Here is a 57671-nt window from a genome sequence, read left to right on the forward strand (position 1 = left end):
ACAAGACTGGCTTTCCTTCCCGGCAGTTTAGATTTTCTAAGGTCTGGTGGAAGGGTAAGTAACGTTGCTTATATTGGAGGAGTACTATTAAAAATAAAGCCCTGCATCGAATTAGTAGAAGGAAAGCTTGTTTCAACTAGAAAATATCGTGGAAGTATGAGCATAGTTGCGGAAAAGCTCATGCGAGACTACTTAAACCAATACGATATTGATAGAAAGCAGCTGTATTTAATCTACTCTATTGGACTTGATGAGAGTATTAAAAGACGAATGGATGAAATCGCGAAGGAAGCAGGTTTCGAGAAAATCACATGGATGCAAGCAGGTGCAATGATTTCTACCCATGCTGGACCAGGTGGTTTTGGGATTGCAGGAGTGGAATGTTAGAAATTTTAGAGGGATTTAGTATATAAATAAAAGAGAGTAAAATCTAAGCAGGGAGATTCACTCACTTTGGCTGAGATTGTGGATAGTCCTTAGTTAACTAGTCTTTACAACATCTGAGCCGATTGATATATTAAGTGTTAATATCAAAAATAAAGATTAGGGAAAAGGGGTTTGAAAAGTGGATGTTAGATACCCAATTGGAGAATTACAAGTTCCTGAAAAAGTAACATTAGAAAATATTCAAGAATGGTTAAAGGAAATTAGAACGTATACGGTGCGACTTAGAGAAACGGTTGACACATTAAGTGATGAAGAGTTAAACAAAACGTATCGTGAAGGTGCATGGACAGTTCGTCAGCTTGTTCACCACATTGCAGATTCACAGTTGAACATGTACCAACGTTTGAAGCTAGCTTTAACTGATGAGAATCCAGTAGTACCAGGATTTAGTGAGGAGAAGTGGGCAATACAACCAGATACAATACTTCCTGTAGAAAGTTCTATCAAAATGCTAGAAGGTATAAATGAGCGTATTGTTTCTTTAGGGCAGGATTTAACTGAAGACCAATTAAAACGAGTATTTACTCATCAAACAAACGGCGAAATAACAGTGGCGAAAAAAGTTGCAAAACTGGCTTGGCACGAAGAGCATCACTTAGCTCATATAAAGATCGCATTATCCAATTAATATAATAATTAAAATAACAGACGGTTGAGAATTGCGATAATGCACTTCTCAACCGTCTGTTTGGTTTTAGATTTTTTTTTTAGTATCAAACATGGTAGAAGAAAAATTATATAAGCTAGGTTATACTATAATAATGACTTTATTATTTTAACCAACAGATAACACCATAGTGAGAGGATTTGAATTTTAGTATGATAGATAATTTTTGGCGAGATTTACCACGACCATTTTTTGTACTTGCGCCAATGGAAGATGTGACGGATGTTGTTTTTCGTCAAGTTGTAAGTCAAGCTGGTAGACCAGACGTGTTTTTCACGGAGTTTACAAACTCAGATAGCTATTGTCATCCAGAAGGGATGAAAAGTGTCCGTGGTCGCTTAATTTTCACTGAGGATGAACAGCCAATGGTGGCACATATATGGGGAGATAATCCTGAGTATTTTCGTCAAATGAGTATTGGTATGGCAGAGTTAGGATTTAAAGGTATTGATATTAATATGGGATGCCCTGTACCGAATGTGGCTACTAGAGGAAAAGGAAGCGGACTTATCCTCCGTCCAGATGTTGCAGCGGAACTTATACAAGCAGCAAAAGCAGGAGGACTGCCAGTCAGTGTGAAGACAAGACTTGGTTTTACGGAACTAGAGGAGATGCATGACTGGCTAACACATATTTTGAAACAAGACATTGCGAATCTTTCCATTCATCTACGGACAAGGAAGGAAATGAGCCAAGCAGATGCCCATTGGGAGCTTATTCCGGAAATAAAAAAAATACGCGATTCTATAGCACCAAATACGCTACTAACAATTAACGGGGACATTCCTGACCGTAAAAAAGGTTTGGAGCTTGCTGAAAAATACGGTATTGATGGAGTGATGATTGGACGAGGTATTTTTAAAAATCCATTCGCTTTTGAAAAAGAACCAAAGGACCATTCCACTACTGAATACCTGAATCTGCTAAGATTACAACTGGATTTACAAGATCAATATGCAGAAGAATTACCACGATCAATCACAGGACTGCATCGCTTCTTCAAAATATATGTCAAAGGATTCCCTGGAGCTGGGGAGTTAAGAAACCAATTGATGAATACAAAGTCAACGGATGAAGTGCGTGCTTTGCTTGATAAATTCGAGGAACGAAGTGAAGAGACGGATAAAACAGTAGAATGATTAAAAACAGTGAGTAGAATTTCATACTCACTGTTTTTTATGTGTATTTATATCAATCAAAAATATAATGGATGACATCTATCGCTTGATCAACAGTTTCTACGGTTACATTCGCCTTGTTTGAAAGCTCTTTTAGTGGGTGAGTCAATGATTCAGGTCTAATAATAATCGTCGGCTTGTTCATAGCAATAGCCGTGCTAGCGTCCATTGCAGTATTCCATTGTTTATATTTCTCCCCGAATAAAGCTATGACGATATCCGCTTTTTGCATTAAGACTTGTGTTCGAAAATTATTAATATCTGATGCAGCATCATCTTTATAAAGGTTAGATGGCTGTTTTCCTTGAATTTCTTCACCGATATTGTCTGAACGATCATGGTTTGTTTGAGGTCCGACAAATTCGAGAGGAAGATTTTTTGCGTTTGCTTTTTGTGCAACTTCTTCTCTCCAATCATCATGAATTTGACCTGCTAAATAAACAATAAGTTTCATGCTAATTCCTCCAATACTATTTGACTCTACTCATATAGTATCGAATTTAATGAAGTTTTCAAAGGGAACGCCAAAATCTCCTTGCGACAAATGAGGTGTCCTTCATTTAGCGTGAGCTTGAAATGAAGTTTAAACTGTGTGAAGATAAATTAAATAGGACTTGAGTTAAATTAGGAGGAGATATATATGACAAAACAAAATAGGCAGTTGTCACACGAGCAAAATGAGGAATTACTCGACATATTGAAGAACCGTTTTGAGAAAAATATGAACCGTCATGACGGAATTGAGTGGAATAGTGTCCAATCAAAGCTAGAAGCGAATGATGATAAACTCTGGACGCTCTATGAAATGGAGAGAACTGAAGGGGAACCTGATGTATTGGGCTATGATAACGAGAATAACGAATATATTTTCATGGACTGTGCAGCAGAAAGCCCTAAAGGTCGCAGAAGTATTTGTTATGACCGTAAGGCATTGGATTCTAGGAAAAAAAATAAACCAGAGAATTGCGCTATAGATATGGCAACAGAGATGGGCATTGAACTTTTAACAGAGGAACAATATCGGGAGTTGCAGAATCTTGGAAACTTCGATTTAAAAACGTCAAGTTGGGTGCAAACACCGGACAATATAAGAAAACTTGGAGGAGCTATCTTTTGTGATAGTCGCTATGATACTGTCTTTACGTACCATAATGGAGCAGATTCCTATTATGCCGCAAGGGGATTCCGAGGCTCTCTAAGGGTTTAGAATTATACTTATACTTTGAATTGGAGACGAAAATAAGTTACCAAAATTCTAATACAAAATTGATAAAAATAAATAATATTATTAAAAAAAGGTTGGAAATTAATGTACAAAGTTAATGGTAGTTATGAAAGTTAAAGTTGAAAATACGATAATTGAATTTAATGTTCAGTATGGAAATGGAAAGAAGCTATCTATTCATATAGATTCATCAGGTTTCATTACTGTTAAAGCTCCAAAAGACACAAGTAAAGAAGTAATTAATGGAGCAATAGAAAGTAAAGGCACATGGATACTAGAGAAACTCGAGGAGATTAGAAAAGCTCGAGAATTACCTCAGGCAAGAGAGTATCATGCTAATGGCAAGTTCTTATACATGGGAGAAGAAAGATTTCTTCATGAATTAATAGATTGTAGTGATTTAAATGAAGAAGTACTTAAAAGAAATCTGAAGAAATTCTATATGACTAGATGCAAGGCTATTACCGAGGAACGTATAAAAATATATCAAAAACAGCTGAAAGTAAAACCTAAAATTATTGAAATTGTAGAATCTAAAGTTAAATGGGGTAGCTGTAGTTCAGGTAAAAAGATTACCTTTAATTTTCGTCTTGCTATGGCTCCCATTGAAGTAATCGATTATGTAATAATTCATGAGTTATGTCATATTACACATATGAATCATGATCGATCATTTTGGCGACGTGTGGGGAGTATTATGCCAGATTATAAAGAGAAGGAAGAGTATTTAGCAAGGCACAGTCAGTCAATGTCACTTTAAAAACAACTACACTGCTCAAAAGTGTAGTTGTTTTTTTATTAAAACTTTATGTTAATAACATTCGTGACAAAGGATACGTTATAAATTTAATCTCGAATTATTAAAACTGTTCGGCTACAAAGAAAATCTAACTAAATTATATTTCACTGTGCTCATAACCTCCGTGTCCCTTAATTGGTTGCATATTTTATAGAGAGGGGGAAAGTTATATATCGTCCTCTTTGATTAATTTATAGGGGGGAGGAATGGACATGTTGTTTTTTGGAAATGAAATACGGAAAGTAAGTAAAAAAATGGGGCCGTCAGCATGGAGTACTATGCGATTACAAGACCCACGCGTAAACGGACAATTGCGGAAGGATCAGATAGCCCGGGAAAAGGAAGCAAATGAAGCAGAGAAACATAGAAATCGTTTATTGAACAGAGATGACTGATTAGGATAAAAGACGTTGCTTCACCCGGAAAGCTGGGGCTACGTCTTTTTTGTTTTAGGATAAGTATATAAAAATCACCGGGAATATTTCCGTTGCAGGTCGACGCTTTCCGCGTGGTAGATCGGTTTTTCTTATGAAGTTGAGTCTATAATATTTGTTTGTGTATATGTATAATTATAACAAATAGTATTACATAGACGGGGAGGTCATATTATTGTTACTCTACTTTTGATAAGTATCATCTATTCTAGTATGTTAATAACATTAAGGAGATGATATTTATGAAATACAAAAATACAACCAGTGATATTTCCACCGATATGTTAGAAGGTTTTTTCGTAGATTGGCCAAATCCGCCCAGTCCTAAAACTCACTTAATAATGCTAAATAAAAGCAGTAAAGTAATTGTGGCGATTGATGAAAGTACTAATCAAGTAGTTGGATTTATTACTGCGATTAGTGATGGGGTTTTATCTGCCTATATTCCATTTCTGGAGGTTTTACCAGAATACAAAAAGAGAGGTATAGGCAAGGAATTAGTAAATCGCATGCTTAAAGAACTTAATGACATTTATATGATTGATTTGTGTTGTGACGATGACTTGGTTCCTTATTATGATACGTTTGGAATGACTAAAACAAATGGTATGGTTTTAAGAAACTATAAAATGCAATCTGGCAATATAAAAAATTATGAGCAAAAAATTTAAAAATGTAGTGTAAACCATTAACACTTAACAATAAAACTTTAAAAAGATGCGAATGGTGTTATATAAGGTAATTCCTCTAATGGTAGCCTCTGCTAAGTTGTTTTAAACCAATTAAGTTTGGGGAAACTTAGAAGGAATAATGGATAGATTCAGCGAATTTAGAAAGAATGTATTAAAAAAGGGAGCTGGAAGAATGGATACTAATCGCTCATTAATAACCGTAGAAGCAATTATACATGCACCTGTGGAACAAGTATGGGAATATTGGACAGTACCTGCTCATATAACAAATTGGAATAATGCCTCGGAAGAATGGCATACGCCATACGCTGAAAATGATTTAAGAGCTGGGGGGAAATTTGTTTCTAGAATGGAAGCAAAAGATGGAAGCTTTGGCTTTGATTTTGGTGGCCTATATGATGAAGTGCGTTCTCATGAGTTCATCTCTTATACATTGGGGGATGGGAGAAAAGTTGAAATTACATTCATTCCTCAACAAAACGAAACGAAAGTGGTAGAAGTTTTTGAGCCTGAAACAACTAATCCAATTGAAATGCAACAAGAAGGTTGGCAGGCAATTTTAAACAATTTCAAAAAATATGCGGAGCAACAATAAATAAAAAGGTGCCTGTTTCTAATACAATTTTGTATTTGGAAACAGGCACCTTTTACTAAAGGAGAAAAAACATGAGAACTTCAGATGAAATATTTGAATTAGTTTTAGGTTACGCAGCAAATGATGAAAGGATTAGAGCAGTAGGGCTAAATGGTTCAAGGACGAATCCCAATGCTCCAAAAGACTTGTTTCAGGATTTTGATATTGTTTACGTGGTAACTGATGTGAATTCATTCATTGAAGATCCACATTGGATAGAGGTATTCGGTGAACGAATCATTATGCAAACTCCCGAGAATATGTCTATGTTTCCGCCAGGTTTAGGTGGTAGGTTCTCCTACCTAATGTTGTTTACTGATGGAAACCGTATTGATCTTACGCTAGTTTCGAATGATGAAAAAGATACATATTACAAAGAGGATAAGTTAACGGTTATTTTAATGGACAAGGATAACGACACTGCCGAACTCCTGCCCCCAACAGACGAGGATTATTGGGTAAAACGTCCTTCTGAAGAATTCTTCTCCGATTGCTGTAACGAGTTTTGGTGGGTATCTACATATGTGGCGAAGGGCTTGTGGAGAGGTGAAATTCTTTACGCAGCGGAGCATTTAAATAATATTATGAGACCGATGCTGTTAAAGATGCTCGAATGGAAGGTTGGTATTGAACACTCTTACTCCGTCAGTATAGGTAAATTTGGTAAGTACTTGGAGAAGTACCTATCCGAAGAGAATTGGCAAGAACTACTCTCCACTTATGCTGATGGAAGTTATAAAGATATGTGGAGAGCATTATTTGCAATGTTAGTTCTATTTCGTACCACAGCTATATTTGTAGCTGATGGACTAGGTTATGAATATTCCAGAGAAGAGGATGCCAAAGTTACTGCATACCTAGAGCATATAAGCCATTTATCACCCAACGCGACGAAAATCTATGGATGAAAGTAAAGTATAAACATTTAAAAGTGTAATTTCCAATTTTATTATTGTACTCCATAGAATAAATTTGAAATAAATGGAAAGTAATATAGTACTGATTTAGACTCATCCTAAGTAATTCTAAAGTGAGTTTTATAAATATTTAAAATAGACTGACTTGTTTTTAATTAAATTTACAAAAGCTTTACAATTGTAGTATTAAAAATTTACACTCTGCCTTTATTCTATAATTAGACAAAATACGTCATAGAACAGACATAACTTATTTTCTTGGAGGTAAGAAATGATTAGCTTGAATAAAGTGAAAATAGGATTATTACTGCTGTCTATACTTACTGTATTAACAGCATGTTCAAACAATAACAAGGATACTACAGAGTCAAGTGGTAATAATGCAACAGTATCTATTTCCGGATCTACTTCCGTAGGACCGCTAGCTGAAAAATTAGCAGCAAAATATACAGAGAAAGACAACACGAATATCGAGATAAATCAAATTGGTTCCTCAGCGGGAATTACAAACGCTATTAGTGGGGTGTCGGAGATAGGAATGTCTTCGCGTGATTTAAAAGAAGAAGAAGTTGCAAGTGGGTTGAATGAAGTAATTATTGCTTATGATGGAATTGTAGTAGTAACTCATCCAAGTAATAAAGTAAAAGATTTAACGATGGAGCAGGTTAAACAGATTTTTACTGGGGAAGTAACAAACTGGAGTGAACTCGGTGGAGATGACTTAGAAATTGTAGTAGTTTCTCGCGAGGACGGATCAGGTTCACGGGATGCCTTTCAAGAAATAGTAGAATATAGCTCTGGAGAGTTAATCAGAAACTCGATCATTGCAAGCGGTAATGGAAATATTAAAACAACAGTTGCGAACAATAAACATGCAGTTGGTTTTATCTCTTTTGAGTATATTGATGAGAACATTTCAACAATTGACATTAATGGTGTAGAAGCTACAGCAGAAAATGTTTTACAAAAAAAATACAGCTTGTCTAGGCCATTCTTGTTTGTCTATAAAGAAGGACAATTAACTGAGGCAGGACAGCAATTTATAGATTTTATACTAAGTGAAGAAGGACAACTCATTGCAGCAGAAGCAGGAGCTATCCCTATAAAGTAGATATAGATGAATTAGGAAGACAACAACATAAACTTTTGACTTACTTTTGGAGGAATAAGAGTGTCTATCCCAACAACTAACAAGCAGACCGTCGAAATCGGCAAAGCAAACAAGAGAAAGTATATGTTAGAGAAGGTGTCGCAAAGACTATTCTTAATTTGTGCACTTCTCTCCGTAATCACTTTATTGTTAATCATTGGATTTGTATTTTATAAAGGTGCCCATCCATTTGTAGCGGAGGGCTATAGCTTTATAGATTTTATATTTGGTAGTGATTGGGTACCGAGTGAAGATAAATTCGGTATATTCCCAATGATTGTTGCATCTATTTTTGCGACAATTGGAGCGTTAATCATTGGAGTTCCTATTGGTCTATTTACAGCTATTTTCTTAGCTGAAATTGCCTCAGAACGATTAGCAAAGATTATTTCACCAGCAGTACAATTACTAGCAGGTATTCCATCAGTGTTATATGGTGTGTTTGGACTTGCTATCATTGTTCCATTTTTACAAAATACTTTCGGTTTAGTGAAAGGGCAAAGCCTAATCGCAGTTATTCTAGTGCTAGCAATCATGATGTTACCAACCATTGTAACGGTTGCTGAAACTGCCATTCGTGCAGTGCCGCAAACATATCGTGAAGGATCACTAGCTCTCGGGGTATCGCAAATTGGGACAATTTTTAAAGTTATTGTACCAGCAGCAAAATCTGGTATTATGACTGCCATTGTATTAGGTCTTGGTCGTGCAATTGGAGAAACAATGGCAGTTATCTTAGTAGCTGGGAACAGCTTAATCGTGCCAACTAGCTTAACAGATAGTGTGCGTCCATTAACGACAAATATTGCTTTAGAAATGGGTTATGCATTCGGTACTCATCAAGAAATGTTATTTGCTACGGGAATTGTTTTATTCTCGTTTATCTTAATACTAAATTTCGTTTTAGCAAAAATAAGTTCCAAAGGAGGCAACTAAGATGAGACAATTTAAAGATAACTTACTCCGAGGACTTTTGTGGTTATCAGCTTTCTTATCAGTTGCCGTTCTTGTTATGATTGTAGGTTTTATCTTTTATAAGGGAATTGGTTTGATCAGCTTCGACTTTATCTTTGGTGATTATTCTCCAGATGGAGATGGTGGTATTTGGCCAATGATCGTAACGACTATATACACAGTCCTTATCTCGTTAGTCATCGCAACACCTATTGGAATATTGGCAGCCGTTTATCTACAGGAATATGCAAAACAAGGCCGATTAGTAAGACTAATACGATTTGCAACGGAAAGTTTAACAGGAATACCATCGATTATTTACGGTTTGTTTGGAGCGGTGTTCTTTGTTACAACATTAAAATTAGGTATGTCGATATTAGCAGCTTCATTAACTCTAACGATTATTGTATTACCTGTAATTATACGGACAACTGAAGAAGCTTTAAAAACAGTTCCAGGTTCGTACCGAGAAGGTTCACTAGCGCTTGGGACAACAAAATTACAAACACTGTATAAAGTAATTTTACCAAGCTCAATGCCAGGTATACTATCTGGTATTATCCTTTCAGTCGGAAGAATTGTTGGCGAGTCAGCTGCTATCTTCTTAACTGCTGGAACCGTGGCAGCTATGCCAGACAGCATTCTATCATCTGCTAGAACCTTAACTGTACATTCGTATCTAGTTACACAAGAATCTGGAGATATTGAACTTGCTGCAGCTGTAGGTATAGTTTTAATCGTAATTATATTAGCAATTAACCTTTCGGCAACATATATTTCAAAAAAATTTAACAGAGCTACAAATAAATAAGAGTATGTTAAGTCCACAGTAATTGAACATGCAGAGCTAATGACCAAATAAATTACGTAGGGAAGGTATTTTAGCATATGGAGCAAAGTAAAGAAGCAACTATAATCAATGTAAGAGATTTAAATTTATTTTATGGCGAGAAACAAGCATTATTCGGAGTCGATCTTGCTATTCAGGAAAAAGAGGTTACAGCTTTAATCGGTCCATCTGGCTGTGGGAAATCTACTTTTTTACGCACACTAAATCGTATGAATGATTTAATCGATGGTGTGAAAATTACAGGAGAAATTGTCATTGATCATGAAGATATTTATAAATCTAATGATGTTATCAAACTCAGAACGAAGGTAGGAATGGTATTTCAAAAACCAAATCTATTTCCTATGAGTATTTATGACAACGTGGCTTACGGACCAAAAATGCAAGGTATTAAAAACAAAAAAGAATTAAATTTAATTGTAGAAGAAAGTTTACGTAGTGCAGCAATTTGGGATGAAGTAAAAGATCGTCTTAAAACATCGGCCCTAGGATTGTCAGGCGGTCAGCAACAACGTGTATGTATTGCTCGTGCAATAGCGATGAAACCTGATATTATTTTAATGGACGAGCCTACTTCCGCATTAGACCCGATTTCTACTCTAAAAATAGAAGAACTAATCACCAATATGAAAGAAGATTATACAATTGTTATTGTGACACATAACATGCAACAGGCTGCTCGAATCTCCGATAAAACCGCATTTTTCTTAAATGGAGAAGTAGTAGAATACGATGATACAGATAATATTTTCTCCACCCCGCAGGATCAGAGAACAGAAGACTATGTTACAGGTCGATTTGGATAATAGGAGGTTACCAATGGGTATTCGTGTAAACTTTGAAAATAATTTAGAAGAACTAAAGAGTAAGATTATCGAAATGGGTGAACTCTCAGTTGTCGCTCTAGAAAAATCTTTTAAGGCGTTAAAAACACAGGATGTGGAGATTGCTCTAAAAGTAATTGAAGGAGATACAGCGGTTGATAATCTTGAAATAGAAGTAAATCAGTTCTCCATATGGATGATAGCGAAAGAATCACCTGTTTCCAGAGATTTACGTGAAATAATTGGTGTCCTTAAAATTTCATCTGAAATTGAACGGGTCGCAGATTTTGCTGTAAATATTGCAAAAGCAACGATTAAAATTGGCAATACTGAATCTTTATTAGATATTACCCATCTAGAAAAGATGAAAGATATATCGATCGAAATGCTTCGAAAAGCATTACAATCATTCTTAGAGGAAAATATCCTGCTTGCTAAAGAAGTGGGAGATTTAGAGGACAATGTAGATCAATATAGTAGAGAGACATATAAAAAACTTACTGCTTATCTAAGTGAACATCCAGAAGAAACAAGTCAGCTTGTACAATTATTATTTGTTAATCGCTTTTTAGAGAGAACAGCAGACCATATTACGAATATCGCTGAAAGCACAGCTTATTTGATAAAAGGTCAAATATATGATTTCAATTCATAGGCAAATGAAATCAAACTGGTGGAGAAAATGAAAAATTTCTCTTCCAGTTTTTTTTATACTAGCTCACATTGTGCTATTCTAGTAATGATTAGTTCCGTATGATATCTACTTATGCGGACATTGGGAGGTTTATAAATGGAGAATAATGATATATTAATCAGATTGAGATATGCCCTTGATATAAAGAATAAGGATATGGTAGAGGTATTTAAACTTGGTGGTGTGGAAGTAACTAAAGAGGAAGTTCTCAAAATTCTTACCAAAGCAAAAGAGGAAAGTGAAGAGGAAGAAGTAGTAGAGGATGAAAACCACATCAAGTGTAATAATAAAATGTTAGAATCGTTTTTGAATGGACTAATCACACATAAAAGAGGCAAGCAGGATCCAAAACCGGAACAGCCAGCAGATACGGAGCCAGTTGTACAGCAGAAGGATCACGTGAATAATATGCTGTTGAAAAAGCTTAAAGTAGCTCTACAATTAACAACAGAAGATATGCTAGATGTGTTGCATGATGGTGGTATTGTAGTTTCAAAAGGTGAGCTTGGAGCTATTTTACGAAAACCAGGTCATCGTAATTATAAAGAATGCGGAGACAATTTTGCGCGCAAATTCCTTAAAGGCTTAGCGGTTAAATATAGAAGTTAATTAAAAAAAGAGCGAATTCCATTAGTACTGGGAATTCGCTCATTTAGTATAGTCATAAGAAATGGGACAATTCAGTCTTAATTGGAAATATATCCCGTTCCGCGAGTAACCACAGAGGGAGCGTGGGTAATCCCTTCTTCTCCGCGAGTAAGCAATGGTCGAGCGTGGGTATTCACCGATCAACCGCGAGACAGTACGATTCAAGTTACTTATTAAGTTGTAATATATCCCGTTCCACCAGTAAACCATGGCAGTCCGCGAGTAACCACAGAGGGAGCGCAGGTAATCCCTTCTTCTCCGCGAGAAAGGCCGATTTGAGTTACTCTTAAATGGAAATATATCCCTTTATGCGAGTAAATCATGGCAGTCCGCGAGTAACCACAGAGGGAGCGTGGGTAATCCCTTCTTCTCCGCGAATATTCACCAGTCGAGCGCGAGTATCTGATCTTTCGTGTCCAAGAATTAAAGAAAAGAGCGAATTCCAGTAGTTGGAATTCGCTCTTTTTAAGACTTTACGCCTTCTGGTAGTGTAGTTAATACTTCCTTTAAAGTAGTAAGCTCCTCAGCATTTAAAGGAACCATAGGTAGGCGAACTCCACCCACTGGAACACCTTTTAAATTCAATGCTGTTTTAACAGGTGTAGGATTTGGAGCTGCAAATAATGCTTTCATGACAGGCAATAGTCTGCGATGATCCATTGCAGCTTCTCTTACATTGCCATTATTAAACTTTGCGATCATTGCTTGCATTTCATTTCCTATAATATGCGAAGCTACGGAAATAACACCCGTTCCACCAATTGATAGCACCGGAATTGTTAAACCGTCATCGCCACTATACAGCGAAAAGTCCTCACGAGTATTACTAATAATTTCAGACATAGTATCCAAATTGCCGCCAGCTTCTTTGATAGCAACGATATTTGGAATCTCTGAAAGTCGGATGATGGTATCTAATGACATGTTGACCACGCTTCGACCTGGAATATTGTATAGCATAATCGGCAATGATGTTGTTGCAGCAATTGTTTGGAAGTGTTGGTACAAGCCTTCTTGAGATGGTTTGTTATAATAAGGAACAACAAGCATAATACCATCGACACCAGCATCAGTAGCCTGTTTTGTTAAATTGATAGAAGCTTTTGTGCTATATGAGCCGGTTCCAGCAATAACTGGCACTCTACCATTTACAACTTCAACTGTAAATTTAAACAGCTGTACTTTTTCTTCATCGGTTAACGTCGGAGACTCTCCGGTTGTTCCAGACACAACCAAACCTTGTGTTCCATTGGAGATTAAGTAATTTATTAAGTTTCTTGTAGCTGGAAAGTCTATATCCTCATTATGATCAAAAGGAGTAACCATAGCCGTTAATATTTGTCCAAAATTCATAACTTCTCCACATCCTATAATTTATTATTAAAAATTCAGGGAGAAGGGCTTCATCAATTACACTTCGGTGTAATTGCGTCCAGATTTTGAATTGCGCTAGCGCAATTAACTCCAAAGTCTGTGACATCCACCGGAGGCTTAACTTGAGATTTGTTTGGTAGTCAAGTTAAGTAAACGCGAAAAAGCAACAACGAGGGCTCGTTGTTGCAGTAGAAATAGAGTAATATTTCTGTGCGTAAGATAGCCCTCCATATAGTCTCCTATATGACAATTCAGTGTTTGTTCAACAGCTGAACCAGCTTCAAGAAAAATGAGATTCTTTCAACTTCGGCAAATTCCCCTTTCCACAAATGTCCTAGGATCTCATTATCCTCTAATTGTGTACTAATGGTTTTTGCGCCTCTATCCTTACTTCAAATATAATTGAAATAAGAGAATATTTAATTATTAAAATAATACATGACTTTTAATACTATTGCAACAGTTTACCTGTAAAATAAATATTAAGTAGTAAAATCCGTCAAAGTTGATCTTCACTCCAGGTGGACGCTTTCCGCGGATATGGCTTCACTCCTCATCACTGGAGTCGCCACCTTGCGCTACAATCAACGGAGTCCAATTTTATATTGATATAAGTAATTTGAAATTGACCCAAATAACTTTTAAGTTAGTTCTATTAATAAGTTTAATATGTAAAAACCATACTATATAAGAGGTGAAGAGAATGTATAAATTATTGTCCCATAATGATTTAGATGGTGTCGGATGTGGTATTTTAGCAAAGCTAGCATTTGGTGAGAATGTAAAGGTGCGCTATAATTCGATTTCATCTCTTAATCGGGAGATTGAATATTTTTTAGAAAATGATGAACCTGATACATTTTTATTCGTAACGGATTTGACGCCGAACGGGGATAATGAAAAAAGATTAAATGATTTTTACAATGCAAATGGGAAGGTACAACTAATCGATCATCATAAATCAGCGTTGCACTTTAATGATTATGAATGGGGATATATTTTAGTGGAAGATCAGGAAGGCAAATTAACTTCTGCTACATCCTTATTATATGAGTACCTTGTATCCAACAAATTATTGGAACCAACTGCTGCAGTAACAGAATTTGTAGAATTAGTTAGACAGTATGATACATGGGAATGGGAAAAGAACGGGAATCATCAGGCACATTCCCTAAACTCATTGTTCTATTTAATATCGATGGAAGAATTTGAAGAAAAAATAATGGAACGACTTCGTACGAGTGACCATTTTGATTTTGATGAATTTGAAAAGAAAATATTGAAAATGGAATCCGAGAAGATTGATCGCTATATTCGTCGTAAGAAAAGAGAGATTGTACAGGCAAAAGTGGGAGACCATATTGCTGGGGTGGTCTATGCGGAAACGTATCATTCGGAGTTAGGTAATGAACTTGGCAAAGAGTTTCCACATCTCGATTACATCGCAATTGTAATCATGGGAGGAAAAAGAATTTCTCTTCGTACAATTTATGATCATGTCGATGTTTCGGAAGTTGCTGGACAGTTCGGCGGCGGAGGACATCAAAAAGCATCAGGATGTACTTTAACGGAGGAAGCATATAAGTTATTTGTTTTGGACACTTTCCATCTGTCCTCAATACCAGAAGATGCAAAAAGAAATCAGTATAATTTGAAACAATCGGCTTTCGGTTCGTTTTATAAAAATAGGAATAATGACACGTTCATCTTATATTCTAAAAATGATCAAGATTGGATTCTCGAAAAAAATAAAAACGAATTAGAACAAACCTTTACAAGCTTTGAAGATGGCGAGCGTTTCTTAAAGAGAAACTATGAGGCAGCTTTAGTAAGGGATGATCTGTTTGTCGATTATTTAATGAGTGAAGTGAAGAAGAGAGAGGACGCTTGAGGACAAAGGTTACTGAGTTTTACTGGCGTTCACTCTATTGAATACTAGCGAATGGTTCTTACATACTCGCTCTCGAATTATGTTTACCCGTGAAACAGAATATCTTTCCAAAATCCTCTTTCTCCAATGAAACTGATAAATTGAATATAAATAGGATAATAAGGTATCATTAAGGCCGAAAGCATCCTTATATAAACAATTGAACGCAATAATGATTGGGGGAAAAATTAAGTGGAAATTGGTATAACAACGTTTGTGGAAACCACTCCAGATGTAAAAACTGGAAAAGTAATTAGTCATGCGGAGCGTATTCGTGAGGTTGTGGAAGAAATAGTATTGGCAGATGAAGTTGGGCTAGATGTATTCGGTGTAGGGGAACATCATCGCAAGGATTACGCGGCTTCCGCGCCCGCTGTTCTTCTGGCTGCAGCTGCGTCACGGACGAAGAATATAAGACTAACTAGTGCTGTAACAGTACTTTCATCGGATGATCCAGTGCGAGTATTTGAGGAATTTTCTACATTAGACGCTATTTCCAATGGTCGAGCAGAGATCATGGCAGGGCGTGGTTCCTTTATCGAATCTTTCCCACTCTTTGGATATGATTTAAAGGATTATGATGAATTGTATGAAGAAAAGTTAGATTTACTCTTAAAAATACGTGAGTCTGAAATGGTTTCATGGAGTGGTAAGCATCGAGCTGCGATTCAGAATCGTGGGGTTTATCCACGTCCCGTACAAGACCCACTTCCCGTTTGGATTGCGAGCGGTGGAACACCGCAATCTGTTGCTCGAGCTGGATTCCTTGGATTGCCACTAGTGTTGGCAATTATCGGAGGTAGCCCACTCCAGTTTGAGCCACTCGTGAAACTGTATAAGAAAGCCGCGACTCAAGCAGGACATGATGTATCAAAGTTAACGGTTGCATCGCACTCGCACGGGTTTGTGGCAGAATCTACGGATATTGCTGTGGAAAAATTTTTCCCACCAACACAGCAAGCAATGAACGTTATAGGAAGAGAGCGCGGATGGGGCCCGTATACTCGTTCGACATTCGATGATGCACGTAGCTTGGAAGGTGCTTTATACGTTGGAGATGTGAAGACAGTAGCTGAAAAGATTATATTCCTACGTAAAAATGTTGGTATTACTCGCTTTATGCTGCATGTACCAGTTGGATCAATGCCTCATGAAGACGTGATGAAAGCAATTGAACTACTTGGCAAAGAAGTGGCACCAATTGTTCGTGCAGAAATAGATAGATGGGAATCAGCTGGTGAAGTTGAAAGTAAATAATTTATTTCCGCGTATCAGTTTATAAAGAAGATAAAAAAGGGGACGATTTTCGTTCTCTTTTTTTGTTTTTGCTATTATGAAGCAGCGGTTTGACTCATAGAAATAGAAAGAGGAATAATTCTGTAGCTTAAAGTAAATCATCAATACGTTGAATGTTATAATTATAATAGTAATTGGAGTGGAATTTATAAATAAGAAGTGAAGGTGAGTAATGATATGAACAAAGAATTAATCATTAATACCGATGCTTGTTACAAGCAGGCAGAAGAGAAGGCCAATCATTATTTTCAATCACTTTATACGCAGGTTCAACAGAAGACATATGTGAAAGTTCTTACAGAAGATATACATTTGTGGAAACATAATCATATACGACACCATTCAATACTTTCTCTGTTTTCCAGGGGGAAAGGAAAAGCTAATGCTAGTGGATATCACAGTTATATAAAGTGGCTAAATTATACAGGGAAATTAGATAATTATTTGAATCGAAGCATTTCATATATATTTATGAGAGATTTAGGAAAAGCGTTGAATTCCCCAGAAACGGAAAGTCGAATCCGAAATGTAGTGGGAAGTTTGAAAACTCATCTTATCTCTTCAGCAACAGATCGAGAGAATGATAGTGAAATGTTCAATATGACTGCCTTGTATCGCCTGGCTCAGAAAGAAGGCGTGGAATCGACATTCATCTGGCTGATCAATAAGTTAAAAAATGTATCCGCTAATATTCCTACAGGGATGGAGGCTGAGCATGCCCAACGAAAACTTATTAAAATCATTGCAGGGGTAATCATGCAAGAAATAGAAGAAATGAATGGGGATGTTTCTCCAGAAGAGCGAAAGTATAGGCTTGATAAAGCGATAAGGCTAGGGTTTTCCTATGGACTTACGTATCCATTTATTGACGATCTTCTAGATGCCAAAATTCTAACAGTAGAGGAAGAAAAACAATATGCTAATCTGATACGCACTACCCTTACTACGGGAATAGTTCCCGAACTAGGTGATTGGAAAGGGGAAAATGCGGAACTGATTGGTTATATTCACTCAGAACTTAGTGAAGCATTTGAATATATTAAGGAACATCAGCGACCAGAGACAAGAAATAACTTTTTCGAGCAATCTTATGTGTTTTTCAACTCTCAAGAAGTGGATCGCAAAAATGATTTGGCTTATCCAGAATATACGAATGAGGAGCTTTATATACCAGTCATTCTAAAATCTGCATCTTCTCGATTGATTGTTCGTTCTGTAATTGGTGCTTCTGAGGATGAAGGTTTTGACAGTCGAACATTTTTTTACGGAATCTACAATCAACTTGCGGATGATTTTGCAGATATGTTTGATGATATGGAGGAAGGGGCGGTAACTCCCTACACATATTACTTGAAGTATCACGATAAACGGCCAGATCTCATAAATCCATTTGAAATGTACTGGACAGTAATCTCTAATTTGATTCATCATGTTTATGATTCGGATCAAATGACGCGTGAAGTTATTTTAGACCGAGCTATCAACGGTCTTAAAAGATTTAAGGAGCGGGTAGGTTCCGGAAAATATAAGGAGGTAATGAACCTTTTTGCTTCTGGAAACCCTACTTTCAATAAACTAATCCAAGAGATGGTTCGAAAAGCAGATGATGTAGATTTCTTCGATAAGCTGCTGCGTGACCATATGATTACAAGCTTGAAAAATAATAGACAGGGACAGGAAGAATTTATAGAAAACGCCAAAACTATACGAAGTCAGATTAACGAAGTTCTAGATCTCACAAAACCTGATAAGTCGCCTGATTCCATTATAGATGCTGCGAATTACAGTCTACAAGGTGATGGAAAACGTTTAAGACCAATAGTCACTTGGTTTATGGGAGTCAATGCATATGGGTTAAAAAGCTCAGAGCTAGAACCACTTTTAAAATCATTAGAGTATATGCATACAGCTTCTCTCATTTTTGACGATCTTCCATCTCAAGATAATGCTTCACTCCGCAGAGGTCGGCCTACCCTCCATGAGGTTTATAATGTTTCCATCGCAGAGTTAACAGGACTTTTCTTGACTCAGAAAGCTATTTGGGAGCAAACGACATTGGATCAGTTCGATTCGAAAGTTGTGTTGAAACTCATCCAGTATTCTGCCCAAGTGACGGCCGATATGTGTAGAGGTCAGGCAATGGACTTAAATTCAAAAGGCGAACAATTATCTTTGGACCAATTAAATAACATGTGCTTCTACAAAACAGGACTTGGATTTGAAGCATCTATTCTAATGCCTGCAATCCTTGCCAATACTAGCGAATTAGAAATTGAAGCATTGAAAAAGTTTGCACGCCATGCAGGTATTGCATTTCAGATTAAAGATGACCTCCTTGATGTAGAAGGAGATACAGCTTTGTTAGGGAAAACGGTTGGGAAGGATTCCGAAAATAACAGCTCTACTTTCGTTTCTATATTAGGGGTTGATGATGCCAAAAAAGAGATGTGGGAAAATTACTGTGTTGCCATGGAATCATTACATGACGTGCCACGAGATACAACTTTTTTGAAGCACTTTTTGGATTATATTATTAATCGAGACAAGTAGACATAGTTTTAGAGACTACCATTAAGTTTTTATTTTCAAGACTTAATGGTAATCTCTTTTTATTTTGAATAAAGTAAGGAAGCGGCTGAAGCCGTGCCCATGGAAAGCGTCCGCTCGGAGCGGAAATCAACTGCATACCTACCTATATTTTCTTTTTTAGAGGACCTGTCGTCTCTTTAAACAGTTTGTCTTATGGCCTTATTGAAACGGGAGTACCGATCGGAATGATACGTGCTAATTCCTCGACATCTTTATTGTTCATACGAATACAACCACGTGATACTGCTCTGCCAATCGAACTAGGATCGTTAGTACCGTGAATCCCATAATGTTCTTTCGATAAACTCATCCACATGGTGCCGAAAGGTCCTCCCGGATTAGGTGCTTTGTTTATAATGATGAAATCTCCAACAGGTGTATTGAATAACATTCTTCCTACCGCAATAGGATACTCTTTTTGTAAAAGCCCATCTTTAAACAACCGTAGTCGCCGATTGTTTATGGAAACCTCGATTTGATATGGCAGTGAGTTAGGATCTGGAAAACCTGGTATGACAATGGATTGACCTATATAAAGTATATTGGGGTTTATAGATGGGTTAGCGCTAATGATGTTGGATAGGGGTGTACGATAGTCTCGAGCTATTTGACTCAGTGTTTCCCCTTGTTGAACAGTATGAATCAGCATAAACACCTCCGCTTTAATGAAATAATATATTATATGCTAAATGATTGAAGTTGGTAATTTATTTTCGTCTATTTCGGTGATTGGAAGTAGACAATTTCAAAGACTTAAGTATAAGGACATAGTTTCACGAATAGAATCTCTTATAACAGAATTCTAAAGGTGGAATGAGATTGAAAATACTAGTTATATTTCTATTATTCTTTATTTATTTCGCATTATCACTTTCACTAGAAAGTACAAATGCAATTGGATTGTATCTGGTCATTTCATTGGGATTATTCTTTTGGGGAGTTATAGAATGGAAACTTTTTATAAATAGAAGAAACGCTGAAAGTAGAAGGAGATTAGAGGAACAACTTGCAGAAATTCCCCATACACAGTCTCTGATCTCGAACAATTTGTTAAATATCATGTTAATAGATGATGTAGGAAACTTTCTTTATATACTTCAAAGAGATTCCATAGAAGAAGATTTTAGTATAGATCCTATTTCCTTTTCTAAAGTATTAGAGGTTGGCTTAGTAGAAGAGGGAGAGGTTATAAACTTATATCCGCGGAAAGGTTTGTTAGGCAGTACACTATTGCATGATCAAGCCGAAATGGAAGAAGATGGTGACGAGGAAGATGAAGAAGAAGATGAGGATGACGTTGAATCTATAGAAGCATTATGTTTGAGAATAGTGGTGGATGATTTGATCAATCCTATTTTAGAATATCCATTTATTGCAGATGACCAATCCTTTGAAATCGATTCGGAAGAATACACAGAAGTAAATGCACTTTGTAATGAATGGTATCAAAAAGTATGTATTATTATTAAACGCTATGAACATACCAATGTAGCTGTGAGACTTTGGCAATAAGAGAACAACTGTCGGAAGAAATAATAATATAAAAGGTGTCGAACCAATTAACGGAAAATGACTTAGGCGGCACCTTTTTATACTAAGTATAAGTGATTTAATGAGATCTCCCTAGCTCTCACAAGTTGGCATACCTGGAACCGTGCCACTTGTCGGAGATAATCTTTTTTGCTTGGATTGTTCTTGGAGAATACTTATTAATACTTTTTGAATTAGTTTGGATTCGGGAGTTTCATTCAAATGAAATGCAAGATTACATTCTTCCGTTGGATCTCTAGTGACATTATATAATTCATATTCATCGTCGACTGGAGTTTGTTTCGTGGTAGTTATACAAATAGCTACTTCCTTCGTATCTGTAACTGGAGTGGAATCCTCCTGACTTGTCACTTTATCTTCTACACCGGGATTGCTCCAAAACTGTGGATTGTCAAAATAACGGGTAAGCTTCCAGACCTCATCGGTTTTTTCTTTACCAGTAGGCAATTTCAAAATAATGGTTTCTAGATGGTTTGGCTGAATAACTGATTCATATGGTTTTCCGGTTACAGTAAACTGATTTAATCCTTTTGTCACTTCATCGTCCGTCATAAAGTATATAGGCTCGTTGGCCCGAGGGAAATTGGTATTTCCATTTATTAACGGGGAGAAATCTCGTCCAACCAATGGGTGCACCTCGCTATGGCTTTTCTTAAGTTCTTTTTGAGCATCGATTGCATTAATATTGGCAAGACCTAAAAGTGTAGGAATAATGTCTAGATGGCTTGTGATTATGTCCGTTTCTCTAGGGACTGAAAATTTTGGGCTATGAATTATTAAAGGAACATGTAAGGATTCTTCATAAGCATTATGCCACTTTTGAAATAGTCCACCATGTGCTCCTACTAAGCTTCCATGATCTGCTGTGAAAATTATTATTGTGTCTTCATAAAAGATGGATGATTGAAGGGCTTGAAATACTTTGTACATTTCATCATCTACCTTCTTTTGTAGAGAATAGTAGAGTTGTCTATAAAGTAGCGAATCGAATGTGGGCTGAAGGGCTTGTTGGTAGATATCACGATAACTTAACTGAACAGAAGGTTTGGTAAGTAGGTTTTCATTTGCTGTAGGTGCTGGTGGAACGAAAGGAAGAGTCGGATCAATCTCAAAATTATAGGAGGGATTGAATCGTGTGAATAGACCAAGCAGGGTAATATCATGTGGGTTCACGAATGAGGATACGATTAACCAAGGTTGATCGTTAGGTGATTTTGCATTTTTTTCGAGTGAATGTATTAAATCTACTACCTCCTTAGCGTAAACTTCATCTCTTCCACTTACTCCGACACCTGCCGAAGATGCAGAATTTCGCGGATTTGATCCATGAGGTTCAGGACCTATCCAACCATCAAAGCCATAATCACTTAATCTATTGGCTTTTTCATAAATTTGCTCTTGCGCACTGTTAGGTACACCAGTTTTTGTATTGTAGCTCGGTAAAGCGTCATGCGTACCAGGTATTAGAATATCCTCATCCGATAGATGCCATTTTCCTTTCCAGTATGTTTGATATCCCGCTGTGCGAAAGTATTCTCCTAAAGTAGGTACTGTGCTATGATCTAACCAAAATACATTGGGATCAAATGCACCTTTTGCAACACCAGTCGTTTGCGTCACTCCATGAAGTGACGGATACTGGCCAGTAAAAAGCGTTGCTCTACTTGGTGAACAAGCGGTACTCCCAATATAATGATTTGAAAATGTCATTCCATTTTTGCGTAACAGCTCTTGGGTTTTTAAATTTTTCACTCGCCACTCTTTTATTGCCTCAGTTTCATAAACAGTCGGAAATCTCTCTTCATCTACAATGATAAAAAGAATATTAGGTCTTTTATTGTGATGATGAGAATTTGAAAAGTTCTCATTTGATTTGCTCAATTTAATAACTCCTCCTTCTTTATTTTATATATCTGTTTAGTTTATGAAAAAAGGAGCAGGGGATATGGATAGTTAGTCTAGAGAGATGTCCAATTAACGCAAAAAGCTGCAACGACAAATAGTCATTGCAACTCTTATTGAATTATTTTTACTCCTATTTCTTAGTAATGGCTATCAACTATCGGATTACTTACTTTTCTCCAACATTTCTAAGAAAGCTGGGGGGATTGTTATTTGTTGATTTGAATTACTTATTAACTTAGTCAATTCATCTACTTCAGTTACTTTGTTTTCTTTTTTGATTACTTTTACTTCATTATGCAGTCGTTCCATTTTCTGATCTAATGCAAATGCTGAATCGGCTGCTTCTTTTAACTCGATTAATAACTGTTCGGGTACAGACTGATCATATTTATAAAAGATTTTATGTTCAAGGCTTGCCCAAAAATCCATCGCAATAGTTCGTATTTGCACTTCGACGGTTACAATTTCTTTACCATCGGACATAAAAACAGGTGTTTCCAATAAAACATGTAAACTTTTATAGCCATTATTTTTTGGGTTTTTAATATAATCTTTTACTTCTAATACCTTTATATCACTTTGTTTTTCCAACATACCAAAAACTCGATATATATCAGAGATGAAAGAACAAGTAATACGCATTCCTGCAATGTCTTTCACATTTTCACGGATGCTTTCTACTGAAATACTTTTACCCTTGCGATTAAGTTTTTTTAGTATACCTTCTGGAGATTTCAATCTGGAATTCGTATGTTCAATTGGATTATAATCATGGATCATTAAAAATTCTTCTCGAAGAATTTCAATTTTTGTTTCAAGCTCACTCAATGCAAACTTATACAACAGCATCATTCGAGTCATTTTCTTTTTCATCTGTTGAAACTGTTCTACTTGTTCTTTATTCATCTATAAGCGCTCCTTCAATAACTACCTGTAGAAATGATAACAAACTTATCCTTTCTAAACAAACGTATTGCAAAGTAACGATTTTAGGATGAAATATTTTACAAGTATTTGGATAAAGTTTTTAGTATCTAGAGTTTCTACAAGTAAAAGCTGTTTGCAACTTCATATAATTATAGAGCGTCCGGGCATGTCTTCCCTTTGGTGTGTAATTATTTACTTTAGGCTGTAGCTGACGGAGAAACTCACGATCACATTCACATCGATTATTTCCTCTTCTATAACATTCGTCGTGTGCTTTACAAGCCGCATCCACATCATTTATAGGAGCACCAGGTCCACTACAACCGGGTCCACACCAATTATAACCAGGGAACACACAAAATCGGGGATTTCCATTTCTTCTATATGCCAAATATATGACCTCCTTATCATAGTTTTCTTTCTTATAGTCTATTCCTAAAATTTGGTATTGTATAAACTATCCGACCCATTACCCATTCATGGATTGTCCACTAGTAGTCGATAAAAGCAAAAAAAGCTGTTTTTCCAAAACAGCCATTATAGCTAGAATGCTATGATGCTAGGATGTTCATAACACAGATGAGACTATGAGAATTAAATAATCCGTCTGGATACAATGGTATCTATTTTAAAATTTATTACCTTGACTCCAAGATAATAAATCCATACACTTAACTAAACCAAGTGAAATACTATGTTTAATAGAAAAGGATGATGAGACATGGGAGAGACTAAGAAGCAAGGTCCAACTGAAGTGGATGAAAAGGGTAAATTTATTCGTCAAAAAAATCGTTTCTCAACAACTTTTGGAAGTGAAGCTGGTGAACTTCCAGTAGAAGCAGGAAAGTATCGTCTACTTTGGGCAGCTGTTTGTCCATGGGCACATCGCTCTGTCATTGTGAGAAGTGTACTTGGGTTAGAAGATGTTATTAGCTTAGGAACTGCAAGTCCAATGCGTCCGAATATTGATCGGGTAGATTGGGAGTTTTCCTTAGATAAGAATGGCGTTGACCCCGTTTTAGGTATTAAATATATAAGTGAAGTATATTTACAAGCAGATGCCAAATATGAAGGCAGACCCACTGTTCCGGTCATTGTGGATATAGCAGAAAAAAAAGCTGTGAATAATGACTATTTCCGATTAACCAATCATTTTGAGACAGCTTGGAAGCCGTTCCACAAAGAAAATGCACCTGAGTTATATCCAGAGCATTTACGAGAAGAGATTGATGCATTAAGCGATATCATTTTCCATGAAGTGAATAATGGAGTGTATAAATGTGGCTTTGCACGTTCCCAGGAAGCATATGAAGAGGCGTACGATGTGTTATTTATCCGTTTGGATGAATTAGAAAAACGTCTTTCTACACACCGTTTCTTGTTTGGGGATTATATTACAGATTCAGATGTTCGCCTATACGCGACACTTGTACGCTTCGATGTTGCGTACTATGCGGCTTTCAAAACAAATCGAAACCGCATTGTTGATTTTCCGAATTTATGGGGTTACTTACGTGATTTATACCAAACACCTGGATTTGGTGATACAACAGATTTTGAAGCGATTAAAATACATTATCATTTATCAAACCATATTGCTAATGACGATCAAAAAGGACCAAATAATATATTACCAAAAGGTCCGGATACGTCTATCTTCAACTCAAAGCATGACCGTGAGGCTTTAAGCGGTAAGGAAGAAAAATTTCTTATTCAATAATAAGGAGATGAAAAAATGAACATTCGTAATGCGAAAGAAGAAGAGTTAGTTCATATACGTGAAATGAGATTACATGCATATGAAGAGCATGCACCTAAAATACCGGAGGCCCACTGGAATGCACTTCAACAATCTATTCTATCGGATGCAGATTCAAAACCTGGTATTGAACGAATCGTGGCAGAAATTGATGGTGAAATTGCAGGAAGTGTTGCTTTGTTTGCGCCTGATAAACAAATTTATGAAGGTTTACTGGACGAAGTGCTCAATTATCCAGAGTTACGTATGCTAGCTATCTCTCGACAAGCTAGAGGTAAGGGTGTAGCAACAGCACTTATCCATGAATGTATGAAGCGCACAAAAGAAAAAGGTTTTACAGAGATGGGACTGCATACTGCAGATTTTATGGAAAATGCCATAACATTATATACGCACCTAGGCTTTGAACGCTTACCACAATATGATTTTGAACCAGCAAATGACGGGATTATTGTAAAAGCATTTCGAATTAAAGTATAGCTAAGGAAAAAGATTCTCTTTATGTTAAATAAGAGGATCTTTTTTTTTTCGTTGTTTCGATTATGTAGCTGAATAATGAACATTTTCATATGATGAAAGGATGGAGCCAGTTCTTTCATAAATGTGGTATTTATAAATCACCAAACATATTATAGACTTCATCGTTTTAACTCTTGATCAAAACAAGGAGGTGATATGTATGAACGAACAGGAAAATAACAGTAAAGAAGAAGCTGCTTCTCCTAAACAAAAGGAAACAGAAATAGGAGTAAATAAAAATAATGCAATTGGTTTAGATGAAAATATTGCTGGTATGCTTTGTTATTTTTTCATCGTCGGACTTATCTTTCTATTCGTAGAGAAGGAAAATCGCTTCATTCGTTTTCATGCATTGCAGTCTGTAGTTTTAGCAGTAGCTCTTATTATAATAAGTATGGTCTTGCCTTTTATCCCAATAATCGGTTGGATGCTGAGTATCTGGTTGCCTTTACTTGTCCTTGCACTGGTAGTTTTCTTAATGTACCAGGCTTACAATGGGAAATACTACAAGCTTCCAATTCTTGGTGATATTACTGAAAAACAGTTAAAGTAAGTTAGATATAAAGTTTCCGTAATTAGATGAAACTAAAATGGGGTACCTGGTTCTTTACAGCATAGTCTGTTTTAAGAGCTAGGTGTTTTTGTTTAAAATGAGCGAAAGAAAAAGAGAGTTAAAAGGAGTGATATAACCTATTGCTAGAAGAGGAGCTCTATCAAGCAAAGTCGACTGGATATAATAACGTCAAAATAAAATTCAAATGATGAAAGCTGCTCGGGGAATTACACGAGTAGTTTTTTATAGAGGAAATTCAAAAGACTAAGCCGAATATTAATAGAGTAGATAGGGAGGGAAAAGATTGGAATATGCCTTTAAAATGTTTTCTGGAGTACATTTAGCTTCCGCTATTACTTTATTTATATTAATCTTGCTGTTATATTTCACTAGAAACAAGTGGTCTCATCAACAACAGAAAATCCAATTAAGGGAACGTTTTTTCGCTCTCACTTTATTTATTATGGATGGTTGTTATTATATGTGGCTTGTTCAAACAGGGAGGTGGGATTGGGGAAACTCATTGCCCCTTGAGCTATGCAGCATTAGTTTAATCGTTACAATGGTTTTACTTTGGACTGGTAACAAGAAGTTCTATCCGTTTGTATTTTTTGCTGGAATTGGAGGAGCTATTCAGGCAGTTGCCACACCGGTATTAGATATAAATTTTCCTCACTTCAGGTTCTTTCATTTCTTCTATACACATTTTGGAATTATTTTAACTGCCCTTTATTTCACGTGGGTGAGAGGTTACCGACCAACTTTTAAAGGGCTTATCCAGACGATGGTTATTTTGAATATATTGCTACCTTTCTTATTCGCTATAAATTTTATAGTAGATGGCAATTATATGTTTTTACAGGAAAAGCCAAAGGGTGGGAGTTTATTGGATTTCCTAGGTCCTTATCCGTGGTATGTATTATCACTGGAATTTGTAGCGATTGGTGTATTTTGCTGTCTATGGCTTTTGTTTAGGAACCGGAGTAAGCAAGGAGAGAGTGTATATGTTAAATAATCCGACCACCTTATCAGACTGGGTAACACCACATTCTATAGAGTGGTATGAACAACTGTCAGCATTGCAACGTGTTTATAAGTACAATTGGAATTCCACAATAACCATACCAAATGGAGAGTCTGTTTTTGATGAAGAAGTGACGAGGTTGATCAAAAACAAAAAGGTTTTGGATGTTGGTTGTGGGCATGGCGAGTTTACTAAGTATTGTAGTTCATTTGCAAGGCAGATTGTAGGTTTTGATGTTACCGAAAACTTCTTGGAAATTGCGAATGTAAATGAGAAGTCGAATCTATCTTTCCAAGCTGGAAATACAAAACATGGGATGCCTTTCGAAAAAGAGGAGTTTGAATGTGCTTACATACGAAAGGGACCTACCTCGGCATATTCCTCCCTTGCTGAAATAGTTAAAAAGGGAGGAATCATTCTGGGACTTCATCCTGGAGACGACTTCGGCAAAGAACTGCCTCAAATATTCCCAAAGTTATTTGAACAATCCTTGGGTACGCCTTTCTTAGATAAAATAGAATTACAATTAGCGAATAATAAGTACACCACTTCTAAAATTGACTATGTGGTAAGTACAGAATATCTTCATTCACCTTTAGACGTATTAAAATTACGCTGCTTTGGTCAGCGGGCTTCAGTTTACGACAAGCTAAAGGAAGAAGATTTAGAGGAAGTTACTAAAATATTTAATGAAAATAGTACAATAAATGGTCTAGCAGTTACCAATTCCTTCTACATCGTTCGCTTAATTGTTTAAAGGGACTGAAACTTTTTTTGTGGTAAAAGTGTCCTATATATAAAGGGGAGAATTTACAGCATGAAGTTATTAAAAAAGACGAGCATGGCTATTCTAGTCATGTTAACTGTGATTGTATTGAGCGCATGCGCAGAAAAGGAAACACCAAAAGAAGCAACACCAAAAGAATCAATGTCTGCAGGTGAAAAACTCGTTAATATTATGAATTATGAGCTTTCTACAAAGCTTCTCACTTTGGATGAGGTTGAATGGATTGATGAATCGGATACGGATAGGATTAAGGAATTGGGATTAGATGTAGAGAAAGATCTACCTACGTCATTTGCTGTTAATGGATTTGCAATTTATAACGAAAACATGGAAGAAGTAAGCATAAAACTAGCTGATGATGCAGAACTGTTTTTAGTAAATCAAGAAAATCCATTGGAGCCAAGAGCAGTTGATGAAAAGGAATTTATCACTTATTTATTAGGTGTTAAAGGTCCTTATAATGTAACGGTTAAAGATGATGAAGTAGTGAGAGTCGAAGAAAAGTATATGCCTTAATGATTGAAAACACTTGGATTACTGTAAATAAGCAGTAATCCAGGTGTTTTTTTGTTCTAGGATAGTTTTATCGATTATGAGCTATTTTGCTATTTTATGGGCTATGTGTGCACTCCTTCGCTTGAGAAATATTATTTATAAAAGAGGAATTAATTGCTATACGGGAGAATTTAAGAGTAGAAAGCATTATAGAAGGGATTGAAATTTTGTATATATTAAAGAAAATGACACAGACGCAAGCTGAAGATATAGCTAGTAATTGGCATTATAATGATGAATACTCTTTTTATGATATGGATGCAGATGAAGAGGACCTTGTTGAATTCTTAGATCCAAATAAACGTAAGGAGTCTACATTTGCTGTCATGAATGGTCAAGATATTATTGGTTACTTTTGTTTTAATAGAGTAGATAAAGGAACGATTGATATAGGTTTAGGGCTGAAACCAAATCTAACTGGAAATGGAAGAGGAATGGAATTTCTAAGAGTAGGACTAGATTTTGCTAAAGTTACGTATAATCCTGATCATATTACATTATCAGTAGCCGCTTTTAATCAACGAGCTATAAAAGTATATAAAAAGGCTGGGTTTAAGGAAGTAGAGACATTTATGCAGACTACAAATGGAGGTTGTTTTGAGTTCCTTAAAATGACTTATCCATGTGTTCGCTAAAAGGAGAGATATTTATAAATATAAAAGGAAGATTAATTTTCGTTATGATATGTTTAATCGTTTTAGTAGGGTGCGCAGAACAACAGTTAATATCAGAGGATACGATTCGTATTGGAGTTATTGGCGACAATATAGAAGAATTTAAGTATTCAAATGTCATTTATGAATCTTTAGAGGTGGAGGAAGTCCTCACAAATGACGAATTGAAAACAAAGTATAATTTTCTAATGGTTAGTAATAAACATTTTAACACTGTATCCGGAAGTGATTATATATCTCGTTTTGACAGTATGCAGATGCCTGTTTTATTTGTTGACTCAACAAAAGGATGGATGCCCTTTATTAGCCCATTAAATTTGCAAATACCTAAACTGTACAGTGAATTTAACACTCTCCCTTTTAAACAATCTATCATTTCTACCTATGAACTTACGGGGGTATTTAGTGGAGTATCAGTTCAATATCCCAATGATGAAAAACTTTCTCAAGAAGAATTTGAAGAACTAGCGACTTATATTTTCAGATAATATAAAAGCTTATGGGCTTGAAAGTATCGACATTGATTTCACAATAGAACTTAAATAAGATAGACGAGAAGAGACACATCGCTAGGAGGTGATAATTTGGAGGAGAACAATAAGTTCGCTTTATATTTCTATGCTTATGCAGGTGCATTAGGTCTGGTTCTTTTAATAGTAACTATCATAAAATATTATGAAACTGTTGAATTTAGTTCTAGTTACCTATTACCTTTCTTTGGATTTATTCTTACATTTTCTTATATAAATTACTTGGAAAGTAGAGCAGGCATTAGTAAAAAGATTATTTGGATCAAATCGATTTCATCAATTATTATGTTGCTGTTAATTTCAAAGGTTTTATTTTATTAATCTAATACCGTGGTTACTTTTACGGGGCAGGTTAATATCGAGTAGTGTAGAAATATTAGTTTGGACAAAACGTTCAACCAGAATAGAGGGGATATTATGGATATATCTTTTAAAACGGCAGAAGGTAGATTTAATTATCGTGTGGGGGGATTGATAGTGCATGATAACAAGCTGCTAATCATGCAAGACCAAGGTCAGCCATACTATTATGTACCAGGTGGACGTATTAAAATGAACGAAAAAAGCGAAGATGCAGTCAAGCGTGAAATAAAAGAAGAGCTAGGCGTGGAAGTCACTGTAAAGCGAATGCTTTGGGTAAATGAAAATTTTTTCAAAGAGGAAACACTTAATGAACAATTTCATGAAATTTGCTTCTTTTATTTGCTGGAGTTAGAAGATGAAAAACTCCTAAAAAATAATGAATTTGTAGTAGATGAAGAAGGGAAAATACATACATATTTTTGGAAAACGCTGAATGAACTTAAACTTATTAATCTGTATCCACAGTTTTTGAGAGAGAAGATAGTTGAGCTGCCTTTGCATATAAAACATATTGTAGTGACTTAAAATAAGTCGTGGTGATACTATAGTTAAGCGAAGTGAGTAATGGAATAATAAAAAACGCTGAATTGACTCAGCGTTTTTATTATGTTGATATTTGGTAGAAATAATCTTGTTAATAGGTAGTTACTTTCGTAAACTTTTGCAATGTATAAATCCATCTTTGCCACCAAGTAAATCCATCTTGGAACTCTTCCAGTTCTACTGTGTACATAGCGTCTTCGTTATTCCAAAGTCGTTCAAAATAAGTTTCCATTTGAATTACTAATTCACTATCATTTGGTGCTACTACTTTTAAATTATTTTCAAGATTATAATCATCTAGCGTTCTTTCCGTGTAATTAGAAGAACCACTAGAAATAATCGTATGCTCGTCCGATTGAATCCAAATTGCTTTTGTATGGTATTGACCAATCACCGTATTATACCATCGTATATTCAGTTTACCTTTTGTATCTTCAACCATTTCCTGTACTACCGGACGATTTGGAAGTCCAGATTTTTCCTGACCAAATGAATTTTCGTTTGGATCGAGAATCATATTAACTTCTACACCTCGATTTGCGGCATCTATTAGTGCATTTACGATATCTCGCTTAGCAACAAAAAACATCCCGAGCCAAATTTTATCGCCTTTTTTGGTTGCTGCTAAGTCTTCGAGTAAAGCATCGAGAATCTTTTTCTCTGTTAAATACTGCACCTGATATTGTCCGTTGGATTCTTTTGTATCTACACGAGGCAGTTTAGGACCACCGGAAAACAAGGAAACGGCTTCTTCTGATTTTAAAATATCATTTAAGATGGGACCGGTAACTTTCAGTGCAATATTACCATGAAACCCACTCGCATCATGCGGGTTAGAAGACGTTACCATTGCTTCTTTTTCCGTAACTACTGCCTTCCGATGGTTTGCTTTCACATTAAGCAAAGTCAAATAGGAAGCAACTGTCATCTTAGGGGCTTCACTTGCCATCGCATTCGCAATCCAGCCCTCGCCTCCAAAGTCAAACCATTGGAAAAAGGTACGATAAATACCCGAATAGACGGGGGTAGAATCGCGCAAAGGATCTAAATCGGTATAAACTATTTCTACACCAGCTTCTCGCATTTTCTTAAACCACTTACTTTCAAAGGACCCGTAGCCCTTGTTTAGAGGATCGGTGATAAATACGATAGGCATATCTGGATGGTCTATCTTTTTTTGGGCTAATGTTGAAGACAATGTATCTGCAATCTTAGGGAAGTCCTCCTTTTCATCGTAATAGCCATCAACCAAGAAAAAATCCACTACGACAAAATCTTCTGCTTCCTCAATCATGTTATAAACTTCTTCAAATATATGATTTTCGTGAACCATGCCAGTTCCTTCTTGGTCCTGTGCATAGGTTAAATCAGTAATCATCTCAACTGAATCTGTATTATGTATGTCCCCTTTAAAGGAAACTCCCTCTGGTAAGGGTTTATATGTATGCCACAGCATGACTGCTATATAAACTACCGCAAACGCACATAGAGAACCGACCACTATTCTTTTTCGTTTACTCCATGGCTTCTTCTTCTTTCTAACCATCTTTCTTCCCCCTACTAATTCTCTTTTCTAGTTCTTTTCCCTTATAACTTGGAATACAAACCACCTTATAGAAGTCATGTAGCATGGTTTCTTAGGAAAGTGGACACACCTAGATATTCCATTAAATATCAATGAAAAAAGAGACCAATCATATTATGATATGGGCTCTTTTCTGTTGTCTATTATTTAGAAGAAACTACCAAAAATCGGATAGTCTTGTCTGAATAGTTATACCAGTAATGAGGCATATTCGCATCGAACATTATGGATTGTTGTTCCTGTAATTCCCTTTTTGACTCATTTACGACAACAGTTAATGTACCTTCTAGAACAAATAAAAATTCATGACCTCCGTGAGAAAAGGCATTTCCTTCGTTTTCACCTGGCTGGAGAGTTACTAGTATAGGGGCATAGGATGCTTCTTTCATATCACAGGATAAATCCTTGTAATAGAATTGCTGTCTTATTTCTTCTAGTTCTTCTGCGTGTGTGCTATCTGGGAAAAATACGGTTGGATTCACTGTTAATGCGTCTGCTATTTTTTTTAGGGATTCGAGTGTAACGCTCGATTTTCCTCGCTCCACCTGAGATAGGAAACTGATGGAGACATTGGTTTGTGCTGCTAAATCCTTTAAGGTTAGTTTTCGTTCTTTTCGTAATTCCTTTAAAATCTTACCAATTGAATGAGAAGACATCTATTATTCTCCTTAACTATGATGTATATATACATCATACCTTACCCTTTTGATATTCTTCCAATTATTATATTAAAAATAATGTTGACAGAAAATTTAAAACTATTTAGAATGTTAAAAACGGGAGAATTAAAGTGTCACTTCAATTATTAAAGGGGAAATGTGCGATGGATCCAAAGAAAATGAGGAAAGTCTGGATTGCAAGTTTAGTAGGAAGCTCGATTGAATGGTTCGATTATTTCTTGTATGGTACAGTTGCAGCACTTGTATTTAATCAAATATTTTTTGTTACAGAAGATCCATCAGTTGGACTAATACTTGCTTATGCATCATTTGCTCTATCATTCTTCATTCGCCCATTCGGGGGGATTATCTTCAGTCATATTGGAGATAGAATTGGGCGTAAAAAAACTTTAGTAGTTACACTATCACTGATGGGCGTCGCTACTTTTGGAATGGGGTTACTTCCAACCTATCAGGCGATTGGAATTTGGGCACCAATTTTGTTAATCACTTTACGTTTAGTTCAAGGGCTAGGTATTGGTGGAGAATGGGGAGGAGCCCTATTATTAGCGGTTGAATACGCGCCAAAAGAAAAAAGAGGTCTTTACGGATCCATCCCCCAAATGGGTGTAACGATTGGGATGGTAATGGGTACAGTTGCCTTATCTATAATGACTCTACTACCGGAAGAGTCCTTCATGACTTGGGGTTGGCGTATACCATTCTTGTTAAGTGCTTTACTAGTAATTTTCGGATTGTGGATTCGTAAGGGAATTGACGAAACGCCTTCATTTAAAAAAGTACAAGAAACTGGAGATATTCCTAAATTACCTATTGTAGATACATTAAGGTATCACTGGCGAGAAGTATTAATAGCAATTGGTGCGAAGGTAGTAGAAACGGCACCATTTTATATATTTGGAACATTTGTTGTTTCCTATGCAACTACGGAATTAGGTTTTTCTAGAACGACGACTTTGAACACCGTAATGGTAGCGACGATTATTACAACTATATTGATTCCTATTATGGGTAGCTTATCCGATAGAATCGGTCGTAAAAAAGTGTATGTAGCTGGTACAATTGGGATGCTATTATTTGCTTTCCCATATTTCTGGATGCTACAACAACAATCAGTTGTTTTACTAGTTGTGGCAACTGTAATCGGTCTAGGTATTATTTGGGCTCCAATTACAGCGGTACTTGGTACTATGTTCTCTGAAATATTTAATGCGAAGGTTCGTTATACTGGAGTTACATTAGGGTACCAAATTGGAGCGGCTTTAGCTGGAGGAACTGCCCCATTGGTAGCGGCGAGCCTGATGTTACAGTTTAACGGTTCTTATGTGCCAGTTGCAGTATATATCATGTTCACAGCAGTAATCTCTTTAATCGCTATTTGGGCAGTAAAAGACCGCAGTCAGGAAAACTTAGATGAGGAAAGTCCGTTAATAAAACCAGGTAGCAAAAGTATTAAAGTTGAAAAAGAATTAAGCAAAGTCTAATAACAAAACTCGTCTTTGCACGTGAGTGAAAAGACGAGTTTTTCATCATTGGAGGGTCACATAATGTTAATAGTGAATGAACAACAAATTATGCGTACATATAATATGAATGAAGCAATAAAAGATGTAGAAGAAGTGTTGAAGGCGAAAGTAGCTGAGAAAATTTCAAACCCGCATCGGACTGTAATCGAATTTCCACAACATGAGGCATCAGCCCTTTACATGCCGAGTGCGGATTTAGTAGAGGAAGTAACTGCTGTTAAAGTAGTAACTATCTATCCAAACAATCCAACTAATGGAAAACCAACGACACAAGGGGTTGTTCTATTATCGGACACCAAAAATGGGGAGCATGTGGCAATGTTGAACGCTTCTTACTTAACTCGATTACGAACGGGAGCCCTAAGTGCTATTGCTACCAATTATTTAGCTAGAAAAAATGCAAAGGTATTGACGGTTATTGGTACTGGGGCCATGGCTTTTGAACAAACTTTAGGCGTACTTGCAGTTCGAGATATCGATCGAATTATATTATTTAATCGTACTGCAAAAAAAGCACAGCAATTTGGAGAGCAGTTAAAAGATTTTGGTATAGAAGTTCCTTTTGAAATAGCAGAAGACGTATCTGTAGCAGTTCGTCAGGCGCATATCATTTGCTGTGCAACTCGTTCAGTCGAACCTGTATTTAATGGGAATGACTTACAACCAGGCACACATATTAATGGTGTAGGTTCTTATTTACCACATATGTTGGAGCTAGATGTAACAACTATAAAACGTGCTTCTAAAGTAGTTGTGGATGATTTGGCAGGAGTGAAGGATGAAGCTGGTGAACTGATACATGCTGAGAGTATTGGGGAGTGGTCATTTAATGATGTGCACGGAGAAATAGGACAGCTTGTTGCACGACAAGTAAATGGTCGAGAAGAGGAAGATGAAATTACTATATTCAAATCTGTAGGAGCGGCCTATTTTGATTTGGCTGTAGCTAAAGGCGCCTATATAAAAGCCAAAGAAAAAAACATTGGAACACATATAGAAGTTTGATGAACAAGCTAAAACTGTCTCCACTATGGGACAGTTTTTTTATTAGGAGAAAAATTAACTCTATGAGAGGTTTTATTTTATAAATCGGTGGAAGGATAGCATTATTGACAGGTTTTAATATCCATGATAAAATTACTTTGAATTAGAGATACTTAAATTAAAGATAAATTATTGGAGGAATATAGATGAATCACTTAAAAGGAATACACCATGTTACTGCTATTACAAGTAGTGCAGAAGAAAACTATAGATTTTTCACTTATGTATTAGGCATGAGACTCGTTAAGAAAACAGTCAACCAAGATGATATTCAAACTTATCATTTGTTTTTTGCAGATGATGTTGGTGGGGCAGGAACGGATATGACGTTCTTCGATTTTCCAAACATACCTAAAGGGACACACGGTACAAACGAAATATATCGTACTGGCTTCCGCGTGCCTACTGATGCTGCGTTAGTTTACTGGGTAAAACGTTTTGACCGCCTAGATGTAAAACATACTGGCATACAAGAGCAATTCGGAACTCAGGTATTATCATTTGTAGATTTTGACGACCAACAATATCAACTAGTATCAGATGAAAACAATAATGGTGTAGCAGCAGGCACACCATGGCAAAAAGGTCCCATCCCACTAGAATTTGCTATAACTGGTCTAGGACCGATTACTATACGCATTGCTGAATTTGACTACATGAAAGAAGTGCTTGAAAAGGTATTATTATTTAAAGAGATTGGACAAAACGGGTCATTCCACTTATTTGAAGTAGGTGAGGGTGGTAATGGTGCACAGGTTATAATAGAAAAAAACGTCATACTTCCTCCAGGTCGTCAAGGTTTCGGAACTGTTCATCATGCAGCCTTCCGAGTGGAAGATCGAGCAGTATTAGATGAATGGACACAACGGATGGAAAGCTTTGGCTTCAAAACATCTGGATTTGTCGATCGCTTCTTTTTCCAATCCTTGTATTCAAGAGTTGCAAACGGCATTCTGTTTGAGTTTGCCACAGATGGCCCAGGATTTATGGGGGACGAATCATATGAAACACTTGGGGAAAAATTGTCATTACCTCCATTCCTAGAACCACAGCGCGAACAAATTGAAGGACTAGTTCGTCCAATCGATACAGTTCGAAGCACAATCGAATTTGTAAAAGAATAAAAATAGAGTAAACCGTTTCCTAAAAGGGAGGCGGTTTTTTTATATGGCTGCATTAATAGTTGAGAGTAAAAAAATGCTTCTAGGAATAGTATCTGCTTAGTGAGTAAACGAGCGATGAGCCAAGTAAATTCAGTTTAACAGTGAGTAAAAACTTACTTATAAAGCTATCTGAACTATGTAGTAGATTCATTAAAACAGATTTCAAATAAAAATCATAAATAGAGCAATCAAATGCTTTATCTTAAACTTTTCAGGGTATACATAGAGGTTAGTAAATATAGTATAGATAAGGGGGCATACAATTTGATTCGTTTCGAGAATATTACGAAGGTGTTTCCAGACGGAACGAAAGCTTTGCAAGGGGTCTCTTTAACAATTCCAAAGGAGCAATTAGTGGTCATCATAGGACCGAGTGGTTGTGGTAAAACAACCCTTCTAAAACTTATTAATCGTTTAGAAACTCCTACGACTGGAGAAATTTACGTAGGCGACAAGGCAATTTCTGCTATCGATCCTGTTGAACTAAGGAAAACAATTGGATATGTAATTCAGCGAATTGGCTTATTTCCTCATATGACTATTGAAAAAAATGCTGCTCTAGTCCCAAACTTGAAGGGCTGGCCAAAGGAAAAAACGGCAACCCGTATTTACGAATTAATGAATATGGTAGGACTTAAACCCGAACAGTTTTTACGAAAATACCCACTTGAGTTAAGTGGTGGTCAGCAACAACGAATTGGTGTTGTGCGTGCACTAGCTGCGAATCCAGATATTATATTAATGGATGAACCATTTAGTGCGCTGGATCCGATTAGCCGGGAACAATTGCAAAATGAGATAAAGTATTTACAAGAAAAGATAAAGAAAACAATTGTCTTTGTTACACATGATATTGATGAAGCATTGAAAATTGCAGATATGGTTATAGTCATGAAAGATGGCATGATTGAGCAGATTGGGACACCTACAGAGTTAATAGAAAACCCTATCAATGATTTTGTGAAAAACTATATCGGAATAGAAAGAATTAATCGGAAAAAATCTGTTGGAAAAAGGGAACTAAAGGACTTTTCCTCCTTTTTTGACGGCGAATGGGAAGCTCCGTATATAGAAGTCGATGCAGCTATGTTAATAGAAGAGGCTATTGCTTTACTAGAAAACGGAACTACACATGGCCTTCTAGTGAAGGGTAACAACAAGGTGCTGGGCTTTGTAAATCAATCTATCCTACTTCGTGCAATATTAGCGAAGGAAGAGGTGGTATAAGTGAGTACCTTTATAGAGACGGTTCAAAGTCGTTCAGATTTAATACAAGAGGCGTTTATGCAGCATATTTACTTATCATTTGTAGCTTTAGCCGTTGGTATTGCCATTGCCTTACCTTTAGGTATATTAGTTGCAAGGTATCGTAGAATAGCAGAGCCAGTTATAGGAATCACCGCGATCTTTCAGACAATACCTAGCTTAGCGCTTTTTGGCTTCCTCGTTCCATTAATAGGAATTGGTGCTAAAACAGCTTTAATAGCCTTAATAATTTATGCACTTTTACCTATTTTACGTAATACATATACCGGGATTTCAAATATCGACGAATCTATGATTGAAGCTGGAAGAGGAATGGGTATGACGAAAGGTCAGTTGCTCTGGCAAATTGAATTTCCGCTTGCTTTGCCATTTATAATGGCGGGTATTCGAACGGCTACAGTTCTAACTGTAGGTATTGCTACCTTGGCAACATTTGTTGGAGCAGGTGGGTTGGGAGACGTAATTTACCGTGGATTGCAATCATACAATAATTCGCTCGTATTAGCAGGGGCATTACCAGTTGCATTACTAGCAATTCTGTTTGATCTGCTATTGAAATGGATTGAGAAAAAAGCTACACCAAAAGGAATGAGAACTGGAGGATGAAGAGATGAAAAAGATAATAGGATTAGTAGGAATTGCAGGAGTGATGCTTTTAAGTGCTTGTTCGAATTCAGATGAAGCATTAGTAATTAGTGGGAAGCCGTGGACGGAACAATTTATACTCCCACAAATTTTAGGCCAATATATTGAGGAAAAAACAGATATTGATGTGGAATATAAGGAAGGTCTAGGAGAAGTAGCAATTATGACTCCCGCTTTGGAAAAAGGTGATATTGATCTTTATGTTGAGTACACTGGCACAGGCTTAAAGGATGTTTTAAAAGAAGAATCTGAAGTAGGAGAAAGCTCAGATAGTGTATTAGAAAAAGTAAGGAAAGGCTATGAGGAAAAGTTTGAGGCTACTTGGTTAAGTCCACTTGGATTTGAAAATACGTATACACTAGCTTATACAAAGGATAATGAGTACAATGCAGAAACTTACTCAGAATTGGTAGAAGCTTCTAAAACTGGTGGTATGGTATTTGGGGCCCCTCATGCATTTTATGAAAGAAAAGGAGACGGCTTTGATGATTTAATAAATACATATCCATTTGTATTTTCTGAAACGCAAAGTCTAGATCCTAATGTTATGTATGAAGCATTGAAAAACGGAGACGTCGATGTTATACCTGCCTTTACGACTGATGGACGTATCGAACGATTTGACTTGCAAACGACAACGGATGATTTAGGATTTTTCCCTAAATATGATGCAGCTCCAGTCGTACGTATGGATGCTTTACAAAAGTTTCCAGAGCTTGAGGACGTGCTAAACGAGTTAGCGGGTAAAATATCCGAAGAGGATATGTTGATGATGAATGCGAGAGTTGACATTGATGGAGATAAACCCGAAGATGTAGCACACGACTTTTTAGTGGAAAAAGGATTAATAGAAAAATAAAAAACACCCGGTTCTAGTTTTCTAGAATCGGGTGAAGTTATTTAGATTAGCGTCTTAAAATTCAATCGTTTATCTAAAGCGATAATAATCGGAATACCGACAGCTAATACGGTGAACTCACCAGCTGCAACGGTTAACCATGTATAGAAGAATGGGAAATCTAGCGCAAGCATTAGTTCAAATGCGATAATACACATGGTAAATGTAAAGAGCACTGTATTAATAACCATGCGTGCTATGTTTCCTTTTACATATTTAGTCGCCAAAATCGTTAGCGATAACGTAATGATGGAATGTGCTACTCCAAATATTAGGTCATAAGCGGCCATTGGAGAGAACATATTTGTTATAAATACTCCTAATACAATACCAAAAAAGTATTTTTTATTAAATACGATTAAGTGATTGAACATCTCCGCAATACGAAACTGTACTGCACCAAATGCAAAAGGAGCCACTAGTAGAGATACCGCGACATAAAGAGCGGCAATAACACCAGTTACTGCTATAGTCTTTGTTTTCATTATTCATTTCTCCTTAGTTTTTTTCCGTGGGAGGTTCTCGAACCACGTTAGTTTTCACAAACAGTTATTCTATGCGAATAGCTATCAACTGTCAAGGGAATCTTTAATATATGAATCTTAGTGTCCTATGGTAGAATCATGCAAAGTACGAAAAGGAAGGTTTTATATGAGAAAGATCACATTTTTAGTAAGTCTATGTATAGCCATTTTGCTTAGTGGCTGTACATTCAATCAGCAACCAGATAAAACAATACAAGCATCACAAGTGCCAGTGGAACCTGGAGACAAAATGAAGGTTCATTTTATAAATGTAGAGCAAGGGGATTCAATATTAGTACAATCGCCAAACGGAAAAAATTTGTTAGTAGATGGGGGGACAAAAGATGCTGGAAAAGATGTAGTAAATTATCTACGAAAACACGGGGTTGAGAAGCTCGATTATGTTGTGGCAACCCATCCAGATGCCGATCATATCGGAGGCCTACATTCCGTGTTGAATTCTATATCTATAAAAAAATTCGTGGACTCTGGAAAAACACATACTTCTCAAACGTATGAGGAAATGTTACAGCTTATATTAGACAAAAATATACCATTCATCGTGCCAAAAACTGGCGATACGATTCCTCTAGATGAGGAGTTAGATATCTCTGTCATACATATGGGAGACAAATCAGCTGATAATAATGAAGCATCTATAGTATTAAAATTATCTTACGGAGAAACTTCCTTTTTATTGATGGGAGATGCAGATATCAGGGTAGAGAAAGACATACTAGAAGAGACGAATGTTAAAGCAACCGTTTTGAAAGCAGGACATCATGGTTCGGACACTAGTAGCTCGCAAGATTTTATAGAAGCAGTAAATCCAGAGGTTACCATTTTAAGTTATGGAAAAGATAATTCCTATGGTCATCCAAATGCAGAGGTGAAGTCAAGACTGGAGCGGATAAGTTCACAATTATATGCCACAGCAATAGTTGGTAATATAGTAGTGGAAACAGATGGAGTAGATTATAACGTAATAACAAATGGTAATGTTGGGCCAACTGAAATTGCTAATACGGAAGTCATAGGTATTAATATTTCTAGTAAAGACCTTAGAGGCGAAATAGTAGGAATTACCAACTCTGGTGAGTCAGCTGTTAATTTAGAAGAATGGCATTTAGTTTCCGTAGCTGGTAATCAAACATTTAAGTTTCCGAACATTAGCTTGCAAGCAGGGAAAACAATATACGTCACAAGTGGACCCAAAGCAAAAGAGGACGCTGGCTATTTGAAATGGACTACTACGCAAATGTGGAGAAATGATGGGGATGCAGCTATATTATTAAATAACAAAGGAGAGATTGTGAGTGAATTCGAATAAATATACGCTCGATCGTTTTGAAGGAGATTATGCAGTCTTTTTAAAAACTCCAAATGAAACAGAAATCCTTCAAATTCTCTGTTCTGATATAAAAGTTAAACTAAAACAAGGGGACATAGTGAACATTTCATCAATAGAAGATAAGTATGAAATCGAACCTCTTGTGGAAGAAACAACTAATCAGAAGGAAAAGGTTCGTCGATTACTGGAACAGCTAAAAGAAAGAAGCTGACTGGAGTTTGACAATATTATAATTGCCTTTCTGTAGTTTAAGATCAAAGAGTTGCTTCGGCAACTCTTTTTTTGTAGGTTATGTTAAAAGATAAAGGGTGATTTAAAATGTACTTAAAAATGAGTTGGGATATGTTTCTCAAGTACATTTTATATTGCTGTCCTTTTTTACTAAAGCACCTGTTAGTTGTATAACACTTACGACTAACTCCTAATATTTCTGTTCTGCTAAAGTCCCTGTTTTTCCAATAACTTCTTAAAAATCTTTATTATTAATATCCCAGCTATCCCTATTATTCCTCCTACAAGACCAGCTATAATTACAGTAACAATTTCGCCCCAATAAACCTCTTCGTTCTTCCATAAACTTTTTGCAATTACCACGATTATTATTACAAACATAAATGAGAACCACGATTTAAATTGCCTTTTAGTCACTATTTCCCCCCTTAAGATGGCCTTGTTTAACTAAAGTTAAGGTACATTACTTCACAAACACGGTAAATTTTGAGAGTTATTCTCCACTTTTATGTCTATTATCTCCCATCAAATAGATGTTGGAACTTTCTCCTGGTTTTGCATTTGAATTAATTGGATTCTGATTATTGTTACTAATTTTATTATTTCTTCTGTCAACTAATAAAGCAAAGGTGATAATAACAAAAAGAATAATAAGAACTATTAACCAAATCTTATTTATCTCTCCTTTATTTACAGTATATTCGAACTCTTGAAACCTACAATCTTTTTAAAGGATTTTCTTCTTCAACTAACCCGCTTCGTTAATTCAATAAGAAAAAAGCTTTACTCCTTTTTGAAGTAAAGCACCCGTTAGTACAGTTCCTTATTTTCATGTCTTTTTGCGAATGTAGAAGGCTTAAAAGAAACTTTATATTTTCCTTCAAGTTCCTTCTTTACTTTTTCTGTTAGCTTTAATCCTTGTTTATTATGTACCTCTTCAAGTTCAATACCATTAGGAACTATTCCATCATTAGCCCAATCAATCCACTCACCATATTTCGATATCCATTCTACTAATTCTGACCTTAATTTATTTGAAATCGGAACATATGTAATTTCAAAGTTACATAGACATTTATTGCACCATATAGCATCAGCACCGATGTCTGCTTCTACCCTTAAATCATATGTTACATCACATGTACATAACTCTATCATATTATTTTTCGTCTCCCCGCCCCTTTAGTTCAATAAGTACGTTTACATAACAACAGACATGTAATGATACTTGGTTCTAGATGCCATTTGGAGAGTAGTTGTATAGGTGGCGATTTGCAGAACAATCTAAAATCGTTCCATGCAAAGATCTCAAATATGGGTCTTAGTCTAAGCCTCTTTATTAATTAAACATATCCTTTACTATACCCTAAGAAGGGAGGTGAAAAGTGTTAAATCCAATGCATTTTAGTGTAGGACATCAAATGTTTCCCGGTTTTAGACCCCAATTTTTTCCCCGTTTTGAAAACGAAAGGTTTCCCGGGTTGAACGAGATAAGTAAATAGGCTACATTGATTTAAACAATTCTGATAGACGCTATGTAATACACAACGATAACAAGTCATCCAGAAGAATATACATAAAAGGAAAGATCAGTCGGACCCCACCCCCAACTGACCTTTCATTTTTCTTTCGACCTTGAACTTTGATAGGAATAACACAAAAAAAGTTAACTAGTAAGAACTAGTTACTTTATAATACGGTTCCACTCAATAGTACATTGAAGTACTTAAAGTGACAGACTCTTCAGATAGCGGAAATGGTCTCGAAGTTTTTTAAAATAACAAGTCATTCCAAAAGGAGTTCCTATTCGAGCGTCGTTGGTTTCGCGAAGTTCGACGTTGGTTGCTCGTGCGTCGTTGATTTCGAGAAGTTCGACGTTGGTTGCTCGTGCGTCGTTGATTTCGAGAAGTTCGACGTTGGTTGCTCGTGCGTCGTTGATTTCGAGAAGTTCGACGTTGGTTGCTCGTGCGTCGTTGGTTTCGAGAAGTTCGACGTTGGTTGCTCGTGCGTTGTTGGTTTCGCGAAGTACGACGTCTCCTGCTCGTGCATCGTTCGTTACTAATAGGATCCTGATGCATGAAGTGACCTAACCCTGAGTTGTTAGCCATTTCTACTGCATTCTGTATAAGTGACATATTCAAACCTCCTTTCAACTTTATTAGAGAAAGAAGGTAGATTCCTTTTTCAAAAAAAATCAAACCCATGCCTCTGCACTTTTCTTTCCCTTATCGTAATATATGAGGTTGTACTAAAGATGTTAGAGACAATCGCGTAGTTTTCGATAGTAAAATATTAACTCTATATCTTTTTGTGGAATCTTACATTTTTGTTTTATACGAATAATTTAAAAATGAAAGGAAAGAATTCGCGTGGATAACGGCATAATAATACCTGATTATCAGCTTTTTATTCATCCTTTAGATTTAAGTGAACTTCGGAAAGATATATGGTGTGACGATCCTATCTCTGCCAAGCTAACGATTAACAAAAGAAAGTATGATATTGATATCGCCTATCGTGGCTCCCATATCCGGGATTTTCGAAAGAAGTCGTATCACATTTCGTTTAATAAGCCAAGTACTTATAGAAATACCAAAGAAATTCATATCAACGCAGAATATAAAGATCCTTCTCTATTAAGAAATAAACTATCGCTCGATTTTTTCAATGAAATAGGGTGCTTATCGCCAAAGTCCCAATTTGTAAATATGAAATTGAATGGGAAAAATGAGGGGCTTTATTTGGAATTAGAATCGGTGGATGAGCATTTCCTTAAGAATAGACAACTACCGCAAGGACCAATATTCTATGCGGTTGATGGCGATGCTAACTTTTCGTTGATGAGTGATCTTGATAAAGAAGTAAAGAAATCACTTAAGGTTGGCTATGAACTAAAATATGGGACAGAACAAGATGAATTTTATTTACAAGAAATGATTATTAAAATTAATACTATTCCAAGAGCTGAGTTTGAAAATGAAATTGTGAAATACCTCAATGTTGATCAGTATCTTCGTTGGTTGGCTGGCGTTGTTTTCACTCAAAATTTTGATGGTTTTGTTCATAATTACGCATTATACCAAAATAGCGAAACTAGGCTATTCGAAGTCATTCCGTGGGATTACGATGCAACATGGGGAAGGGATGTAAACGGGAAAGTGATGGAGGAAGACTATTTACGAATCGAAGGATTTAATACGCTTACCGCAAGAATTCTCGACGTAAAAACATTTCGACATCAATACAAAAACTTACTAGAAGTCATTTTAAACAACCAATTTAATGTAGACTATTTGAAACCGAAAATACAAGGTATGCATGATTTAATAAGACCTTATATTCAAAAAGATCCTTATAAAAAAGACGATATCCATTTATTTGATAAGGAACCAGAGTATATATTGGATTTTATTGAAGCACGGGCGAAATATATTAGAGGGAAATTAGATTCATTAGATTAAGTTGTTGCATCATCTTACCCTCTTTCCATGTGGTAAGGGGGTTGTTGTCGCTTGAATTAGCACACAATTATCTGTACTTTAAATATAGTAAGATCGTTTAAGTGGTGTTCTTCTTATGTGGTCTTTTATTTTAGTTACTGTTCATCAGCTAAGCGAATTACACGGAGATTGTCCCGTGTAATAGTGAAGTCATTTTAGCTTCCTTTCTTCAACTAAACTGCCCCGTTAGTTTAAGTGAACGCTTTCACAATCTAACATTTATATTAACATACGTATCAGAACGGGAAACCCATTCCTTATTCATTAAAATCAATCCGAGCCCTTAATATAGCCTTTTTGATCTTAAGATGCCGGGTATTGAAGAAGGGATTATCTATTATTTGTAGAACTAATTACTATTACTTTTTTCTGAAAGGAGCATGTGGATGAGACAAATAATTGCTCTTGGTGGTGGTGGCTTTTCGATGGAACCAGATAATCCCTTGTTAGATTTGTATATATTGGAACAAGCAAAGAAAGTTAATCCGCAAATTTGCTTTATCCCTACTGCAAGTGGGGATTCTGAAAGTTATATATCAAGGTATTATAACTTTTTTAACCAACAAGATTGTAAACCATCCCATTTATCATTATTTGCACCTCCGACAAGGGATCTGGAGAGCTTTATTTTAGAGAAAGACATACTTTATGTTGGTGGAGGAAATACTAAAAACCTTTTAGCCTTGTGGAAAGAATGGAGTTTAGACGACATTTTAAGAAAAGCGTGGAATCAAGGCGTTATTTTGGCAGGGTTAAGTGCAGGTTCCATTTGTTGGTTTGAAGAAGGGATTACTGACTCGTATGGGGATGGACTTGAACCAATAAAATGTTTGGGTTTTTTAAACGGGAGTAATTGTCCGCATTACGATGGAGAAATAGAAAGAAGAGCTGCATATCACAAACTTATGGAATCCCAAAAAATAAAATCAGGCATTGCGACAGATGATGGGGTTGCTATTCATTACAAGGAACAAGGAATTAGTAAAATAGTAAGCTCTCGGCCTAACGCTAAGGCGTATAGTGTTTCCTTCGAAACTAAGGTTATAGAGACAGAACTTCAAACAGAATTTTTAGGCTCTTATTGAAATACCGCCGTGCTTTACCAGAACAAGGCTGTAATGAATTGGCTAACAGACGGAGGAATTCAATTGAAAAAATGTATACTGCTAATTTTATTTAGCTTCACCTTAATCTTATCTGCTTGTTCTCAAGCTGAAGAGGACACACAGGAATATTTAGGGGTAATTGGTGAAGGAAAAGCTTTTGGTTATGAGTACACCGTTACAAAAGAACAAAACAATAAATTTTCTTGGAAGATTGGATACAAAGGAGATATATCTATTATTAAAGAGAGTGATGCCAATAAAAAGGATTTAATAAATTTTATGTATGCTGTAAATGATAGTAAATTAGTATTAGTAAAACTAATTACATCTTTATCCTACTTTTTAATCGTTATTATCACAACTGTTATCCTCTTTAAGAAAGATAGAAAAATACTTAAAGATAGCGGAATTATTATATCTATATTTGCTGCTATTGCAATATATATTGCCTTCCAAGCATCATTTGATTTAATTAGTTTATTACAAAATACAAAGTACTATTACTTGACACTAACTAATTGAGCTATTGGTTGCTTTACTTCAAGAAGGAGTAAAGCCTTTTCTTGTTGAACTACCGGCGAAGTTTAGTTCAACAGGAATTTAATAGTCATTCCGTAGCAAATTGGTAGCTATTCTATTATGGAAAGAAGGAAGGAAATAATGGTACAATCACTGATTTTTGATATGGATGGAACTCTATTTCAAACAGATAAAATTTTAGAAATATCTCTAGATGATACATTTAATCATTTACGGTCATTAAATAAATGGGATACAGTAACCCCTATTGATAAATATCGTGAAATTATGGGCGTACCTTTACCAAAAGTATGGGAAGCTTTGTTACCCAATCACTCCAAGGTAGACAGAGAACAGACTGATGCCTACTTTCTGGAAATGTTAGTGAAAAACATAAGAAGTGGAAAAGGGGATTTATATCCTAATGTAAAAGAAGTTTTCAGTTATTTAAAAGAGAATAATTGTTCCATTTACATAGCGAGTAATGGGTTAACAGAGTACTTAAAAGCAATAGTAAATTATTATAATTTAAATAATTGGGTTACTGAAACTTTTAGTATTCAACAAATACAGTCGCTAGATAAAGGAGAATTAGTTAAAGCTATATTAAAGAAATATGATATAAAAAAAGCGGCAGTAATCGGAGACCGTCTTTCAGATATAAATGCGGCTAAGGATAATGGTTTAATTGCAATTGGATGTAATTTCGATTTTGCACAAGAAGATGAGCTCGAGTATGCTGATCTGGTAATAGATGACTTAATGGAACTAATAACAATAATACCTAAAATGTAAAAAACTAATTCAACTCCCGTGAAAATTAAAAAACACTTCACATCAAAGGCAGGATCATAACGACGTAACCTATGTGGGGGATATAGAAGATTTTAATACGGATTTTTTAAAGAACATTTTTCTTGAATAATGAATTTGGGGAGAGATTGTATAAAATGCTATTTTCACTCAAGTCTAAAGGAATTTTTTTATGCAAAAGAAAATAATAATATGGATTGCCATTCCGCTTTTATTGGTAGGGTCTGTATTAGTTAACTGGAATTATGTTTCCAAATCTATTGAATGGAAATTGAATTGGGGATTTACGGCACCTATAACAAATAAGATAGAAACAGTATTTCATACAAGGAATGGGTTTCCAAATGAGGGGGAAACCTTTCATGTCCTTAAGTATAGGTCTATTGAAAATAAGTTAAAGGAGAAAGATGGTTGGATTCCTATTAACGAAGAATCCTTTGATACTGTTTCAAGACACTTTAAAACATTTCAAAAAGATGTGGTTAGTATCAATAAGGATACGCAGAACCTGAATGTGTTATTTCAAGAGAATCCCGTGACTTACGAAAATAATGATAAATACTTTTATAAACTAGAGGAAGATAATAGCTATATCCTTGTAATTTCAAATGTGAAAGAACAAAAACTATTTGTAATGGAATGGATTCAATAGTTGCATATAAAAATCTTGTTCAATTTTGTTGGATAAATTGACTAATTTCTTAAAGCTGATTGAAAATAAATAAATGATGAGGGATTCAGATGGAGCAGGAGTTACTAAAGGTATTTGATGATAAGCATAACCCAATAGGTGTGAAGACCCGAGAGGAAATCCATCGACTCGGTTTATGGCATGAAACATTTCAATGTTGGTTCATTGGTAACCATGAAGGAAAACAATATGTTTACTTACAATTACGCAGTAACTTAAAGAAGGATTATCCAGGCTTATTGGATATTACTGCCGCAGGTCATTTGTTGGAAAGTGAAACTGTCTTTGATGGAATACGCGAGGTAAAAGAGGAGCTTGGAATCGATGTCGTTTTTGAGGAACTGTATTCACTGGGTGTGCTGAAGTATTCAGTTACAACGGCTGATTTAATAGATAATGAGCTAGCACATGTATTTATATATGAATGTTCACTGGAATGGGACCAATTTACGCTACAGGCAGAGGAAGTATCTGGGATTGTGCGAGCCGAGATTTCTCAATTTGTAAGCTTATGGAAGGGTGAATTAGAGGAACTAGAAATCATTGGTTTCAGAGTAGAAGACGATGGAACAACAAGCCTGATTCATGAAATAGTTGGAAAGACAAATTTTGTGCCACATGCGCAATCGTACTATGAAGAAATATGCAGAGGAATAATATTTGTTACATCAAAAAACCAACTTTCTAGTTGAAAGTTGGTTGTATATTTTATTCTAAGATTTTAACATTTACATTTTTACGTCCCCATTTATAGGCTTCGCTTTTGGAGGAAAAAAACACGTCAATTTTATTTCCTTTGATCGCACTTCCTATATCACCAGCTACTGCATATCCATAACCTTCCACATAAACCTTAGTTCCTAATGGAATTACTTTTGGATCAACTGCGATAACTTTTACATCGGGATTACGTTTGAGGTTAATACCTGTGCTAGTAACACCAGAGCAACCGTTACAGTTTGCTGTGAATGCACTTGCAGAAACTACAATTTCCTTCACTACATTATCATCTGTAGATCTAGACGGGTTTTTCTTTTTCTTTGCTGCAGTTGCCGTTTTTGCTGAAGTTTTTAATTTTTGATTGAGCTTAATCGTATCGGATTTTAAATTGTTCCAAGATTTTAAAGTGGATACAGACACTTTGTGTGTTTTAGCAATTTTAAACAAAGTATCTCCTTTTTGAACCGTATAAGTTGAAGATGCGGCTAGGCTTATGCTTGACCCGCTAACCAATAGTGCAATTGTGATGATGAGTGTCCCAAGAATTCTTCTCAAATACTCTACCCCTTGCTATTTAGTCTAAGCATATCTTACCAATACATTATTACGAGAATATTACGACAATTTGGCATTATCATGACAAATATAAATAATATTACAGATATATATCACTAGATTATAGTCTATTAAATAGACTGGTGATTTATACCAATAAGATAGAAGATAGCCCATAAACTTTGCAATATAGCCCTTAAAACGGTATCAAGAGCCTATAAAAACAAAAAACAGTCTATAAACTCACAAACATAGGCCATAAACTCACTTCACAACGAAAAGGCCTCACTAGTTTTTCACTAGCGAAGCCTTTATTCCATCCATTATAGTTACACTAGAATCTCTCCATCAAACACACTCACAGCAGGTCCTGTCATGAATACTCCTTCATCGGTGTAACGGATAACTAAATCCCCACCTAAAAGTTTTACAGTAATATTGGAATCTTTATCACAGTATCCATTTAAGACTGCTGCTACAACTGCCGCGCAAGCTCCGGTTCCACACGCAAGTGTTTCTCCACTGCCACGTTCCCATACGCGCATATGGAGGGTGTTACGGTCCTTAACTACGATAAATTCTGTATTTACACTCTCCGGAAAAAATGAATGATGCTCAAATTTTGGTCCAATAAGTGGTAAGTCTACTAACATCGGGTCTTCCACGAATACAACACAATGAGGGTTCCCCATAGATACGGTTGTTATGTGGTAGGATATGTCCCCCACTTGCAAGGGGAAGTTTATTAATGGATTTTCTTCTTTCGATTGAACTGGTATAAGAGCTGGTTCTAAAATAGCTTTGCCCATATCCACTTTAGCAGTAGTCATTTTGCCATTTTCCATAAAAAGTTTTATCGTTTTAATCCCACTAAGTGTCTCAATCTTTAACACTTCTTTTGCAACGATATTATTGTCATACACGTATTTGGCAACACAACGAATAGCATTTCCGCACATTTTACCTTCACTGCCATCTATATTGAACATGCGCATCTTAGCATCAGCTTCATCGGAAGGGCATATTAATACAATCCCATCTCCACCAATACCAAAATGGCGATCTGATATTTGCTGGCTTAGTGTACTAGGATCATCTATAGTATGCTCAAAACAATTAATATAAATATAATCATTACCGCAGCCATGCATTTTTGTAAAAGGTATCTTCATTTTCAATGTAACTCCTTTGTCACAATCTTCTTATTTATCCCATTATAGCATAGGGATAAGCAAGGGAATATGTTATGGAGTTTTGCTATTAAACGTGTCTCCACCCTGGATTGTGCCGTTTTCATACCCTTTGTAAAACCAACTCTTACGTTGTTCTGATGTACCATGTGTGAAACTTTCGGGAACGACATAGCCCATAGCTTGTTTTTGGAGTGTGTCATCACCAACTGCACTTGCAGCGGTCAGTGCCTCATCTAAATCCCCTTCTTCTAAGTAGCCCATACCTTGTGCATGCTTCGCCCATACTCCAGAGAAATAATCAGCTTGAAGCTCAAAGCGGACAAGGTATTTATTGAATTCTTCTTCACTTAGCTTCTGCTGTAGAGGCATTACTTGTTCGGTTGTCCCGAGTAAAGTTTGCACATGGTGGCCAACTTCATGGGCAATTACATAAGCCATGGCAAAATCTCCTGGGGCCTTGAACTTCGTTTGTAGTTCCTGATAGAAACTTAAGTCGATATATAACTTCTGGTCACCAGGACAGTAAAAAGGTCCAACGGATGCTCCAGCTGCACCACATGCAGAATTGACACTATCCGTATATAACACTAAAGTCGGCTCCACGTATTCCATACCGTTTTCTTTAAATATTTCTGCCCATACCTTTTCGGTATCAGCTAGAACAACGGAAACGAATTCAGATAGTTCTTTTTCTTGTTCGGATTCTTCATAGGGTACACTGCTCGACTGGTCTGTAGTTCCAAGATTACCCATTAGATCATCAGGGTTTCCACCAAGTAACGTAATGATAATTACAATGATTAGTCCGATTCCTCCACCTATTCCGGCAATGGCCTTACCGCCACCTTTTCCTCTGCGGTCTTCTACGTTGGAACTACCGGCTCTACCTTTCCATTTCATGTTGCCCACATCCTTCTCTATTGCAGATTATATGTATATTGTTTTTATACCCAAATATTTTCATATTAGTCATTCATAAAGGATAGATTCCTTTATAATGAATTAAAAAGGGGGATTAATCATGCTGAAAAAACCAAAAATGCTAAAAGCGGGAGACAAGGTGGCGACTATTAGTTTGTCGTGGGGTGGCGCTGGTGAACCTGATCTTCGTTGGAGGTATGAACAAGGAATAGATAGATTGCGTAATGTGTTTGGCTTGGAAGTGGTAGCGATGCCAAATAGTTTAAAGGGTGGAGACTATTTATATGAAAACCCACAAGCACGTGCAGAAGATTTAATGAATGCATTCAAGGATCCTACTATTAAAGGTATCTTTTCTAATATTGGGGGCAGCGAAAGCATTCGACTATTACCTTATATTGACTTTGATGTAATTCGAGATAATCCTAAAGTTTTTATCGGCTATTCGGACTCTACTGTCACGCATCTATTTTGTCACAAAGCAGGGATATCCTCCTTTTACGGACCAGCTATATTGACGGATTTCGCGGAAAATGTAGAGATGCATGAATATACGGTAGAAGCATTGAAGAAGGCATTGTTTACAGCAAGTGCAATAGGTGAGGTAAAACCTGCAACTGAGTGGACAAGTGAAAGATTGGAATGGATTATCGAAAACAAAGATAAAAAACGGAAAATGAATACAAATAAGGGCTATGAATTATTACAAGGTGCTGGAATAGCACAAGGTAGATTAATCGGAGGATGTATCGAAGTATTAGAATTTGCTAAAGGTACATCACTTTGGCCAGCAAAAGAATATTGGAAAGACAGTATATTATTTTTTGAAACGTCTGAGGAGTTACCAACACCTGGTAATGTAGAATATTGGCTACGTAATTATGGCACTCAGGGAATCCTTCAGCAAGCAAAGGGGATAATTTTTGGAAAGCCTCAAAATGAGAAGTACTATGAAGAATATAAGGAGTCCATTCGAGTAATCATGAAAGAACTTTCTTTAGAAAATTTACCAGTTTTATATAATTTAAACTTCGGTCACACAGAACCTAAATTTGTACTACCATATGGCGCAATGGCAGAGATTAATTGTGAAAATAGGACGTTTTCCATTTTAGATAGTGGAGTGGAGTAATTGATGTCATCTTATATTATTGTCGGAGGAGGAATTCTAGGAGCATCGACCGCTTATCATCTTGCTAAGCGAGATGTGAAAGTCACCCTTATCGATCGTCACGATAAAGGGCAGGCATCGGCAGCCGCTGCTGGGATAATTTGCCCTTGGATTTCTCAACGAAGAAATAAAAAGTGGTACGCATTAGTAAAAAATGGAGCAAGCTACTATAAACAACTTGTAGAAGAATTAGAATCTCTCGGTGAATCATCCACAGGTTATAAGCGGGTAGGTGCTATTGCACTTCAAAACGATCCGAAAAAACTACAGAAAATGTTAGAACGTGCTCTAGAAAAAAGAATTGATGCGCCAGAAATAGGTGAATTGAAAATATTATCACCAGAAGAAACGAAAGTACGATTTCCTCTAATTTCAGAAGACTTCACTTCCTTGTACGTGGAAGGAGCTGCACGAGTGGATGGTAGTGCAATGCGTGATGCATTAATAAATGCAGCTAAAAAGCTTGGAGCAGTAGTGATTAACGGCGATGCTACATTTTCGGATGGTGTTTTGCTAGTGAATGGTCACTCAATGGAGGCAGATGCAATCGTGTTAACTGCAGGTGCATGGGGCAATGAGTTACCACAGGAGCTTGGTGTTGATATGAAAGTTAGTTTTCAAAAAGCCCAAATCATGCATTTCCAAGTGAATGAGTTGGAAACTGGAGAATGGCCGGTGGTATTACCCCCAACGAATCAGTATTTATTAACATTTGATAATGGTAAGGTTGTGGCTGGATCTACGTATGAAGAAAATACCGGTTATGATACTAGCGTGACGGAGGCTGGTAAGAATGAGCTTATAGAAAGTGCTGTTAGTATCGCTAGTTCATTAAGAAGTGCGGAAATTTCAGAAGTTCGAGTAGGATTTAGACCATACACGCCAGAATTTCTTCCGGTAATTGGAAAATTGCCTGGTTATGAGTCCATTTACTTCTCCAATGGGTTAGGGGCATCTGGTTTAACCGCAGGGCCGTTTGTTGGCTCTGAGTTAGCTAGATTAATCTTAGGAGAAAAGACTATTTTAGATCTAACTGATTATGCACCAATGTAAAGATTAATATGGGGGTTGGGGATTGTGAATTATTCACAAACAGAAGAAGTAAATGATATGACCGTGGTAGAGGCTTTAGAAAAGAATTTAGCTATTATCCGATTTGATTTAGACCGTCGTGTTGCGTATGTAAATGAAAATTTTGCAAAAGAGATTGGCTACTCCGTTAGCGAACTAATGGGAAAACAGCATAAAGAGCTATGTTTTCCCACATTTACAAAAAGTCCAGAATACGAAAAACTATGGAAAGATTTGATGTCTGGAAATACGCTTCAGGATAAAGTAGAGCGTAAAAGTAAACTGGGTAATAGTGTTATGCTAGAAGCTACTTATATGCCAATAATCGGATCTACTGGAAAGGTTTTAGGGGTAACTAAAGTTGCAACGAATGTAACAAAACGCCATGAAATATTGTTAAGCGTGACAGAAGAACTGAAAGAAATGTCCATGGAATTGAGTACGCGTGCAGAAGTTGGCACTAATAGAAGTGAGGAACTGCTGCAGCGAATAGATGAAATTGCAACTGGCTCCAAAGAAAATACTGCTTCTTTGCAGAGCCTCCAAGGACAAGCAGATTCGATTCGAGGAATTGTACAAACCATTCGAGAGATAGCTGCTCAAACGAATTTACTTGCATTAAACGCTGCAATAGAAGCAGCGAGGGCAGGAGAGCACGGACGTGGGTTTAATGTAGTGGCCCAGGAAGTGCGTAAATTAGCTGGAAGAGTGGAGAATTCTATCGTAGAAGTACGTGAAAATATTGAAGGAATTGCGAAGCAAGTGGAAAAAGTAACGACTAGTAATAGTAATTCCCAGACAAGTATCGAAAAAAGTCAGAAAGAAATACGTTCTGCTTTGGAAGAGTTCAAGGATATTTCATCAGCAGCAATCAAATTAGAAAGCCAAGCAGCAGAATTTGTGAAGCTGATTTAAAGTTGTAAAATGTATATTCTTACCTCAATCATGCTAAAATAGGTGAGGTATAGGAGGTGCAACAGATGAGTAAATATCTTATAAGCTATATTGAGATTGAACGGCAAATAGATTTTTATTATCAAATGAAGCAGATTGAAAAGAAGTTCGAACTTCAGTTAACAGTAGATGGGTTCATATCTGATCGTCATCAGTTTATGTTACAACATGTATACGATGTATCTCATAAACCATTCTCGTTTGGAGGCGGCCTATTATACCTTCATACAAACCAAGGCGTTTTTCCTTTCCAAATTCAAGAAAATCCATCAACATTTATACAAGGTTTTAAGTCATTGAAAACTGAACACTCCTGAACATCTACGATTTCATAAAACGTGGGTGTTTTTTTGATATCTCGACTGAATTTTATGAATCATTGAACATTTTGAAGAGCAATTGAAAACGGGGATAAGCATGCTATAATGAGAAATATTCAAATAATAAGAACTCGTATAATAGCAGGGATATGGCCTGCAAGTTTCTACCAGCTTACCGTAAACAAGCTGACTATGGGTGGCGATGAAGTACTTAGTTTATGGCATTTTTGTCATAGTCTATTTTATTTCTATTCGACTTTTTTAGCTCGAATGACATTGCTCCACTCCATAATTGAGTGGTTGCAATATCATTCGGGCTTTTTGTTTGTCCAAATTAAAAATAGAGAGGGAATGTTTGATTATGAAATTATTACAAGAGGAAATTATTAAAAATGGTAAAGTATTATCAGAAAATGTATTAAAAGTGGATACTTTTTTAAATCATCAAATAGATCCTGTGCTAATGCAAGCAATAGGAAATGAATTTGCTGCACGTTATAAAGATGCTGGAATTACTAAAATACTAACGATTGAATCTTCTGGTATTGCTCCTTCTATGTTTGCTGGACTTACACTAGGTGTGCCTGTAGTATTCGCGAGAAAACGTAAATCACTTACTCTATCAGACAACTTATTTACTTCTAAGGTGCACTCATTTACTAAAGGGGAAACAAATGATATTTCTGTTTCAAAAGATTTTATAAGCAAGGAAGACACGGTATTGATCATTGATGACTTCTTAGCGAATGGACAAGCAGCATTAGGGCTTTTAGAAATTTTAGATCAAGCAGAAGCAAATACTGCAGGTGTTGGGATAGTAATAGAAAAAGGCTTTCAGCCAGGAGGAAAGCTAATTCGTGACAAAGGTATCCGAGTAGATTCACTAGCGAATATTAAATCATTGGCAAATGGTAAAGTTGAGTTTTTTGAGGAGGAAACTGTAAGATGAATAGCGCCTTAAAAAATACTGCGCTCGGAATTCAGCATGTCCTTGCAATGTACGCAGGAGCGGTAATTGTACCCTTAATAGTTGGAGGAGCAATAGGTCTTACAACAGAACAGCTTACATATTTAGTAGCAATTGATATATTAATGTGTGGTGTGGCAACCATCTTACAGGTTATGAGTAATCGCTTTTTTGGAATCGGACTTCCTGTAGTCTTAGGATGTACGTTTACAGCAGTTGGACCAATGATTGCTATAGGTGGGGATTATGGGGTTTCCGCTATTTATGGAGCAATTATTGTTTCTGGGGTAGTCGTTATATTAATAAGTGGCTTTTTTGGGAAGCTTGTAAAGTTTTTCCCACCAGTTGTAACAGGCTCTGTAGTAACGATTATTGGGATTACGTTAATACCCGTTGCGATTAATAATATGGGCGGTGGTCAAGGAGCAGCTGATTTTGGTTCCTTGCCGAATATTCTATTAGCCTTTGGAACTCTACTATTTATCGTATTGTTATACCGATTCTCTTCAGGCTTTATAAAAGCTATCTCTATATTAATAGGTATTGTAAGCGGAACGATTGCAGCGGCATTTATGGGAAAAGTAGACTTTTCTCCAGTGCGAGATTCAGATTTTTTCCATATGATTCAACCTTTTTACTTTGGTACACCTACTTTTGAAATCTCTCCTATTATTACAATGACGTTAGTAGCCATCGTATCGTTAGTTGAATCGACAGGTGTGTACTTTGCTTTAGGGGATATGCTTGGTAAAAAGATAGAAAAAGAGGATTTAACTAAAGGTTATCGTGCGGAAGGGATCGCTGTAGTATTAGGTGGTATTTTCAACTCATTCCCTTATACTACGTTTTCTCAAAACGTTGGGCTAATGCAAATCTCTGGGGTGAAAACGAAAACGGTTATTTATATAACTGGGGTAATGCTAATTGTACTTGGTTTCATCCCAAAGATTGCTGCTCTAACAACAATCATTCCCGCGTCTGTGTTAGGTGGAGCGATGATTGCTATGTTCGGGATGATTGTGGCACAAGGGATTAAAATGTTAAGTAAAGTCGTATCTGATACAGAAGATAATTCAATGATTATTGCATGTTCTATTGGTATAGGACTTGGAGTAACAGTCGTTCCTGAATTATTTGCGGAATTACCAACGAGCATGAAAATCTTGACGAGTAATGGGATTGTGGCAGGAAGTATAACTGCTATCGTTTTAAATATCGTATTCAACATGATTCCAAGAAGAAAAAAATCATAATAATTTAATTAC

63 protein-coding genes, 2 pseudogenes and 3 riboswitches (1 of these 68 only partly in view) are annotated in these 57671 nt (G+C 36.3%); of the genes and pseudogenes, 50 read left to right on the plus strand and 15 right to left on the minus strand.

Features of this window, described 5'->3' with window-relative positions; translation table 11 throughout:
* The 3 genes from BM260_RS14540 to BM260_RS14550 all read left to right on the plus strand — a co-directional run.
* On the plus strand, nucleotides 1-387 hold the end of the coding sequence (locus BM260_RS14540; protein WP_093538075.1) for a DegV family protein. Its footprint begins 465 nt before the window's first position; 387 of the gene's 852 nt are visible here — the last part of the coding sequence; its start codon lies beyond the left edge, outside the window; its stop codon occupies nucleotides 385-387.
* A 178-nt stretch (nucleotides 388-565) separates the two neighbouring features.
* Nucleotides 566-1075 (plus strand): YfiT family bacillithiol transferase, encoded by a 510-nt coding sequence (locus tag BM260_RS14545; RefSeq protein ID WP_093538076.1) that lies wholly within the window; start codon nucleotides 566-568, stop codon nucleotides 1073-1075.
* 191 nt (nucleotides 1076-1266) lie between these two features.
* Nucleotides 1267-2253 carry a tRNA dihydrouridine synthase gene (locus BM260_RS14550; protein ID WP_093538077.1) on the plus strand — a complete coding sequence of 329 codons (987 nt, stop codon included), beginning with the start codon at nucleotides 1267-1269 and terminating at the stop codon, nucleotides 2251-2253.
* A gap of 52 nt (nucleotides 2254-2305) precedes the next feature.
* Here BM260_RS14550 and BM260_RS14555 read toward each other — a convergent pair whose 3' ends face one another.
* The gene (locus BM260_RS14555; protein ID WP_093538078.1) at nucleotides 2306-2746 is read right to left on the minus strand and encodes a YtoQ family protein; all 441 of its coding nucleotides are present in this window, start codon (nucleotides 2744-2746) and stop codon (nucleotides 2306-2308) included.
* Between the two features lie 186 nt (nucleotides 2747-2932).
* Between BM260_RS14555 and BM260_RS14560 the strand changes: the two genes are divergently transcribed.
* From BM260_RS14560 to BM260_RS14615, 12 genes are all read left to right on the plus strand, one after another.
* Nucleotides 2933-3499 carry a DUF4256 domain-containing protein gene (locus tag BM260_RS14560; RefSeq protein WP_093538079.1) on the plus strand — a complete coding sequence of 189 codons (567 nt, stop codon included), beginning with the start codon at nucleotides 2933-2935 and terminating at the stop codon, nucleotides 3497-3499.
* Nucleotides 3500-3623: 124 nt separating this feature from the next.
* Complete coding sequence (locus BM260_RS14565; protein ID WP_093538194.1) at nucleotides 3624-4277, plus strand: M48 family metallopeptidase; 654 nt, start codon at nucleotides 3624-3626, stop codon at nucleotides 4275-4277.
* Nucleotides 4278-4528: 251 nt separating this feature from the next.
* Nucleotides 4529-4711 (plus strand): hypothetical protein, encoded by a 183-nt coding sequence (locus BM260_RS14570; protein ID WP_217646104.1) that lies wholly within the window; start codon nucleotides 4529-4531, stop codon nucleotides 4709-4711.
* Between the two features lie 281 nt (nucleotides 4712-4992).
* Nucleotides 4993-5421, plus strand: coding sequence for a GNAT family N-acetyltransferase (locus BM260_RS14575; RefSeq protein ID WP_093538081.1), 429 nt, complete (start codon nucleotides 4993-4995; stop codon nucleotides 5419-5421).
* A gap of 193 nt (nucleotides 5422-5614) precedes the next feature.
* A complete protein-coding gene (locus BM260_RS14580) occupies nucleotides 5615-6037 on the plus strand; it encodes an SRPBCC family protein (RefSeq protein WP_093538195.1) in 423 nt (140 codons plus the stop codon).
* Nucleotides 6038-6108: 71 nt separating this feature from the next.
* Nucleotides 6109-6984, plus strand: a complete 876-nt coding sequence (locus BM260_RS14585) for an aminoglycoside 6-adenylyltransferase (RefSeq protein ID WP_093538082.1) — start codon at nucleotides 6109-6111, stop codon at nucleotides 6982-6984.
* 280 nt (nucleotides 6985-7264) lie between these two features.
* The gene (locus tag BM260_RS14590) at nucleotides 7265-8104 is read left to right on the plus strand and encodes a phosphate ABC transporter substrate-binding protein (RefSeq protein WP_093538083.1); all 840 of its coding nucleotides are present in this window, start codon (nucleotides 7265-7267) and stop codon (nucleotides 8102-8104) included.
* A gap of 60 nt (nucleotides 8105-8164) precedes the next feature.
* Nucleotides 8165-9079, plus strand: coding sequence for a phosphate ABC transporter permease subunit PstC (gene pstC, locus BM260_RS14595; protein WP_245762741.1), 915 nt, complete (start codon nucleotides 8165-8167; stop codon nucleotides 9077-9079).
* A 1-nt stretch (nucleotide 9080) separates the two neighbouring features.
* Complete coding sequence (pstA, locus tag BM260_RS14600) at nucleotides 9081-9908, plus strand: phosphate ABC transporter permease PstA (protein WP_093538084.1); 828 nt, start codon at nucleotides 9081-9083, stop codon at nucleotides 9906-9908.
* Between the two features lie 77 nt (nucleotides 9909-9985).
* Nucleotides 9986-10753 (plus strand): phosphate ABC transporter ATP-binding protein PstB, encoded by a 768-nt coding sequence (pstB, locus tag BM260_RS14605; protein ID WP_093538085.1) that lies wholly within the window; start codon nucleotides 9986-9988, stop codon nucleotides 10751-10753.
* A gap of 13 nt (nucleotides 10754-10766) precedes the next feature.
* On the plus strand, nucleotides 10767-11426 hold the full coding sequence (gene phoU, locus BM260_RS14610) for a phosphate signaling complex protein PhoU (RefSeq protein WP_093538086.1): 660 nt from the start codon (nucleotides 10767-10769) through the stop codon (nucleotides 11424-11426).
* 135 nt (nucleotides 11427-11561) lie between these two features.
* Nucleotides 11562-12074 carry a YehS family protein gene (locus BM260_RS14615; RefSeq protein WP_093538087.1) on the plus strand — a complete coding sequence of 171 codons (513 nt, stop codon included), beginning with the start codon at nucleotides 11562-11564 and terminating at the stop codon, nucleotides 12072-12074.
* A gap of 504 nt (nucleotides 12075-12578) precedes the next feature.
* Here the strand turns inward: BM260_RS14615 and dapA are convergent.
* Complete coding sequence (gene dapA / locus BM260_RS14620; protein WP_093538088.1) at nucleotides 12579-13466, minus strand: 4-hydroxy-tetrahydrodipicolinate synthase; 888 nt, start codon at nucleotides 13464-13466, stop codon at nucleotides 12579-12581.
* A gap of 233 nt (nucleotides 13467-13699) precedes the next feature.
* A riboswitch (Lysine riboswitch) is annotated at nucleotides 13700-13879 on the minus strand.
* A 311-nt stretch (nucleotides 13880-14190) separates the two neighbouring features.
* Between dapA and BM260_RS14625 the strand changes: the two genes are divergently transcribed.
* From BM260_RS14625 to BM260_RS14635, 3 genes are all read left to right on the plus strand, one after another.
* Nucleotides 14191-15378: a DHH family phosphoesterase gene (locus tag BM260_RS14625; protein ID WP_093538089.1), complete on the plus strand. Its 1188-nt coding sequence runs from the start codon at nucleotides 14191-14193 to the stop codon at nucleotides 15376-15378.
* Between the two features lie 231 nt (nucleotides 15379-15609).
* Nucleotides 15610-16674, plus strand: a complete 1065-nt coding sequence (locus BM260_RS14630) for an LLM class flavin-dependent oxidoreductase (RefSeq protein WP_093538090.1) — start codon at nucleotides 15610-15612, stop codon at nucleotides 16672-16674.
* Between the two features lie 216 nt (nucleotides 16675-16890).
* A complete protein-coding gene (locus BM260_RS14635) occupies nucleotides 16891-19263 on the plus strand; it encodes a polyprenyl synthetase family protein (RefSeq protein WP_093538091.1) in 2373 nt (790 codons plus the stop codon).
* A gap of 190 nt (nucleotides 19264-19453) precedes the next feature.
* On the opposite strand, the gene BM260_RS14640 is transcribed toward BM260_RS14635, so the two are convergent.
* Nucleotides 19454-19948 carry a L,D-transpeptidase family protein gene (locus BM260_RS14640; protein ID WP_093538197.1) on the minus strand — a complete coding sequence of 165 codons (495 nt, stop codon included), beginning with the start codon at nucleotides 19946-19948 and terminating at the stop codon, nucleotides 19454-19456.
* 173 nt (nucleotides 19949-20121) lie between these two features.
* On the opposite strand from BM260_RS14640, the gene BM260_RS14645 reads away from it, so the two are divergent.
* Nucleotides 20122-20814 (plus strand): hypothetical protein, encoded by a 693-nt coding sequence (locus tag BM260_RS14645; protein WP_093538092.1) that lies wholly within the window; start codon nucleotides 20122-20124, stop codon nucleotides 20812-20814.
* A gap of 111 nt (nucleotides 20815-20925) precedes the next feature.
* On the opposite strand, the gene BM260_RS14650 is transcribed toward BM260_RS14645, so the two are convergent.
* From BM260_RS14650 to BM260_RS14660, 3 genes are all read right to left on the minus strand, one after another.
* Nucleotides 20926-22734: a sulfatase-like hydrolase/transferase gene (locus tag BM260_RS14650; RefSeq protein WP_093538093.1), complete on the minus strand. Its 1809-nt coding sequence runs from the start codon at nucleotides 22732-22734 to the stop codon at nucleotides 20926-20928.
* Between the two features lie 186 nt (nucleotides 22735-22920).
* A complete protein-coding gene (locus BM260_RS14655) occupies nucleotides 22921-23664 on the minus strand; it encodes a GTP pyrophosphokinase (protein ID WP_093538094.1) in 744 nt (247 codons plus the stop codon).
* Nucleotides 23665-23785: 121 nt separating this feature from the next.
* Nucleotides 23786-24076 (minus strand): phospholipase, encoded by a 291-nt coding sequence (locus BM260_RS14660; RefSeq protein ID WP_093538095.1) that lies wholly within the window; start codon nucleotides 24074-24076, stop codon nucleotides 23786-23788.
* Between the two features lie 330 nt (nucleotides 24077-24406).
* On the opposite strand from BM260_RS14660, the gene BM260_RS14665 reads away from it, so the two are divergent.
* The 10 genes from BM260_RS14665 (at nucleotide 24407) to BM260_RS14710 (ending at nucleotide 30974) form a co-directional block, all read left to right on the plus strand.
* Complete coding sequence (locus BM260_RS14665; protein WP_093538096.1) at nucleotides 24407-25405, plus strand: glutathione S-transferase family protein; 999 nt, start codon at nucleotides 24407-24409, stop codon at nucleotides 25403-25405.
* Nucleotides 25406-25420: 15 nt separating this feature from the next.
* A complete protein-coding gene (locus tag BM260_RS14670) occupies nucleotides 25421-25924 on the plus strand; it encodes a GNAT family N-acetyltransferase (RefSeq protein WP_093538097.1) in 504 nt (167 codons plus the stop codon).
* Nucleotides 25925-26123: 199 nt separating this feature from the next.
* A complete protein-coding gene (locus tag BM260_RS14675) occupies nucleotides 26124-26516 on the plus strand; it encodes a DUF4870 domain-containing protein (RefSeq protein WP_139219927.1) in 393 nt (130 codons plus the stop codon).
* Between the two features lie 304 nt (nucleotides 26517-26820).
* A complete protein-coding gene (locus tag BM260_RS14680; RefSeq protein WP_245762742.1) occupies nucleotides 26821-27531 on the plus strand; it encodes a YwaF family protein in 711 nt (236 codons plus the stop codon).
* Nucleotides 27521-28297 (plus strand): methyltransferase domain-containing protein, encoded by a 777-nt coding sequence (locus tag BM260_RS14685; protein WP_093538098.1) that lies wholly within the window; start codon nucleotides 27521-27523, stop codon nucleotides 28295-28297. The genes BM260_RS14680 and BM260_RS14685 overlap by 11 nt, the downstream gene beginning before the upstream one ends.
* A gap of 60 nt (nucleotides 28298-28357) precedes the next feature.
* Nucleotides 28358-28843: an outer membrane protein assembly factor BamD gene (locus tag BM260_RS14690; RefSeq protein WP_093538099.1), complete on the plus strand. Its 486-nt coding sequence runs from the start codon at nucleotides 28358-28360 to the stop codon at nucleotides 28841-28843.
* Between the two features lie 224 nt (nucleotides 28844-29067).
* Nucleotides 29068-29517 carry a GNAT family N-acetyltransferase gene (locus BM260_RS14695; protein WP_093538200.1) on the plus strand — a complete coding sequence of 150 codons (450 nt, stop codon included), beginning with the start codon at nucleotides 29068-29070 and terminating at the stop codon, nucleotides 29515-29517.
* 44 nt (nucleotides 29518-29561) lie between these two features.
* Entirely contained in the window at nucleotides 29562-30044 is a 483-nt protein-coding gene (locus tag BM260_RS14700; protein WP_139219928.1) for a hypothetical protein, read from the plus strand.
* Between the two features lie 96 nt (nucleotides 30045-30140).
* Nucleotides 30141-30407, plus strand: coding sequence for a hypothetical protein (locus tag BM260_RS14705; protein ID WP_093538101.1), 267 nt, complete (start codon nucleotides 30141-30143; stop codon nucleotides 30405-30407).
* A gap of 96 nt (nucleotides 30408-30503) precedes the next feature.
* Nucleotides 30504-30974 carry an NUDIX hydrolase gene (locus BM260_RS14710; protein ID WP_093538102.1) on the plus strand — a complete coding sequence of 157 codons (471 nt, stop codon included), beginning with the start codon at nucleotides 30504-30506 and terminating at the stop codon, nucleotides 30972-30974.
* 109 nt (nucleotides 30975-31083) lie between these two features.
* Here the strand turns inward: BM260_RS14710 and BM260_RS14715 are convergent, their stop codons facing one another.
* Both BM260_RS14715 and BM260_RS14720 read right to left on the minus strand, forming a co-directional pair.
* The gene (locus tag BM260_RS14715) at nucleotides 31084-32538 is read right to left on the minus strand and encodes a phospholipase D family protein (protein ID WP_093538103.1); all 1455 of its coding nucleotides are present in this window, start codon (nucleotides 32536-32538) and stop codon (nucleotides 31084-31086) included.
* Nucleotides 32539-32720: 182 nt separating this feature from the next.
* Nucleotides 32721-33233 carry a helix-turn-helix domain-containing protein gene (locus tag BM260_RS14720; RefSeq protein ID WP_093538104.1) on the minus strand — a complete coding sequence of 171 codons (513 nt, stop codon included), beginning with the start codon at nucleotides 33231-33233 and terminating at the stop codon, nucleotides 32721-32723.
* A gap of 167 nt (nucleotides 33234-33400) precedes the next feature.
* On the opposite strand from BM260_RS14720, the gene BM260_RS14725 reads away from it, so the two are divergent.
* The 6 genes from BM260_RS14725 (at nucleotide 33401) to BM260_RS14750 (ending at nucleotide 39760) form a co-directional block, all read left to right on the plus strand.
* The gene (locus tag BM260_RS14725; protein ID WP_093538105.1) at nucleotides 33401-34741 is read left to right on the plus strand and encodes an MFS transporter; all 1341 of its coding nucleotides are present in this window, start codon (nucleotides 33401-33403) and stop codon (nucleotides 34739-34741) included.
* Nucleotides 34742-34804: 63 nt separating this feature from the next.
* On the plus strand, nucleotides 34805-35788 hold the full coding sequence (locus BM260_RS14730; protein ID WP_093538106.1) for an ornithine cyclodeaminase family protein: 984 nt from the start codon (nucleotides 34805-34807) through the stop codon (nucleotides 35786-35788).
* A gap of 185 nt (nucleotides 35789-35973) precedes the next feature.
* A complete protein-coding gene (locus BM260_RS14735) occupies nucleotides 35974-36951 on the plus strand; it encodes a ring-cleaving dioxygenase (RefSeq protein WP_093538107.1) in 978 nt (325 codons plus the stop codon).
* Nucleotides 36952-37254: 303 nt separating this feature from the next.
* Nucleotides 37255-38217, plus strand: a complete 963-nt coding sequence (locus tag BM260_RS14740; protein WP_093538108.1) for an ABC transporter ATP-binding protein — start codon at nucleotides 37255-37257, stop codon at nucleotides 38215-38217.
* A 57-nt stretch (nucleotides 38218-38274) separates the two neighbouring features.
* Entirely contained in the window at nucleotides 38275-38862 is a 588-nt protein-coding gene (locus BM260_RS14745; RefSeq protein WP_093538201.1) for an ABC transporter permease, read from the plus strand.
* Nucleotides 38863-38866: 4 nt separating this feature from the next.
* The gene (locus BM260_RS14750; RefSeq protein WP_093538109.1) at nucleotides 38867-39760 is read left to right on the plus strand and encodes a glycine betaine ABC transporter substrate-binding protein; all 894 of its coding nucleotides are present in this window, start codon (nucleotides 38867-38869) and stop codon (nucleotides 39758-39760) included.
* Between the two features lie 41 nt (nucleotides 39761-39801).
* On the opposite strand, the gene BM260_RS14755 is transcribed toward BM260_RS14750, so the two are convergent.
* A complete protein-coding gene (locus BM260_RS14755; RefSeq protein WP_093538110.1) occupies nucleotides 39802-40284 on the minus strand; it encodes a QueT transporter family protein in 483 nt (160 codons plus the stop codon).
* Nucleotides 40285-40291: 7 nt separating this feature from the next.
* A riboswitch (PreQ1 riboswitch) is annotated at nucleotides 40292-40336 on the minus strand.
* Nucleotides 40337-40450: 114 nt separating this feature from the next.
* On the opposite strand from BM260_RS14755, the gene BM260_RS14760 reads away from it, so the two are divergent.
* Together BM260_RS14760 and BM260_RS14765 are read left to right on the plus strand one after the other, a co-directional pair.
* Nucleotides 40451-41653 carry an MBL fold metallo-hydrolase gene (locus BM260_RS14760; RefSeq protein ID WP_093538111.1) on the plus strand — a complete coding sequence of 401 codons (1203 nt, stop codon included), beginning with the start codon at nucleotides 40451-40453 and terminating at the stop codon, nucleotides 41651-41653.
* On the plus strand, nucleotides 41640-41885 hold the full coding sequence (locus BM260_RS14765) for a DUF3006 domain-containing protein (protein WP_093538112.1): 246 nt from the start codon (nucleotides 41640-41642) through the stop codon (nucleotides 41883-41885). The genes BM260_RS14760 and BM260_RS14765 overlap by 14 nt, the downstream gene beginning before the upstream one ends.
* 227 nt (nucleotides 41886-42112) lie before the next feature.
* Here BM260_RS14765 and BM260_RS14770 read toward each other — a convergent pair whose 3' ends face one another.
* The 3 genes from BM260_RS14770 to BM260_RS18225 form a co-directional block, all read right to left on the minus strand.
* On the minus strand, nucleotides 42113-42322 hold the full coding sequence (locus BM260_RS14770; RefSeq protein WP_093538113.1) for a hypothetical protein: 210 nt from the start codon (nucleotides 42320-42322) through the stop codon (nucleotides 42113-42115).
* Nucleotides 42323-42715: 393 nt separating this feature from the next.
* On the minus strand, nucleotides 42716-43063 hold the full coding sequence (locus BM260_RS14775; protein WP_093538114.1) for a hypothetical protein: 348 nt from the start codon (nucleotides 43061-43063) through the stop codon (nucleotides 42716-42718).
* A gap of 614 nt (nucleotides 43064-43677) precedes the next feature.
* Nucleotides 43678-44040 (minus strand): CotG/ExsB N-terminal domain-containing protein, encoded by a 363-nt coding sequence (locus BM260_RS18225; RefSeq protein WP_139219929.1) that lies wholly within the window; start codon nucleotides 44038-44040, stop codon nucleotides 43678-43680.
* A gap of 234 nt (nucleotides 44041-44274) precedes the next feature.
* Here BM260_RS18225 and BM260_RS14780 point away from each other — a divergent pair, with 234 nt between their 5' ends.
* The 6 genes from BM260_RS14780 to BM260_RS14805 all read left to right on the plus strand — a co-directional run bounded on the left by BM260_RS14780 (nucleotide 44275) and on the right by BM260_RS14805 (nucleotide 49226).
* Nucleotides 44275-45366: a CotH kinase family protein gene (locus BM260_RS14780; protein WP_093538115.1), complete on the plus strand. Its 1092-nt coding sequence runs from the start codon at nucleotides 44275-44277 to the stop codon at nucleotides 45364-45366.
* Between the two features lie 425 nt (nucleotides 45367-45791).
* Nucleotides 45792-46490 (plus strand): Type 1 glutamine amidotransferase-like domain-containing protein, encoded by a 699-nt coding sequence (locus BM260_RS14785; RefSeq protein WP_093538116.1) that lies wholly within the window; start codon nucleotides 45792-45794, stop codon nucleotides 46488-46490.
* Nucleotides 46491-46553: 63 nt separating this feature from the next.
* Nucleotides 46554-47033 carry a hypothetical protein gene (locus tag BM260_RS14790; protein ID WP_093538117.1) on the plus strand — a complete coding sequence of 160 codons (480 nt, stop codon included), beginning with the start codon at nucleotides 46554-46556 and terminating at the stop codon, nucleotides 47031-47033.
* Nucleotides 47034-47171: 138 nt separating this feature from the next.
* Nucleotides 47172-47825, plus strand: a complete 654-nt coding sequence (locus BM260_RS14795) for an HAD family hydrolase (RefSeq protein ID WP_093538118.1) — start codon at nucleotides 47172-47174, stop codon at nucleotides 47823-47825.
* A 190-nt stretch (nucleotides 47826-48015) separates the two neighbouring features.
* Entirely contained in the window at nucleotides 48016-48495 is a 480-nt protein-coding gene (locus BM260_RS14800; RefSeq protein ID WP_093538119.1) for a hypothetical protein, read from the plus strand.
* Nucleotides 48496-48584: 89 nt separating this feature from the next.
* Complete coding sequence (locus tag BM260_RS14805) at nucleotides 48585-49226, plus strand: NUDIX hydrolase (RefSeq protein ID WP_093538120.1); 642 nt, start codon at nucleotides 48585-48587, stop codon at nucleotides 49224-49226.
* A gap of 16 nt (nucleotides 49227-49242) precedes the next feature.
* On the opposite strand, the gene BM260_RS14810 is transcribed toward BM260_RS14805, so the two are convergent.
* The 3 genes from BM260_RS14810 to ypfJ form a co-directional block, all read right to left on the minus strand.
* Nucleotides 49243-49809, minus strand: coding sequence for a 3D domain-containing protein (locus BM260_RS14810; protein ID WP_093538121.1), 567 nt, complete (start codon nucleotides 49807-49809; stop codon nucleotides 49243-49245).
* A gap of 329 nt (nucleotides 49810-50138) precedes the next feature.
* Nucleotides 50139-50981: a diaminopimelate epimerase gene (gene dapF / locus BM260_RS14815; protein WP_093538122.1), complete on the minus strand. Its 843-nt coding sequence runs from the start codon at nucleotides 50979-50981 to the stop codon at nucleotides 50139-50141.
* Nucleotides 50982-51053: 72 nt separating this feature from the next.
* The gene (gene ypfJ, locus BM260_RS14820; RefSeq protein ID WP_093538123.1) at nucleotides 51054-51902 is read right to left on the minus strand and encodes a KPN_02809 family neutral zinc metallopeptidase; all 849 of its coding nucleotides are present in this window, start codon (nucleotides 51900-51902) and stop codon (nucleotides 51054-51056) included.
* 121 nt (nucleotides 51903-52023) lie between these two features.
* Between ypfJ and BM260_RS14825 the strand changes: the two genes are divergently transcribed.
* From BM260_RS14825 to BM260_RS14850, 7 genes and pseudogenes are all read left to right on the plus strand, one after another.
* The gene (locus tag BM260_RS14825; RefSeq protein ID WP_093538124.1) at nucleotides 52024-53055 is read left to right on the plus strand and encodes a S66 family peptidase; all 1032 of its coding nucleotides are present in this window, start codon (nucleotides 52024-52026) and stop codon (nucleotides 53053-53055) included.
* A 3-nt stretch (nucleotides 53056-53058) separates the two neighbouring features.
* On the plus strand, nucleotides 53059-54147 hold the full coding sequence (locus BM260_RS14830) for an NAD(P)/FAD-dependent oxidoreductase (RefSeq protein ID WP_093538202.1): 1089 nt from the start codon (nucleotides 53059-53061) through the stop codon (nucleotides 54145-54147).
* A 57-nt stretch (nucleotides 54148-54204) separates the two neighbouring features.
* Nucleotides 54205-54543 (plus strand): annotated as a pseudogene (locus BM260_RS18935) (PAS domain S-box protein); the annotation flags it as partial.
* A gap of 72 nt (nucleotides 54544-54615) precedes the next feature.
* A pseudogene (locus tag BM260_RS18940) lies at nucleotides 54616-55080 on the plus strand (methyl-accepting chemotaxis protein); the annotation flags it as partial.
* A gap of 65 nt (nucleotides 55081-55145) precedes the next feature.
* Complete coding sequence (locus tag BM260_RS14840) at nucleotides 55146-55436, plus strand: hypothetical protein (protein WP_093538125.1); 291 nt, start codon at nucleotides 55146-55148, stop codon at nucleotides 55434-55436.
* A 114-nt stretch (nucleotides 55437-55550) separates the two neighbouring features.
* A riboswitch (purine riboswitch) is annotated at nucleotides 55551-55652 on the plus strand.
* 148 nt (nucleotides 55653-55800) lie between these two features.
* Nucleotides 55801-56388: a xanthine phosphoribosyltransferase gene (locus BM260_RS14845; protein WP_093538126.1), complete on the plus strand. Its 588-nt coding sequence runs from the start codon at nucleotides 55801-55803 to the stop codon at nucleotides 56386-56388.
* Nucleotides 56385-57659, plus strand: coding sequence for a nucleobase:cation symporter-2 family protein (locus tag BM260_RS14850; RefSeq protein ID WP_093538127.1), 1275 nt, complete (start codon nucleotides 56385-56387; stop codon nucleotides 57657-57659). The genes BM260_RS14845 and BM260_RS14850 overlap by 4 nt, the downstream gene beginning before the upstream one ends.
* Nucleotides 57660-57671 lie beyond the last annotated feature (12 nt).

Origin of the sequence: Psychrobacillus psychrotolerans, from assembly GCF_900115805.1 — a bacterium.
Taxonomy (GTDB): Bacteria; Bacillota; Bacilli; order Bacillales_A; family Planococcaceae; genus Psychrobacillus; species Psychrobacillus psychrotolerans.

What these genes read in the sequence shown, in the direction of transcription:
- BM260_RS14565 (WP_093538194.1), top strand. Translation starts at nt 3,624, where the DNA reads ATGAAAGTTAAAGTTGAAAATACGATAATTGAATTTAATGTTCAGTAT.
- BM260_RS14590 (WP_093538083.1), top strand. Translation starts at nt 7,265, where the DNA reads ATGATTAGCTTGAATAAAGTGAAAATAGGATTATTACTGCTGTCTATA.
- BM260_RS14805 (WP_093538120.1), top strand. Translation starts at nt 48,585, where the DNA reads ATGGAGCAGGAGTTACTAAAGGTATTTGATGATAAGCATAACCCAATA.
- pstA (WP_093538084.1), top strand. Translation starts at nt 9,081, where the DNA reads ATGAGACAATTTAAAGATAACTTACTCCGAGGACTTTTGTGGTTATCA.
- BM260_RS14755 (WP_093538110.1), bottom strand. Translation starts at nt 40,284, where the DNA reads ATGAAAACAAAGACTATAGCAGTAACTGGTGTTATTGCCGCTCTTTAT.
- dapA (WP_093538088.1), bottom strand. Translation starts at nt 13,466, where the DNA reads ATGAATTTTGGACAAATATTAACGGCTATGGTTACTCCTTTTGATCAT.
- BM260_RS14670 (WP_093538097.1), top strand. Translation starts at nt 25,421, where the DNA reads ATGAACATTCGTAATGCGAAAGAAGAAGAGTTAGTTCATATACGTGAA.
- dapF (WP_093538122.1), bottom strand. Translation starts at nt 50,981, where the DNA reads ATGAAGATACCTTTTACAAAAATGCATGGCTGCGGTAATGATTATATT.
- BM260_RS14580 (WP_093538195.1), top strand. Translation starts at nt 5,615, where the DNA reads ATGGATACTAATCGCTCATTAATAACCGTAGAAGCAATTATACATGCA.
- BM260_RS14655 (WP_093538094.1), bottom strand. Translation starts at nt 23,664, where the DNA reads ATGAATAAAGAACAAGTAGAACAGTTTCAACAGATGAAAAAGAAAATG.
- BM260_RS14830 (WP_093538202.1), top strand. Translation starts at nt 53,059, where the DNA reads ATGTCATCTTATATTATTGTCGGAGGAGGAATTCTAGGAGCATCGACC.
- phoU (WP_093538086.1), top strand. Translation starts at nt 10,767, where the DNA reads ATGGGTATTCGTGTAAACTTTGAAAATAATTTAGAAGAACTAAAGAGT.
- BM260_RS14800 (WP_093538119.1), top strand. Translation starts at nt 48,016, where the DNA reads ATGCAAAAGAAAATAATAATATGGATTGCCATTCCGCTTTTATTGGTA.
- BM260_RS14720 (WP_093538104.1), bottom strand. Translation starts at nt 33,233, where the DNA reads ATGTCTTCTCATTCAATTGGTAAGATTTTAAAGGAATTACGAAAAGAA.
- BM260_RS14695 (WP_093538200.1), top strand. Translation starts at nt 29,068, where the DNA reads ATGACACAGACGCAAGCTGAAGATATAGCTAGTAATTGGCATTATAAT.
- BM260_RS14700 (WP_139219928.1), top strand. Translation starts at nt 29,562, where the DNA reads ATGATATGTTTAATCGTTTTAGTAGGGTGCGCAGAACAACAGTTAATA.
- BM260_RS14760 (WP_093538111.1), top strand. Translation starts at nt 40,451, where the DNA reads ATGAGAAAGATCACATTTTTAGTAAGTCTATGTATAGCCATTTTGCTT.
- BM260_RS14665 (WP_093538096.1), top strand. Translation starts at nt 24,407, where the DNA reads ATGGGAGAGACTAAGAAGCAAGGTCCAACTGAAGTGGATGAAAAGGGT.
- BM260_RS14635 (WP_093538091.1), top strand. Translation starts at nt 16,891, where the DNA reads ATGAACAAAGAATTAATCATTAATACCGATGCTTGTTACAAGCAGGCA.
- BM260_RS14550 (WP_093538077.1), top strand. Translation starts at nt 1,267, where the DNA reads ATGATAGATAATTTTTGGCGAGATTTACCACGACCATTTTTTGTACTT.
- BM260_RS14730 (WP_093538106.1), top strand. Translation starts at nt 34,805, where the DNA reads ATGTTAATAGTGAATGAACAACAAATTATGCGTACATATAATATGAAT.
- BM260_RS14750 (WP_093538109.1), top strand. Translation starts at nt 38,867, where the DNA reads ATGAAAAAGATAATAGGATTAGTAGGAATTGCAGGAGTGATGCTTTTA.
- BM260_RS14710 (WP_093538102.1), top strand. Translation starts at nt 30,504, where the DNA reads ATGGATATATCTTTTAAAACGGCAGAAGGTAGATTTAATTATCGTGTG.
- BM260_RS14575 (WP_093538081.1), top strand. Translation starts at nt 4,993, where the DNA reads ATGAAATACAAAAATACAACCAGTGATATTTCCACCGATATGTTAGAA.
- BM260_RS14840 (WP_093538125.1), top strand. Translation starts at nt 55,146, where the DNA reads ATGAGTAAATATCTTATAAGCTATATTGAGATTGAACGGCAAATAGAT.
- BM260_RS14690 (WP_093538099.1), top strand. Translation starts at nt 28,358, where the DNA reads ATGAAGTTATTAAAAAAGACGAGCATGGCTATTCTAGTCATGTTAACT.
- BM260_RS14845 (WP_093538126.1), top strand. Translation starts at nt 55,801, where the DNA reads ATGAAATTATTACAAGAGGAAATTATTAAAAATGGTAAAGTATTATCA.
- BM260_RS14675 (WP_139219927.1), top strand. Translation starts at nt 26,124, where the DNA reads ATGAACGAACAGGAAAATAACAGTAAAGAAGAAGCTGCTTCTCCTAAA.
- BM260_RS18225 (WP_139219929.1), bottom strand. Translation starts at nt 44,040, where the DNA reads ATGTCACTTATACAGAATGCAGTAGAAATGGCTAACAACTCAGGGTTA.
- BM260_RS14585 (WP_093538082.1), top strand. Translation starts at nt 6,109, where the DNA reads ATGAGAACTTCAGATGAAATATTTGAATTAGTTTTAGGTTACGCAGCA.
- BM260_RS14560 (WP_093538079.1), top strand. Translation starts at nt 2,933, where the DNA reads ATGACAAAACAAAATAGGCAGTTGTCACACGAGCAAAATGAGGAATTA.
- BM260_RS14625 (WP_093538089.1), top strand. Translation starts at nt 14,191, where the DNA reads ATGTATAAATTATTGTCCCATAATGATTTAGATGGTGTCGGATGTGGT.
- BM260_RS14775 (WP_093538114.1), bottom strand. Translation starts at nt 43,063, where the DNA reads ATGATAGAGTTATGTACATGTGATGTAACATATGATTTAAGGGTAGAA.
- ypfJ (WP_093538123.1), bottom strand. Translation starts at nt 51,902, where the DNA reads ATGAAATGGAAAGGTAGAGCCGGTAGTTCCAACGTAGAAGACCGCAGA.
- BM260_RS14735 (WP_093538107.1), top strand. Translation starts at nt 35,974, where the DNA reads ATGAATCACTTAAAAGGAATACACCATGTTACTGCTATTACAAGTAGT.
- BM260_RS14685 (WP_093538098.1), top strand. Translation starts at nt 27,521, where the DNA reads ATGTTAAATAATCCGACCACCTTATCAGACTGGGTAACACCACATTCT.
- BM260_RS14555 (WP_093538078.1), bottom strand. Translation starts at nt 2,746, where the DNA reads ATGAAACTTATTGTTTATTTAGCAGGTCAAATTCATGATGATTGGAGA.
- BM260_RS14850 (WP_093538127.1), top strand. Translation starts at nt 56,385, where the DNA reads ATGAATAGCGCCTTAAAAAATACTGCGCTCGGAATTCAGCATGTCCTT.
- BM260_RS14825 (WP_093538124.1), top strand. Translation starts at nt 52,024, where the DNA reads ATGCTGAAAAAACCAAAAATGCTAAAAGCGGGAGACAAGGTGGCGACT.
- pstB (WP_093538085.1), top strand. Translation starts at nt 9,986, where the DNA reads ATGGAGCAAAGTAAAGAAGCAACTATAATCAATGTAAGAGATTTAAAT.
- BM260_RS14615 (WP_093538087.1), top strand. Translation starts at nt 11,562, where the DNA reads ATGGAGAATAATGATATATTAATCAGATTGAGATATGCCCTTGATATA.
- BM260_RS14570 (WP_217646104.1), top strand. Translation starts at nt 4,529, where the DNA reads ATGTTGTTTTTTGGAAATGAAATACGGAAAGTAAGTAAAAAAATGGGG.
- BM260_RS14745 (WP_093538201.1), top strand. Translation starts at nt 38,275, where the DNA reads ATGCAGCATATTTACTTATCATTTGTAGCTTTAGCCGTTGGTATTGCC.
- BM260_RS14795 (WP_093538118.1), top strand. Translation starts at nt 47,172, where the DNA reads ATGGTACAATCACTGATTTTTGATATGGATGGAACTCTATTTCAAACA.
- BM260_RS14715 (WP_093538103.1), bottom strand. Translation starts at nt 32,538, where the DNA reads ATGGTTAGAAAGAAGAAGAAGCCATGGAGTAAACGAAAAAGAATAGTG.
- BM260_RS14725 (WP_093538105.1), top strand. Translation starts at nt 33,401, where the DNA reads ATGGATCCAAAGAAAATGAGGAAAGTCTGGATTGCAAGTTTAGTAGGA.
- BM260_RS14785 (WP_093538116.1), top strand. Translation starts at nt 45,792, where the DNA reads ATGAGACAAATAATTGCTCTTGGTGGTGGTGGCTTTTCGATGGAACCA.